Here is a 50,247-nt window from a genome sequence, read left to right as displayed (position 1 = left end):
CTGTTGACCATGGCTTTGAGGCGGGCCGCGGCGATCGCGGCGTCGAGGGAGTTGATCCGGCCCCACACGCTGGTGGTGCCCGCGGCCTGATCGCGGCCGCCGATGCGGATATCGCGGCCGCGGTGGGCGGTGGCCGCGCGCCGGACGGCGTCGGGGTCGAGGGTGTGGATCCACACGGTGATCGCGGTGTCGAGTTTGTCGCCCGATAGCGTCCCCCAGGTGCTGGCCGCGGTGGCGAACTGTTCGTCGAGTTGGGCCCACACCTGTTCGTCGACGACCAGGGCGCACAGCCACACGATGCGCGCGACCACGCGCTCGCTGACCTGGCCGGCCAGGAAGCGGGCGTTGAGGCGGGGCAGATGGTCACGCAGGGTGACCGCGGTGTCCATCAGCGCCACGGCGCGGCCGTGGGAGACGGTCAGTGCGCACCCGATCTGGGCGGCGGCCTCATCGACGGGGTCACACGCCCAGCGGGTGCGCACCGGATCAGCGTCGGCGGTGGTCTCGGCGCGGCGGCGCCGTTCGGCCACCGCGGCCAACAGTCGGGCCTGAGCTGCGGCCGCGGCGCCCGCCCAGCCGGTGATCGCCTCGATCAACTCGCCATCCGAAATGTCGGCCAGCGCGGCCGGACCTGGAAGCGAACCATCGAACATGTGTTCTACTTTAGAGGCCGCTCCGGACACTCAGCCGCGCCGCGACATCTCCCCGCTCACGCTGGGGATGAAAACGCGATTGGGGATAACGCCATCTGAAATGGCCTGCTATTGGGGACAACCGTGAGTAGGTGCGAGAACGCGGCGTGGCGGCGAAGAACTCGTCGGCCATCTGAAATCACGGCAGATTGGGGCAGGACCGCGTTGCGATGAGGAGAAATGGGCCGCGATCGGGGTCACCGGCAAGGAGGGCAGAAAGCGCGAGTGAGGCGGCCGCAACCGGGATGGGGATCGCGAGGGGGAAAACGCAAGTGGCTCATCAAGCCGAGAACAGCCTCAGTCTCGGACTACGGGACCAGTTCGATCAGCACCGGCGCATGGTCACTGGGTGACCCGACCCTGTTCTTCCCGGTCTTGCGCTCGTCGCGGACGATCTCGCCATGGGTGACCCGGTCGGCCAACGCCGGTGAGCCGAGAATGAAATCGATTCGCATACCACGGTTCTTGGGGAACCGAAGCTGCGTGTAGTCCCAGTAGGTGAACACGTCCGGGCCTGGCGTGTACGGGCGCACCACGTCGGTGAAACCGGCGTCGATCACCGCGGTGAACGCGGTGCGTTCGGGTTCGGTGACGTGGGTGCTGTCCCGAAACACCTCCATGTCCCAGACGTCTTCGTCGGTGGGCGCGATGTTCCAGTCGCCCATCAACGCGATCTGCGCACCGGCGTCGGCGGTCAACCACGACGCTGCGGTCTCACGAAGGGCGGCAATCCATTCCAGCTTGTACCGATAGTGGGGCGAGTCGACAGTGCGCCCGTTCGGGATGTACAGACTCCACACTCGCACGCCGGCGCAGGTCGCACCCAGTGCCCGCGCTTCGGCGGCGGCCTCGTTCTCGGGCTTGTCGCTCCAGGTCGGTTGCCCGGGGAAGCCGACCTCGACGTCGTCGATGCCGACCCTGGAGGCGATCGCCACGCCGTTCCACTGATTGAACCCGCAGTGGACCACGTCGTAGCCCAGCGCGGCGAACGGCATGGTGGGGAACTGATCGTCGGAGCACTTGGTCTCCTGCATCGCCAGCACATCGACGTCGGCGCGGGCCAGCCAGTCGGTGACGCGGTCGACGCGAGCGCGGATGGAGTTGACGTTCCAGGTGGCCACTCGCATGCGCCAACCCTACGTGTGGGCGAGCAGGTCGTCGGCACGCACATAGCGGGAGCGGTGGTGCTCGCGAAATCCCATCGACTCGTACAACGCTCGCGCGCCGGTGTTGTCGGCGACGACCTGCACGTAACCACCGGTGGCGCCGCGGTCGCGGGCCCACGCGAGCAGGCCGGTGCACAGTGCGCGGGCCAGACCGCGACGCCGCGCGTGTTCGGAGACGTGTACCGCGGAGATGCCGGCCCATCGCGTCCCGTCCGGCGCCTCGGTCACCGCGCCGCGCCCCACCGCGGCGTCGTCCAGCGCGGCGAAGGCGACCTCACCGTCGACGACAGCGGTCAGGACCTCGACGGGCACGTCGCGTTGATACAGCTGCCGCCACCGGTCGTCAGGGCGCGACGACACCACGAGGTCGGCTGGCGGCGGCGCGGGATCATCGAGATCGGTTGCCATCACGAGGTTCTCGGCGTCCGTCGGCACGCCCGGAGGAATCCGCAGCAGCCGGTCGGGTGCCGAGATCAACGCCGGCACCCCTCGGGAGCTGTACCAGTCGGCCACTGCGGCGATCTCGGCGTACGAGGTGAAGCGCAGCGGCACAGCCGAATTGGCCCGTCGGGTGCTTCCGTGTCCGAACCGCGCCAGCCATTCGCCGAGCCAGGCATGCTCGGTGCCCGGCCACGCCAGCGCGGCCGCATGTTCGAGATTGCGGATGTCGCCCGTGCGCACAGGCATCTCCGGAACGACCCGCACCGCCAGCACGTCGGCCGACGCCACCTCGACGACCTCTCCGCGTCGGGTGCGCACCCGCACCGTCGCGCCGGTGTCGATCAGATGACCCACGACGTCGGAGTGCGGCGGTGTCTCACCTGCGGGCAGGCGGTACCGCAGGCTGACTCGGGTGCCGACCTCGGGCAGGTCTGTCACGGGTCAGTGGCCGAACGGGTCGGGGTCCTCGCCGGGCATCCATGACAAGCCCGGTACGCCCCAGCCGTGGGACTTGATCGCGCGCTTGGCGCTGCGGGCGTTGCGGCCGATGAGCCGGTCCACGTAGAGGAAGCCGTCCAGGTGGCCGGTCTCGTGCTGAAGCATCCGCGCGAACAGATCCTCACCCTCGAGGGTGATCGCCGAGCCGTCGGCGTCCAGACCCGTCACCCGCGCCCACGACGCGCGGCCGGTCGGGAACGATTCCCCGGGCACCGACAGGCAGCCCTCGTCGTCGTCCTCGGGGTCGGGCATGGTCTCGGGCACCTCGGAGGTTTCCAGCACCGGGTTGATCACCACCCCGCGCCGGCGCACGGTCTTGCCCCGCGCGTCGGCGCAGTCGTAGACGAACAGTCGCTTGCCGACTCCGATCTGGTTGGCTGCCAGCCCGACCCCGTGTGCGGCGTCCATCGTGTCGTAGAGGTCTTGGATCAGATCCGCGATCTCGGCGGGCAGCGAACCATCGTCGGCGACGGGCACCGGTTCGGTCGCGGTGTGCAGGACGGGATCTCCTACGATGCAGATGGGTCGTACGGCCATGACCGGCAAGCTTAGTGCGGCGGTTCGGCCGCCGACTCGCGGCGGTTTGTGACGACTTCCGTGACCAACCCGTGATTGAATACTCGCCGAAACCACATGGATGTCATTCTCGATTGTCGGAAAGGTCCCATTAGCAATATGGACGGCGCGATTGCGCGGGCTGAGCACTCCGGGGACGACACCGAACCCACCGACGGCTTGACCCGTCGCGAACACGACATCCTGGCCTTCGAACGGCAGTGGTGGAAGTACGCGGGCTCCAAGGAAGACGCCATCAAGGAACTGTTCTCGATGTCGGCGACCCGCTACTACCAGGTGCTCAACGCGCTGGTGGACCGCCCCGAGGCCCTGGCGGCCGATCCGATGCTGGTCAAGCGGTTGCGGCGGCTGCGCGCCAGCAGGCAGAAGGCCAGGGCGGCACGTCGCCTCGGCTTCGATGTGACCTGATCGCTACCGGGTGTCGATACAGTAGGCGCCGATGAACCAGCGAGACTCCTCGGGCCTGCCCCTGCGCGCCATCATCATGGTGCTGTTGTTCCTCGGTGTGGCATTCCTGCTCATCGCGTTGCAGACGATGGGAGGCGGGTCCGACGACGGGGACGATTCGTCGATCGCCGCCGTCACGACCACCACGACGGCCACGACGACGTCGGCCCCGGCCGAGCCGGAGCGCCCTGAGGTGCGCGTGTTCAACATCGGCACCGTCGAGGGCGCGGCCGACGCGACGGCCACCCGGCTGCGCGACGCCGACTGGAACGTCACCGAGACCGGCAACCTGGAGCTGCCGGACACGACGGTCACCACCGTGTTCTTCGGTGACACCCCGGGTGAACAGCAGGCGGCCGAGGAGATCGGCAGATTGCTCGAGGCACCCGTCGCGCCCCGGGTTCCCCAACTTCTGGAGCAGCCACCGGGCGTTGTGGTGGCTGTCACCGGTTAGGCTCTTGGGCATGCTCAGGACCGTCGCCGCCGCCACCTTGTTCGCAGTGCCCGCGCTCGCGCTCAGTGCCTGCGCCCCGCCCGGGCAAGTGCCCTCGGACACCACGGGCACCACACCCGCGATCTGGACGGGATCACCGTCGCCGTCGGCGGGTCCCGGTGAGGAGCACGGCGGCGGGTCGGCCGCCGCAGCGGGGGAGATGCTCACCGCTGACCTGAAGTCACCCGACGGCACCACGGTGGCCACCGCCGAGTTCGAGTTCTCCGACGGCTACGCGACGATCACCGTGCAGGCCGGCGAGGGCAGCGAGCTGGAGCCCGGCTTCCACGGCCTGCACGTCCACTCGGTCGGTCAGTGTGAGGCCCCGTCCACCCCGCCGACGGGCGGACAGCCGGGCGACTTCCTGTCGGCCGGCGGTCACCTGCAGGTGCCCGGGCACAGCAGCTACCCCGCCAGCGGCGACCTGCCGAACCTGTTCGTCAAAGAGGACGGCTCGGCCATGCTCGTGGTGGCCACCGACGCCTTCACGATGGAAGACCTGACCGGCAGCGAGGGGACCGCGCTGATGGTCCACGAGTCGCCCAGCAACTTCGGCAACATTCCGCCGGAGAAGTACACCCAGGTCAACGGAACCCCGGGCCCGGACCAGGACACGCTGGCGACCGGCGACGCCGGATCGCGGGTGGCCTGTGGCGTCATCACCGGGTCCTGATTCCGGGGCCGGTGCCCGCATCGAGTTCGCCGGGTCGCCCCGGCCGACCCTCGGCGTCGAGTGGGAGTTCGCGCTCGTCGACCCCGACACCCGCGACCTGAGCAACGAAGCGGCGTCGGTGATCGCCGAACTGGGCGAGAACCCGCACGTGCACAAGGAATTGCTGCGCAACACCGTCGAGGTCGTCACCGGCATCTGCGACAACACCGGGGAGGCGATGGCCGATCTGGCGTCGACACTGCAGCCGGTCCGCCAGATCGTGCGCGAGCGCGGCATGGAACTGTTCTGTGCCGGCACCCACCCGTTCGCGAAGTGGTCGGCGCAGAAACTCACCGACGCCCCCCGCTACGCCGAGCTGATCAAGCGCACCCAGTGGTGGGGCCGGCAGATGCTGATCTGGGGGGTGCACGTCCATGTCGGGGTGTCCTCGGAGCACAAGGTCATGCCGATCATCACCTCGATGCTCAAGTACTACCCGCATCTGCTGGCGCTGTCGGCCTCCTCGCCGTACTGGGAGGGTGAGGACACCGGGTACGCCAGCAACCGGGCGATGATGTTCCAGCAGCTGCCGACGGCCGGGCTGCCGTTCCAGTTCCAGAAGTGGAGCGAGTTCGAAGGGTTCGTCGCCGACCAGAAGAAGACCGGCATCATCGACCACATGAACGAGATCCGCTGGGACATCAGGCCTTCCCCGCATCTCGGCACGATCGAGGTGCGGATCTTCGACGGGGTGTCCAATCTGCAGGAGCTCTCGGCGCTGGTGGCGTTGACGCACTGCCTGATCGTGGATCTGGACCGCCGGCTCGAGGCGGGGGAGACGCTTCCGGTGATGCCGCCCTGGCATGTTCAGGAGAACAAGTGGCGCGCCGCGCGTTACGGGCTGGACGCGATCATCATCCAGGACGCGGACAGCAACGAGAAGCTGGTGACCGAGGATCTCGACGCGCTGCTCGAGCGGTTGTCCCCGGTGGCGCAGTCGTTGTCGTGCAGCGACGAACTGGCCCGGGTCGCCGACATCTACCGGGCCGGCGCGTCGTATCAGCGGCAGCGCCGGGTTGCCGAGGAACACGACGGCGATCTGCTGGCCGTGGTGGACGCGCTGATCGCCGAGTTGGTGATCTGAGCATGCCGACCGTGCCGATGTTCCCGCTCGAGGTGGCGATGCTGCCGGGCGAAGAGCTGCCGCTCCGGATCTTCGAGCCCAGGTATGCCGCGATGGTGCAGGCCTGCCTGACCGCCGACGACCCGGCCTTCGGGGTGGTCCTCATCGCCGCCGGGCGCGAGGTGGGTGGGGGTGACAGCCGCAGTGATGTCGGCGCGCTGGCCCACATCACCGAGTACGCCGAGCTCGGACCCGGTCTCTACCAGCTCAAATGCGTGATGGGAGAACGAATCCGGGTGGTGGAGTGGTTGCCCGACGATCCGTACCCGCGCGCGGTGGTGCAGACCTGGCCGGATCAGCCTGGTGAGGCCGTCGACGTGGAGGCCATCCGCGACATCGAGGACCGGATGGTCGCCCTGTTCGAGCGCATCGCTGCCGCACGCGGGGCACAGGTCAATGCGCGCGACATCGTGCACGGCGCCGACGAGTCGGGGCAGGCCGCAATGTGGTTGTACGCGTTGACCTCCCGACTTCCGATGGGGCAGGCCGACAGGTACTCGGTGCTGGCCGCGCCGACCGCCGCCGAGCGGGTCGTGGCGCTGTCCGAGGCCGTCGACACCGTGACCGCGATGGTGGAGTTTCAGCTCTCGGAGTGAGCGCGCTACAGCAGCGCGGCTTCGATGAACGTCCGCCGCGGCAACACATCCTCGACGCCGTCCGGCGTGCACCGGGCGTAGCGGTCCAGCAGAGCCGTCGAGCTGACAGTGCTGACCTCCCAGCCGCGTTCGGCCAGCCAGCCGCCCACGTCGGCGCTCTCATCGTCGGGGACTTCGACGGCAAGCCGGCTGCACGGCCGGCTCAGCGCCACGGCTCGGCGCACCACCTCGGCTCGGTCCCCGGCCGACCAGCCGGGCAGCATCCCCTCCAGCGACCAGGCGACCGGTTCGGAACGGTCGAAGCCGGCGCTCGACAAAGCGGCCGAGAAATCGGCGCGAACGTCGGCGGGTACCGGGACATGGCGGGTGACCGCACGCTCGGCGCGGCGATCGTGCAATGCCGCGATCTTGAACTCCAGCACGGCAAGCCGGTCGACCTCGTAGAGCGTGCTGCTCGACAACCACGGCAGCCGCCAGGCCCGGGTGTCCAGCCCGGCCGCCAGGATCACGGCCTGGTCGACCCCGTGCGCCCCCGCGGTGACGAAATGCTGGTCGAACCACCGGGTGCGGCAGGCGACGTAGGCCTCGAGGGCGGTCGGCGGGATGTCGTCGAGCCGATCAGCTGTCCACCCGTGCGCGGCGGCGGCCGCCAGCAGATCCTTCGCGTACGGGTCGGTGAACAGCGGGCAGGCCGAGCGGTCCTCGTCGGCGCGCAGGGTCGCGGCCGAGAGCATCGCGGCGTGCACCGCGGCGCCGTCGAGGCCGTCGGCGCATCCGCTTTCCGCTGTGGTGACCATGGCGGCAAGGTTCCCGTTTTCCGCCCCGCTCAAGCGGTCAGCCTTCGGGGCGTTGGTCGCCCAGTTCGTCGATCGCCATCAGGTCCTTGCGGTAGGTGCCTTCGCGGTACACCACCTGGCTGACGCGCATGGCGATCACCGGTGCGGTGATCGCGGTGAACAGTCCCGCGAGGACGAGTACTCCGACGTCGACGCTGTCGCGCAACCGCAGCGACGCGCCGGCGAGCACCAGCAGCAGGCCCAATACCTGCGGCTTGGATGCCGCGTGCATACGGGACAACGAGTCCGGGAAGCGCACCACACCGATGGCGGCGGTCAGCGCCAGCACCGACCCGGCCAAGACGAGGAGTGCACCGATCAGGTCCAGGATGTTCACGGCTGCGGGTCCCCCTCCTTGTCGGGCACCCGGAACCGCGCCACGCTGACCGACCCGACGAAGCTCATCAACGACAGGGCGACGATGCCGTACTTGACGGTGGAGTCCAGGCTGAACGCCGCCCAGGTCGCCAGGCCGCACATCACCACCGCGATCAGGGTGTCGCTGGCCACCAACCGGTCCATGGTGTTCGGCCCGGCCAGCACCCGGTACATCGTGATCGAGGCAGCCGTGATCAGCAGTATCGCGCTGATCGTCCAGATGACGGTCACGGGGTTGCCTCCTCGTCGGCCGGCCGCCACTCGTGCTCGCGTTCGAAGGCGGCGATGACCAACTGCTCCAGATGGGCGAGCTGGGCGAAGAAGTCCTCGATGGCGCGTTCGGGGCGCACGTCGAGGACGTGGACGTAGAGGATGCGGCGGGCCTGGTCGATGTCGACGACCATGGTGCCGGGGATCAGCGTCAGGATCGACGCGATCAGCGACAGCGTCAGGTCGGACTTCACCGACAGCGGCGCCCGCACGATCGCACTCTGCGGCGGCGGGCCGGGTTTCACGGTGAGCCAGGCGATCTGGAGGCTGGCTTTCGCCAGGTCGACGATGACGCGGCCCTGCAGGCGCAGCAGCGACAGCGGATGCAGCCGGCCCTGCACCGGCACCACCGGAAGGGGCAGCAGCAGCGTGATCAGCAGCGCGACCGCCAGCCCGCCGAGGATGTTGGCCGGCGAGAGGGTGCCCCACAGCAGCACCCACACCGCGGTCAGCCAGCAGACCAGGCTGATGCGCAGACCGTACTTGCGGTTCACGACGGTTCTCCGAGCACGGCGCCGACGTAGGCGGGTCGGTCGAGCAACTGGTCGGCGGCGCGCTCGCTGTAGGCGAAGATCGGCCCGGCGGCCACCGTGAGCGCCAGCCCCACGCCGATCAGCGCCACGGTCGGTGCCACCATCCCGGCCGGCATCCTGCCCACGTCGGCGCGCGCGTTGAACTCGACGTCCCCGCCGCCGTCGGCGATCAGCGCGGTGGGTGCGGCCATCGCCAGCTGCCCCTCCGGGGCCTGCTCGCGCGGCCGCCAGAACGCCTTGGCATACACCCGGGCCATCACGTACAGCGTGAGCAGGCTGGTCACCACGCCGCCGCCGACCAGCATCCAGGCCAGCACCGCGCCGTCCGCCGCGCCCGCCTCCAACAGCGCCACCTTGCCGATGAAGCCCGAGAACGGGGGTATGCCACCGAGATTCAGCGCCGGGATCAGGTACAGGATCGCCAACAGCGGGCTCGCGGCCGCCAGCCCGCCGAGGCGCCGCAGTGTCGCCGAGCCGCCCTGTCGTTCGATCAGGCCGACCACCAGGAACAGCGTCGTCTGCACGATGATGTGGTGCGCGGCGTAGAAGATCGCGCCGGACAGGGCCAGCCTGGTGGCCAGCGCCACCCCGAAGATCATGTAGCCGATGTGGCTGACCAGCGTGAACGACAGCAACCGCTTGATGTCGTTCTGGGCGATGGCGCCGAAGATGCCCAGCAGCATGGTGGCCAGCGCGGCCACCAGCAGTACCGGGTTGAGCCCGACATCAGGGAACAGCAGCGTGTGCGCCCGGATGATCGCGTACACGCCGACCTTGGTGAGCAGGCCGGCGAAGACGGCGGTCACCGGCGCCGGTGCGGTCGGATAGGAGTCGGGCAGCCACGCGTACAGCGGGAACACCGCGGCCTTGATGCCGAACGCGACCATCAACACGGCGAACAACGCGCTGCGGGTGCCCGGGCTGACGTCGTCGAGGCGGATCGCGAGCTCGGCCATGTTGACCGTGCCGGCCGCCGCGTAGACGAGCGCCACGCCGGTCAGGAAGATCATCGACGACACCATCGAGACCATGACGTAGACGACCCCGGCCCGGATCCGTGCGGCGTTGCCGCCGACGGTGAGCAGCACGAAGCTGGCCGCCAGCAGCACCTCGAACCCGACGAACAGGTTGAACAGGTCACCGGCGAGGAACGCGATGGACACGCCCGCCGCCAGCGCCAGGTAGGTCGGCGCGAAGATCGAGACCGGCTGGCGGTCGTCGCCGTCACGCATGCCCTGGCCGATCGCGAACAGCAGCACCGTCAACAGCACGATCGACGAGACCACGAGCATCAGCGCCGAGAGCCGGTCGACGACCATCGAGATGCCCAGCGGGCCGAGTCCGTCGTCCGTGGGTCCCCACCCGCCGACCTGGACCACCAGGGTGTCGCCGCGGTCGGCGAGGTAGAGCAGCGTGACCGACACGGCCAGCACCGCCGACAGCGCGACAAGCGAGATCAGCCGCTGCACCCGTGGCCTACGGCCGGCGATCAACGTGGTCGCCGCGCCCAGCATCGGGATGAGCACCGGCAGCGGAATGAGGATCGCTGCGGCGGTCACGTCTCGTGCTCCTCGTCGTAGAGCTCGTCGAGATCGGCGCGCTCACCCGGGGAGCGGGCGGGGCGCTCGGTCACCACGTCGCGGTGGTCGTCCTCGCTGCGTTCGGCCACCGCGACGTCCTCGGGGTCGCGCCCGATCTCCTCGGCGGTGGTCAGTTGGTAGGAGCGGTAGGCCAGCGCCAGCATGAACGCCGCAACGCCCATGGTGATGACGATCGCGGTGAGGATCATTGCCTGCGCGAGCGGGTCGGCGGTGATCTCGCGACCCAGCACGGTCCGTCCCCGCACCGGCGGGTTGCCGGACGGTCCGGCGGTGATCAGCAGCAGCAGGTTGACGGCGTTGCTGATCAGCAGCACCCCCAACAGCATCCGGGTCAGGCTGCGGTCGAGGACCAGGTACACACCGCAACTGAGCATCGCACCGATGGCGACGAGTCCTACCAGTGACGGGCTCATGCGGTCTCCGCCTGCGCGACCGGCCGTTGCCTGCCGAGATCGTCGTCGAGCCGCGCGCCGAGGCTGCGCAGGATGTCGAGAACCAGACCGACCACGATCAAATACACTCCCGCGTCGAAGAACAACGAGGTCACCAGCTTCACATCACCCAGCACGGGCAGCGTCGCCTCGAGGGTCGCCGACGACAGCACCGGCGCGCCCAGGAACAGCGAGACGACGGCGGTGCCCGCGGCCAGGGTCAGCCCCGCGCCCAGCACCTTGCCGGCGTCCAGCGGCAGCGTCTCGCCCAGCTCGTAACGACCGCCGGCCAGATAGCGCAGTGACAACGCCAACCCCGCGGTGAGCCCGCCGGCGAAACCGCCGCCCGGGGTGTTGTGGCCGGTGAAGAAGAAGTACAGCGACAGCGCCATGATCAGCGGGAACACCATGCGGGTGGCGACCTCGAGAACCAGGGACCGTTCCGCGGGATCGCGGAAGACGTTGCCGCGCAGCAGGATGACCGGCGAGGGGCGCGGGGCGTGCTCGGTTCTGCGGTCACCCGGAACCCGGGGTGCGGCGCCGAACCGGCGGTGCCGGAACACCATCGAGGCCACGCCGGTCGCGGCGATCAGCAGCACGCACACCTCGCCGAGGGTGTCCCAGGCGCGGATGTCGACCAGGATGACGTTCACCGCGTTCGAGCCGTTTCCGCGGTAGTAGGCCGCATCGGGCAGCAGTGTGGCGACCGAGACGGCGTCGCGGGCAGCCATGGCGAACGCCGCGACCGTCGTCACCGTCGCGCCCACCGCCACCGCCAATGCCGCGCGCGGCAACCACAGCCTCTTGACCGTCGCGGCGCTGGTCTCGGCGGGCAGTGTCCGCAGCACCAGCACGAACACCACCAGCAGGACCGTCTCGACCAGGAACTGCGTCAGCGCCAGGTCCGGGGCGCCGTGGAGCGCGAACACCACGCCCGTGCCGTAGCCGGTCAGGCTGATCAGCAGCACCACGGCCAGCCGGTTGCGGGTGACGGTCGCGCCCAGCGCCGCGGCGATGATCAGCACGCCGATCACCGCCTGCAGCGGCGAATCCCACGGACGGAGCTCGACGCGGTCCCGCGCTCCCCACGCCAGCATGGCCAGCGGCAGCAGCACCAGCGTGGCCATGACGGTGGCCTGGATCGCCGGGATCGAGCCGCGTTGCGTCACCCCGGTTGCCCGCAGCGAGAGGCGGTCGGCGGCACGCACCACCGCGTCGTAGCGTTCGTCAGCGTCGCCCAGTGACAGCCAGCGGCTGCGCAGCCGCGGTAGCCGGCGGCGTCCGAAGAACGCCGCCGTGCCGACGCCGATCACCACCGCCGACAGCACCACCGGCAGACCGAAGCCGTGCCAGAGCGCCAGGTAGTAGTCGACGCCGCCAGGCAGGGTGCGGGCGTAGGAGCTCAGCGCGCTGTCGACGGGGGACGGGAACACCCCGAACAGCAGGCCGGCGGTGGCCAGCACGGCCGGCGACGCCAAGAACACCACCGACGGCTGATGCATCCGGGCCACCAACGGTGACGGCTCGGGTTGTCCCTTGCGGGCGAAGCCTCCCCACACCACGCGCAGGCTGTACATGAACGTGAACGTCGAACCGAGCACGATCGCAGCGAGCACGAACGGCGCGCTGCCGCCGAGCTGCGGGCTGTGCAGCAGCGTCTCGAAGTCGGCTTCCTTGGCGACGAAGCCGAAGAACGGTGGCAGCCCGGCCATGCTGGCGGCCGCGGCGGCCGCGATGACCAGCAGCGCCGGGCTTCGGGCGCCCAGCCAGGCGAGCTCGCGGATGTCGCGTGTCCCGGTGGCGTGGTCGATGGCACCGACCACCATGAACAGCGTGGCCTTGAACATCGCGTGGGCGCACAACAGCGCCAGCCCGGCCAGCATCATGTTGCCGCCGCCGGTGCCGACCATCACGGTGATCATCCCGAGCTGGCTGACCGTCCCGTAGGCCAGGACGAGCTTCAGATCGTATTCGCGCAGCGCCCGCCATCCGGCGATGAGCAGCGTCAGCGAACCGAGGACCACCACCGTGGGCCGCCACGGCGGGGCGTCGGCGAACCCCGGAGTCAGCCGGGCCACCAGGTACACACCGGCTTTCACCATCGCCGCCGCATGCAGGTAGGCGCTGACCGGGGTGGGTGCCGCCATGGCGCCGGGCAGCCAGAAGTGCAGCGGCACCAGCGCCGACTTGCTGATCGCGCCGATCAGCACCAGCGCGAGCGCGACGTTGACCGCGACGCCGGTGGGCGGTGCAGCCACCAGTTCGGAGAGCAGGTAGGTGCCGGACGCGGTGCCCAGCACGATGATGCCGACCAGCATCGACAGCCCGCCGGCAGTGGTGACCAGCAGCGCCTGCATGGCGGCGCGGCGGCTGGTCGCGCGCTCGGCGTAGTGGCCCACGAGCAGGAACGACAACACCGTCGTCAGCTCCCAGAACACGTAGAGCAGCAGCATGTTGTCGGCGGTGACGAGGCCGAACATCGCGCCCGCGAAGGCCACCAGCTGGGCGGCGAAACTGGGCAGCCGGTCCTCCCGGCGGCCGTCGTGGTGGTGGAAGTACTCGGTGCAGTACAGCAACACCAGCGCGCCGACGCCCAGCACGATCACGCTCATCACCGCGGCGAGCGGGTCGAACCGCAACGCGATGTCCATCGACAGTTCGGGCACCCACGGCACGTCGACGCGGGCCTGATACCCGTCGGAGGGCCAGTTCGTCGCGACCCATGTCAGCGAGCCGGCCGGGACGAGCGCGAGCACGGGGAACGCCCGTCGGTCCCACCGGCGTACGAGCGCCGGTGCCACCACGGCGGCAGCCGCGTGGGCGAGCAGTATCGCGAGCATGGACTCCGGGGATTCGGGGGCGGGGGACCGGTGAACTGGTGCGATCAGTCTACGTGAGCGCCGGTTTCGTCCATTTGTCAGCGATCGCTGACGGTCGGTGCCCCCTGCACCATGGCCGAGATCTTCTCCTCGACCCCCGCTGCGGCGACGAACAACAGCTCGTCGCCGGCGCGCAACACCTCGCTGTGCTGCGCGACGATCAGATGCTTGCCGCGCAGCAGCGCCACCAGGACGCTGTCCGCGGGCATGGGCAGCGTGCGGACCTGGCGGCCCACCAGTCGGCTCTGAGCCGGCAGCGTGAACTTGGCGATGTTGGCCGGGCCGACCCGGGTGGGTGAGACCCCGCCCAGGCCCATCAGCCGGACCAGGCGGCCGACGTCGATCGCGCCCTCCACGGCGGCGACCATCGCCAGCGGCGTGGACACCGCGACATCCACCCCCCACGCCTCGGTGAACAGCCACTCGTTGCGGGCGTCGTTGATGCGCGCCACCATCCGGCCCACGCCGAACTCGCCCTTGGCCAGCAGCGCCATGGCGAGATTGGCCTTGTCGTCACCGGTCGCGGCGATCGCGACATCGCAACTCTGCAGCTGCGCCTCCTCCAGCGACGACAGTTCGCACGCGTCGGCCAGGAACCAGTCGGCCCCGGGCACCCGGGCAGGCACGTACCGGGTGAACTCCCGCTCGATCAACAGCACCTTGTGGCCGTTGTCGACCAGCTCCGCAGCCACCGAACGGCCGACCGCGCCGGCTCCGGCAACCGCTATCCGCATGGCTGGCTCCTTTCGGCCCTGAAATACTGTCCGCGAGTTTCTCCGCGCGCCACGCAATTGTGAACGAGGATTTTCAGTGAGCCTGCATCAGTTGTACGTGGCGCTGTTCGTCGGTGGCCTCGTGCTGCTGGCCAGCATCATCGCCACCCGGCTGGCCACCGGTCTGGGTCTGCCCAGTCTGCTGCTGTTCCTCGGCGTCGGCGTGTTCGTCGGCGAGGACGGCATCGGGTTGAGCTTCGACGACGCCCAGCTCGCGCAGAATCTCGGCACCGCGGCGCTGGGCATCATTCTCGTCGAGGGTGGTCTGACGACGCGGTTCAGCGATGTGCGCAAGGTGCTGGCGCCGGCCGGTGTGTTGGCGACGGTCGGAGTCGGGGTCAGCGCCGTGGTCACGGCGACCTGCGTGCATCTGCTGCTCGGCATCGACTGGCAGTTGGCGTTGCTGATGGGGGCGATCGTGTCGAGCACCGACGCCGCCGCGGTGTTCTCGGTGCTGCGGGTGGTTCCGCTGCCCCGGCGCCTCGGCGGTCTGCTGGAGGCCGAATCGGGCTTCAACGACGCGCCTGCGGTCATCCTGGTGCTGTTGTTCAGCGCGGTCCCGCTGGAGCTCGACCCGGTCCGGATCGCGGCGACCCTTGTCTACCAGCTGGGGACGGGCATTCTGATCGGTCTGGCCTGCGGGTTCCTGGGCGCGATGCTGCTGCGGCGCATCGCGCTGCCCGCCGCCGGGCTGTACCCGCTGGCGACGTTCGGGTGGGGCATGCTGGCGTTCGCGGCGGGTGGGGCGGCCGAGGCCAGTGCCTTCGTCGCGGCGTATCTGGCCAGCGTGGTGCTGGCCAACTCGGGGCTACCGCACCGGTCGGCGACGAAGTCGTTCGCGGAGGGGTCCGGGTGGCTGGCCCAGATCGGGTTGTTCGTGCTGCTCGGGCTGCTGGTGACGCCGTCTCAGCTGGTCGATGATCTCGTGCCGGCGATCGTGGCCGGCCTGGTGCTGCTGCTGGTCGCCCGCCCGGTGTCGGTCATCGTGTCGCTCACCGGTTTCCGGGTGCCGTTGCGTGAGCAGGCCTTCCTGTCCTGGGCCGGGCTGCGCGGCGCGGTGCCCATCGTGCTGGCGACGTATCCGATCGTCGAAGGCGTGCCCGGCAGCGGTCGGCTGCTCAACATCGTGTTCATCCTGGTGGTGGTGTTCACGTTGGTGCAGGGGCCGAGCCTGAGGTTCGTCGCCGAGCGGCTGCGCCTGGTGACCCGGGACACCACCCGGGAGATCCAGGTCGACGCGGCGCCGCTGGACGTGTTGGGTGCCGAGTTGCTGACGATGACGTTGGCGCCGGGGTCGCGGTTGCACAACGTCACGGTGCTCGAGCTGCAACTGCCCGATCCCAGCGTCATCACGCTGATCATCCGTGCGGGTCGGTCGTTCGTTCCGGAGCCGATCACCCGACTGCAGGTCGGTGATGAGCTGATGATCGTGACGACGACCGCGACCCGGGAACTGGCCGAACGCCGCCTGCGCGCAGTGAGCCGTCGGGGACGGCTCGCGTACTGGTTCGACGAGTACGGCGACCCGGGTTAACGCACCCGGTGCGGGCGCAGTGGGCGACACGGAGAGGGCAGCGCGTATCTCGCCGGAGCCGCGTGCCCGAGCAGTCCGAGGCCCGCGCCGAGGATCGGCCAGATGGGCCAGAAGTACCACGAGCCGGCGGTCAGCCCGACGACGAGCCACACAGTCAGCACGATGACGACCATGGCCAGGTAGCCCGCCAGATGCAGCTGCACGCTGCGCCGGGCGGCGGCCCGTCGGGCAGCGCGGCGGCGCGGGTCGTGGCGCCGCAACTCGGCCACCGGCAGGTCGGTGGTCAGCGCCCGCAGTTGGTCGGCGGTCTGCGCGGTGAACGCGGTCTGTAGACGGTTCTCGTACTCCGGCATGTCCAGGTAGCCCTCGGTGAGCGCCTGGCCGAGGAGGGTGGCGGTGGATTCGCGGTCGCGGTCGCCGGCGCGGGTGGGGGAGGTCATGCAAGCCTCGCAATCTTGACGGTGACAAGTTCGACGATGCCAGGTGAACTAGTCACTGTCAAGATCCATCACCACGTTCAGACTGCGTCCACTGCGGGAAAGTGCGAGAAGACCCCGCGGCCAGCGCAGTCTGAACGTCGGGTACCGCGGCGAGCGCAGTCTGAACGTCGGGTCAGCGGCCGGCGGCGAAGTCCCGCAGCGCGGCCACCTGCGCCGGGTCCAGCGACGGCCGCACCGCCTCGCGGGCCGCTGCCACGTCGGCGGCCGTGACGTCGGCGGCGTCGATAGAACGCCGCATCGCCGTGAGCGCCGCCTCGCGCAGCAGCGCCACGCAGTCCGCCGCGCTGTAGCCGTCGAGCTCACCGGCCAACGCCTCGAGGTCGACGGCTTCGGGGCCTTCGGAAGCCAGCGGCACCGATTTGCCTGCGGTGCGCAGGATCTGGACGCGCGCCTCGGCGTCGGGGGGCTCGACGAACACCAACCGCTCCAGCCGCCCCGGCCGCAGCAGAGCCGGGTCGATCAGATCGGGGCGGTTCGTCGCGCCGAGCACCACCACATCACGCAGCGGCTCGATCCCGTCGAGTTCGGTCAGCATCGCGGCCACCACCCGGTCGGTCACCCCGGAATCGAAACTCTGGCCACGCCGCGGTGCCAGCGCGTCGATCTCGTCGAGGAACACCAGCGAGGGCGCGGAATCCCGGGCCCGTCGGAACAGTTCGCGTACGGCCTTCTCGCTGGAGCCGACCCACTTGTCCATCAGCTCGGCACCCTTGACCGCGTGCACCGACAGCCGGCCGGAGCTGGCCAGCGCGCGCACCACGAACGTCTTGCCGCAGCCGGGCGGGCCGTAGAGCAGCACGCCGCGCGGCGGCTGCACTCCGAGGCGTTCGAAGGTGTCCGGGTGTTGCAGCGGCCAGAGCACCGCCTCGGTCAGCGCCTGCTTGGTCTCGGCCATGTCGCCGACGTCGTCGAGCGTCACCGCGCCGACCGACACCTCCTCGGTCGCCGAGCGCGACAGGGGCCGGATCACGCTCAGCGCGCCGACCAGATCCTCCTGGCGCAGTTCGGGCGCCACTTCGTCGCGGCTGGCGCGTGCCGCGGCCCGCAACGCTGCCTCGCGCACCAGCGCGGCCAGATCGGCGACGACGAAACCCGGTGTCCGGCCCGCGATCTCGGTGAGGTCCAGCTCCGCGGCGGGAACGTCCCGGACGAGCACCTCCAGCAGCTGTTTGCGGGTCGTGCCGTCGGGCAGCGTCAGGCCCAGCTCGCGGTCGCACAGGTCCGGGGCGCGCAGCCGGGCATCGACGTTGTCGGGTACCGCCGAGGTCACGATCAATGCGACACCGTCGGCGGACACCGCCTTGCGCAGCTCGGCGAGGATCAGCCCGGCCACCGGCTCGGCCGTCGCCGGCAGCAGCGCGTCGATGTCGCTGATCAACAGGATGCCGCCGCCATGATCCGGCGCACTCGCGGTCACCACCGCGTTGGTCACCGCGGTCAACCGGTCGGCCGGCGCCAGGGAGCCGATTTCGGGCCCGTCGAGTTCCACCAGCCGGCGGTCGGCGCACACGGTGCGCACCATCGTCGCTTTGCCGACGCCGGCCGGTCCGGACACCAGCACCCCGAGATCAGCTGAGGCGCCCAGGGTTTCGAGTAGATCGGGCTCGTCGAGGGCGAGCTTGAGCCACTCGGTCAGCTTTCCCGCCTGCACATGGGAGCCTTTGAGGTCGTCGAACGCGACCGCAGGCGGGCTCGGCCGCACCGGCGGCTCGTCGGTGCGCGCCACACCCGCGTCGGGTCCGCTCACCCGCGGCTCCTGCGGAGTCCAATCCCCCCAGCTGACCAGTGAATTCGGCTGCACACTGACCGGCCCCGACGGGTCGACCCCGGTGACGGTGAGCAGTTCGGAGGTCCAGGTGATCCCCACGGCGGCCGCCAGCGCGGCGCTGGCCTGCGACGTGGACGTGCCGGGTCCCAGGTCGCGGGGCAGCAGCGAGACGATGTCGCCGATCGTCATCACCTTGCCCAGCAGGGCCTGACGCAGCGTCGCCGGGGTCAGTGAGCGGGTGGCCAACGCCGAGCCACTCAACGTCACCGAGCGCGCTCCGTACACCGTCACCGGGGCCACCAGCACCGGCGCATCCTCGCGCACCCCGGCGTTGGACAGCGTCACGTCGTCGAGCAGGGCGGTACCCGGCGGGATGCCGGCGGGCGCGATCCCGGCGACTGCGGCGGTGGTCCGTGAGCCGGTCAGCGACACCGCGTCCCACTCCCGGATGCCCAGCGCGGCCAACGCTTCGGGATGAAGCCGCACCACGCCGCGTCGCGAGTCCGTCGCCGAGGTGTTCAGCCGCGCCGTCAACGTCAGCTGCGGGCGGGGTGTCTCGCGGTCGGCGACGTCCAGGTCGGACACGTCATCCCCTCGGGGGGCGGCGCAGCCCCAGCCGCAACATCGAGCGCCGGTGCGGCTGGGCGCGCCGGTAGGCGCGGCGCGCGGCACGCTGCTGGCGCGGCTTGTCCTGCCACACCTCGGGGTGGGCGGCCAGGAAGCGGCGGGTGCGGATCGCGAACGGGATGTGCAGTGCGTAGGCCACGATGATCACCAGAATCACGACGTAGCCGTACAGGATCGAGGCCGCCACGCCGATGGCCAGCAGCGCCAGCAGCGGCGCCACCATGTTCGGCGGCACCGAGAACGTGTGGATCTTGCGCATCGGCAGCGTGCTGACCACCAGCAGCGACACCACGATCATCCAGATCACCACGGCCGGCTCCGAGGTCCACCAGCCGTCGCCGAACTGCATCTTCGCCGCCAGCGGACCGATCGCGCCGATCGCACCGGCCGGGGCGGGCATCCCGACGAAGTACTTCTTCTCGTAGGCGGGCTGATCCAGGTCCAGCATCGCGTTGTAGCGGGCCAGCCGCAGCACGATGCACACCGCGTACAGCAGCACCACGATCCAGCCGATCCGCGACGTGGACAGCAGCGTGCCGTAGACGATGAACGCCGGCGCCACGCCGAAGTTGACCGCGTCGGCGAGCGAGTCGATCTCCTCGCCCATCCGCGACGTCGCGTTCAGCGCCCTGGCGGTGCGGCCGTCCAGCGCGTCCAGGATCGCCGCGACGGCGAGAAAGGCCATCGCCTCGGTGGCGCGACCGTCCAGGGCGAACTTCACCGACGACAGGCCCAGGCAGATGGCGGCGACGGTCATCGCGCTGGGCAGGATGCGGGCGCTGACCACCGGAGGTTTGAGGCGGGGCCTCATGGCAGCTCGGCCAGCACGGTCTCGCCGGCCAGCGTGCGCTGGCCGACCTCGGCCAGCACGGTGGATCCGGCCGGCAGATAGGTGTCGAGCCGCGACCCGTAGCGGATCAGGCCGTAGGTCTCGCCGATGCCGACCGTGTCACCGGCCTTGACGTCGCACACGATCCGGCGGGCCAGCAGTCCGGCGATCTGCACCGCGACCACCTCGGCGCCCTCCGGCGTGCGGATGACGACGCTGTTGCGTTCGTTGTCCTCGCTCGCGGCAGCCAGGTCCGCCGAACCGAACAGGCCGGGACGGTGCACGGTGGTGACGACGTGACCGCCGACCGGCGCGCGCTGCACGTGCGCGTCCAAGAGGGACAGGAAGATGCTGATCCGTGGCACCGGGCTGGCGGGAAGGCCCAGTTCGAGCGGCGGGACCGCCTCGTCGACGACGCAGATCAGACCGTCGGCCGGGGCGACGACGACACCGGGGCGGCTCGGTGGGGTGCGCGGCGGATGCCGGAAGAACGCGGCGTTGGCCGCGGCGGACGCGAGGCCGGTGCGGCGCAGCCAGCGATGGTTGCGGCCGGCCAACGCCAGCGCGAGGCTGGCGCCGACGAACGGCGCACCCGCGCGATGCATGGGAGGTACAGCCGAACGAACCAGGGCCGCGAGCCGCGCTGGTCCTGTCTTGAGGTCGGGGCGTCTGGCCATCGTCTGGCGATTGTACGGTGGCGGGTGCTCAGCGCAGGTCCCACACCTGCACGCGGGACCCGGCGTTCACCGAGTCGACATCCTCGCCGAGCTCGAGCAGGCAGTTCGCCGACGCCAGCCAGCGCAGATGGTGCGAGGCCGGCGGCCCGTAACTGGTCACCGCGTCGCCGTCGAGCACGCCGCGGCGGAACTGTCGCTTGCCCCGCGGGGAGGTCAGGTCCTCGGTCAGCACCGCCTCGCGGCGCGGTCGCGCGGCGTCGGGGCGCCCCATCGCCACGCGCAGCGCGGGCCGCACGAACACCTCGAAGGAGACCAGCGCACTGACCGGGTTGCCGGGCAGCGTCACCACCGGTACGCCGTCGAGCCGGCCTGCGCCCTGCGGCATGCCGGGCTGCATCGCGACCTTGACGAACTCCACGTCACCGGAGCCGCCGAGGGCGTCCTTGACCACCTCGTAGGCGCCCGCGCTGACCCCGCCGGTGGTCAGGATCAGGTCGGCGTCGGCGGCATGGCCGCGCAGCGTCTCCCGGAACGCGTCGACGTCGTCGCCGGTCATCGGCGAGGCGGCCACCTCGGCGCCGGCGTCGCGCACCGCCGCGGCCAGCATGACGCCGTTGGACTCGTAGATCTGGCCGGGTTGCAGCGGCACGCCCGGGCCGACCAGTTCGGTGCCGGTGGACACCACCAGCACCCGCTGACGGGGTACGACGGTCAACTCGCCGAGCCCGAGGGCGGCGGCCAGCCCCAGCGCGGCCGGTGTGACGACCTGCCCGGCACGCAACACGGTGGTACCCGCGGTGACGTCTTCCCCGGCGCGGCGGACGTGCTGGCCCTCGCTGGGTGCGGACCGGATCGTGACAGTGTCGGTGGCGCCGTCGGTGGCCTCGACCGGCACGACGGCCGTCGCGCCGGCGGGCAGCGGTGCACCGGTCATGATGCGGTGGGCGGTGCCGGCGGCCAGCGTCGGGATGTCGGTGCGTCCGGCCGGGATGTCCTCGACGACGGGCAGCCGCACCGGGGTGTCCTGCTCGGCGGCCGCGACATCGGTGGCCAGCACCGCGTACCCGTCCATCGCGGAGTTGTCGAAACCGGGCAGCGACAGCGGGGCGACGACGTCGCCGGCCAGCACCAGCCCCAGCGCGTCGGCGAGGGGCAGCGCGACCGGCGGCCGGGGGTTGATCAGGCCGGCGACCACCCGGCGGTGTTCCTCGACGGAACGCATCAGACGGGGAATTTCACGCCGGTGAGTTCCTCGGACACCGACCACAACCGCTGCTGGACGTCGGTGTCGTGCGATTGCCGGTTCGACTGCACCAGCACCGGATGGCCGACCAGCTCCCGGAAGCCGGACGGCCCGTAGTACTGGCCGCCGCGTACCGCCGGATCGGTGGCGGCCCGCAGGGTGGCCAGCGAGCCGACGGCGGGGCTGTTGGTGACCAGGCCGGCCAGCGCGGAGAAGCCGGGCAACCCCGAGCCGGGGATGTGGCGCATCAGCTCGGTGTTGGAGATTCCGGGGTGCGCGGCCACCGCGACGGTCGGGGCCTGCTTGGCGGCCAGCCGGCGCTGCAGTTCGTAGGTGAACATCAGGTTCGCCAGCTTGGACTGGCCGTAGGCCGCGACGCGGTTGTAGCTGCGCTCCCACTGCAGGTCGTCGAAATGGATACCGGCCTGGATGTTGTGCGCGATGCTGGCCACCGTCACCACGCGCGAGCCCTCGACCTGCAGCAGGTGGTCGAGCAGCAGACCCGTCAGCGCGAAGTGCCCGAGATGGTTGGTGCCGAACTGCAGCTCGAACCCGTCGGCGGTGGTCTGTTTGGGCGGGTACATGACGCCTGCGTTGTTGATCAGCAGGTCGATGCGTGGGTAGGCGGCCCGCAGCTCGTCGGCGGCGGTGCGCACACTGGCCAGCGAGGACAGGTCCAGCTGCTGCAGCGCCACGTCGGCGTTCGAAGTGCGGCGCCGGATCTCGCCGACCGCTGCCTCGCCCTTGCCGAGATCGCGCACCGCCACGACGACGCGGGCGCCCCGCTCGGCCAGCACGGCGGCGGTCTCGAGGCCAAGGCCGGCGTTGGCACCGGTGACGACGGCCACCCGGCCGGTCTGATCGGGAACATCGGCGGCGGTCCACTTCGTGCTCATGGCATCAACATACTGAGAGCATGACCTTCGCAGAACCCGCGCATCCGCCGAGCGCCAAGGCGCCGCTGGTGTGGGCCCTGGGCGCGGCCATCCCGTGGGCGTTCGCGGTGCTCGCACAGATCGTGTGGTTCGTCCTCGACGGCCGACTGCCGTGGCTGCACGCGCTGGCCGCGGTCGCCACGCTGCTGGGCATCGTGCTGTTCGTGGTGGTGGTGCCGATGTGGCGCTACCGCGTGCACCGCTGGGACCTGGACCCCACCGCGGTGTACACCCGCAGCGGATGGCTGGTGCAGGAGCGCCGCATCGCACCGATCTCCCGGGTGCAGACCGTCGACACCTATCGGGGGCCGCTGGACCGGCTGTTCGGTCTGACCAACGTGACGGTGACGACCGCGTCGTCGGCGGGCGCCGTGCGCATCGTCGCTCTCGACGACCCGGTGGCCCAGCAGGTGGTGGCGCGGCTGACCGACATCGCGGCGCTCGGCGCCGAGGATGCGACGTGACCGGCGCCCCGGTCGCCGACAGCTGGCAGCGGCTGAGCCCGCGCATGCTGCTGGTGCATCCCGTCCACGAGGTGATGCGCCAGCTTCCGGTGTTGATCGGTTCGCTGGTGCTGGGGTCGGCGACCGGAAACCCGCTGTGGACGGTGGCCGGTGTCGCGCTGATCGTGGCCTACGGTCTGGCCCGCTGGTTCACCACCACTTACCGCATCGGTCCAGACGAGGTGACGCTGCGCACCGGCGTGCTGCAGCGCTCGGTGCTCTCGGTGCCGCGCAACAGGATTCGCTCGGTGTCCACCGACGCCCGGCTGCTGCACCGGTTGCTCGGGCTGACGGTGCTGCGGGTGTCCACGGGCCGCGAGGCCACCGGCGACACGGTGTTCGCCCTCGACGCGGTGCCCGCCGGCGACGTCCCGCGGCTGCGGGCCGAGCTGCTGGCCGACTCGCTGCCACCGCAGCCGTCCGGGCGGGTGCTGGCCGCCTGGCAGCCCTCCTGGCTGCGCTACAGCCCGCTGACCTTCACCGGGCTGGCGATGATCGCCGCGGCGGTCGGGGTGATCTCCCAGTCCGGTCTGCTGAGGACGCTGCGTGACTCGGCGGTGCTGCGGGCCGGCGAGGGCGCCGCACAGGGCCTGGGAGTGTGGGGCGCCGTCGCCGTCGGTGCCGCGGTGGTGCTGGTGGCCTCGGTGGTGTTGTCGGTCACGCAGTCGCTGCTGACCTACGCCAACCTGATGCTGCGCCGAGACGGCGAGGTGCTGCATCTGTCCCACGGTCTGCTGCGGGTGCGCGAGCACACCTACGACATGCGTCGGCTGCGGGGCGGCACGCTGCGCGAACCGCTGCTGGTGCGGATGTTCGGCGGCGCCCGGCTGGACGCCGTCATGACCGGTGTCGCCGGGGCGGGCGAGGCCTCGCAGCTGCTGCCGCCGTGTCCGCGGACCACCGCCGAGGCGGTGCTGGTGGACCTCATCGAGCGACCGGATGCGGTGACGGGGACGCTGACATCGCACGGGCCGGCGGCGACCCGGCGGCGCTGGGTGCGGGCGCTGGCGCTACCCGTCGTGGCGTTCGTCGGCGCCGGGATCGCGGCGCTGACGGTCGGGATCGGCGTGTGGGTGTGGCCGGTGCTGATGCTGCTGGCCGCCTTCAGCGTGTTCCTGGCCGCTGACCGGTCCCGGTCGCTCGGTCACCGGGCCGGTGGTGGCTGGCTGGTGGCCCGGTCGGGCAGCATGCAGCGCCGCCGCGACTGCGTGGCCGCCCCGGGCATCGTCGGCTGGACGGTGCGCCAGAGCTGGCCGCAGCGCCGCGCCGGGGTGGCCACGCTGGTGGCGGCGACGGCGGCAGGAACCAAGCGCTACGAGGTGCTCGATGTGCCGGCCGACGCGGCGTGGACGATCGCGGCGACGACATCTCCGTGGCTCACGGCCACCTCCTGGGCACGGGACTGACCCGGGCCCGAGTTGCGTCCGACTGTCGGCGGTTTACTGTCGCAGCATGGCTATCGGTGGAGTGCTCTTCGACATCGATGGGGTGCTGGTGACGTCGTGGAAGCCGATCGACGGGGCGGCCGAGACGCTGCGCACGTTGGCGGACAACCAGATTGCGTGCGCGTACCTGACCAACACCACCACCCGCACCCGCGCGCAGATCGCGCAGTTGCTGACCGATGCCGGGATGGTCGTCAGCCCCGACGAGGTCATCACCGCGGCTGTGCTCACCGCTGACTATGTGCGCAGCCGCTACCCCGACGCGCGCTGCTTCCTGGTCAACAGCGGCCAGATCGGCGAGGACATGCCGGGCATCGACCTGGTGTACTCCGGCGAGTTCGGCGGTCCGAAGGCGCCTGAACGCCCCGATGTGGTGCTGCTCGGGGGAGCAGGTCCCGAGTACAGCCACCTGACGCTGTCGTGGGTGTACGACTGGATGGCGCAGGGGGTGCCGGTGGTGGCGATGCACCGCAGCACCGCGTGGACCACCGAGGACGGGCTGCGCGTCGACACCGGCATGTATCTGATCGGGATGGAGGAAACCTCGGGGCGCAAGGCCACCGCCGTCGGCAAGCCGGCACCGGAGGGTTTCCTGTCGGCGGCGAGCCGCCTCGGCGTCGACCCCGAGGAGATGTACATGATCGGCGACGATCTGAACAACGACGTGCTGGCCGGGCAGGTCGTCGGCATGACCGGCGTGTTGGTGCGCACCGGGAAGTTCCGCCAGGACACGTTGGACCGTTGGGCTGCCGACGAATTCGCCATGCAGCCCAACCACGTCATCGACTCGGTGGCCGACCTGCCCGCGCTGCTGGATCTGTAGGTCGCGCCGGCACCGGTGAGTTTTCCGCTGACAGCGGGTCAGTCTCGGTATGACAGAGATCCTCAACGTCACTACTGACGTCGACGCACCCGCGCCTGCCATTTTCGCAGTGCTCACCGACCCTGCCAACCACGCGGCCATCGACGGTACCGGTTGGGTGCGTGAGTCGTTGGACGGCGAGACGCTCTCCCAGCTGGGCCAGATCTTCCGCATCGCCATGTATCACGACAACCATCCCGACGGTCACTACGAGATGGCGAACAAGATCACCGCCTATCAGGCCGATCGAACGATCGGATGGAAACCCGGGCGGGCCGGTCCCGGCGGCAACATCGAATTTGGCGGCTGGACATGGTGTACGACCTGAGTCCGGTCGCCGACCAGCAGACCCGGGTGACTCTGACCTACGACTGGTCCGCGGTCCCACCAGCGCTACGCGAGCACATCCAGTTTCCGCCGTTCCCGGTCTCACACCTGGAACAGTCGCTGGCGAACCTCGCGACGCTGGTGGGCGCTCGGGCCTGAGTGTCAGGGCGCGGGCACCGTCACGCAGACGTCTCCGACGCAGCCGCCGCCGCCCTCGGGGCCACCGCCGCCGCTACCGACGCCGGGAATGGAGCCGCTGCCGCCCTCGGGCCCGCCGCCACCGGTCGGCCCGCCGGGGATCGATCCGCTGCCGCCCTCGGGCCCGCCGCTACCGGTGGGGCCGCCCGGGATGGCGCCGCCTCCCCCTTCGGGCCCGCCGCCTCCGGTGGGGCCGCCCGGGATCGCGCCGCCGCCACCGGGCTCCTCGCCCTCGGTTCCGCCCGGTGCCGGCGTCGGGGTCATCGGTGTGGTCGTGGTGGTGCTCTCCTGCGACGTCGTGGACGTCGTGGTGGTCGTGGTCTCGTCACCACCGTCACTCTCGGAGCCGCACGCGGCCAGCAGAGGCGCCGCGGTGAGGCCGACCGTCAGCCCGAGGACTGCAGACCAGCGCCGCCAGCCGCCGCGAGTGCTCGACGATGCTGCGAGGGATTCGTGTGCCATTCCGAGTGCCATGTGCCCGCTTCCTAGTCGGCGTTTCGGTCGGCGCCGTTTTCCCGGAATCGCGGGTTTCTAACCTTGTTGCGAGAGCTGGCGTACCGCGACGATGCGGGCCTTGAGCTGATCGCTGGTCGCCGCGGCCACCGGCGGGCCACCGCAGATGCGGCGCAACTCGTTGTGGATCTGGCCGTGCGACTTGCCGGTGCGGTGGTGGGCGAGCGACACCAGCGTGTTGAGTTCTTTGCGCAGGTCGCGCAGCTGGCCGTGGGTCGACGGGCGCGGCACCTCCCCGTTGGCGGTGCGCTTGGTCAGCTGCGCCTCCTGACGCTGGCGCAGCAGGTCCCGCATCGCTGCGGCGTCGAGCAGACCGGGGATGCCCAGGAAGTCGAGCTCCTCGTCGCTGCCGGCCGGCGTGGCCGTGCCGAACGACGAGCCGTCGAAGATGACCTGGTCGAGTTCGGCGTCGGCGCCCAGGTACTCGATCTTGCGCTGCTCGTCGTCGCCGGGTTCGTCTCGCTTCTGCTCGGCCAGTTCGGCGTCGAGCGGATCGTCGAGGCTCTCGCGGTGCGGCTTGCCCAGCACGTGGTTGCGTTGGGCCTCCATCTCGCTGGCGAGCAGCAGCAGGTTGGGCACCGACGGCAGGAAGATGCTGGCGGTCTCGCCCGCCCGGCGGGAGCGGACGAACCGGCCGATCGCCTGGGCGAAGAACAGCGGCGTCGACGCACTGGTGGCATACACCCCGACCGAGAGCCGCGGCACGTCGACACCCTCGGAGACCATGCGCACCGCCACCAGCCAGCGCGACGTTCCCCCGGAGAACTCGGTGATCCGCAGCGAGGCGTCCTTGTCATCGGAGAGCACCACGGTGGGTACCTCCCCGGTGATCTTGGTCAGCAGGTCGGCGTAGGCGCGGGCCGAGGACTGGTCGGAGGCGATGATCATGCCGCCGGCGTCGGGCACGTGCTGACGCTTCTGCTGGAGCCGTCGGTCGGCCGCCTGGATCACCGCGGGCATCCACTCGCCGGCCGGGTTCAGCGCCGTCTTCCACGCCCGCGCGGTCTGCTCTGCGGTCAGCGGCTCACCCAGGCGGGCGGCGTGTTCCTCACCGGCGCTGTCGCGCCAGCGCGCCTCGCCGGAGTACGCGAGGAACACCACGGGCCGCACCACCCCGTCGGCCAGCGCGTCGGCGTAGCCGTAGGTGTGGTCGGCGGTGGAGTACTTGAATCCCGCCGCGTCCTCTTCGTAGGTGACGAACGGGATGGCGCTGTCGTCGCTGCGGAACGGGGTTCCCGTCAGGGCGAGCCGGCGGGTGGCGTCGTCGAACGCCTCGCGGATGGCGTCACCCCACGTCTTGGCGTCACCGCCGTGGTGGATCTCGTCGAAGACGACCAGCGTCTTGCGGTTCTCGGTGCGCACCCGGTGCCGGGTCGGATGGCTGGCGACCTGGGCGTAGGTGACGACGACCCCGTGGTACTCCGAGGACGTCTGCGAGTTGGAGTTGGAGAACTTCGGGTCCAGCGCGATGCCATGGCGCGCAGCGGCCAGCGCCCACTGGATCTTGAGGTGCTCGGTGGGCACCACGATCGTGACGGCCTCGACGGTGCGCTCGGCCAGCAGCTCGCTGACGATGCGCAGGGCGAACGTCGTCTTGCCGGCGCCCGGGGTGGCCACCGCGAGAAAATCGCGGGGAGCGGCCGTCAGGTATTTGACCAGCGCACGCCGCTGCCAACCGCGTAACGCCTGGGCGGCGGGTGCTCCGGCGGCACCGGACATGGGTGCTGCATCAGCCTGCACCCACAACTCCTCCCCGACGTTTCGTCCTCGACTGCGGGACCGGAAAGCAGTTTAGGGCAGGCGGTTCCGCGGCCGCATCTCTGCTCGGCGTGTCCGGCGGCCGCGTGTCCGCGACGATCAGGTCGGGTCCTCGACGAGATGGTTGTCGTTCTTGACGAACCATTCGGCGCGCTCGTCGTCGGTCAGCTCACCCAGCCGCGCCAGACCTTCGAAGTAATGCTCGCGCGGCGCGCCGGGGGCGAACAACATCAGCATGCTCAGCGGCTCGTCGGTCTCGTTGCGGAACCCGTGCACGCCACCCGGGGGGACGTAGAGGAAGTCACCGGCGCGCCCGTCGACCCACTCGGTGCCGTTGTAGAGCGAGACGGTGCCCGACAACACGTAGAACGCCTCGGACATGCCCCGGTGGAAGTGCGGGCCCGGACCGCCGCCGTTGGGGGCGATCCGGATGCGGTAGAGCCCGTAGTCGCCGTCGGTGTCGGACTGGTTGGCCAGGTAGTGATACTGAACGTGCCCGAATGCGTCGTAGTCGGGCGGGGCGTCGGCGCGCTTGAGCCACGCGCTGGCCTCGGGTTCGTCGGCGGTGTAGCGCGGCGGGGGATAGGGCGGCACGACCAGCGACATGCCGCCCAGTCTGCCCGCCTCAGCCGACCGGGAAGACCACCTTGGTCAACTCCTCGGAGACTGTCCACAGTCGTCGCTGGAGATCCAGGTCGTAGGACTGGTCGCTGGATGCGACGACGACGGGATTGCCGCGCTGCTGGCCGACACCGTCGGGTCCGTAGTACTGGCCGCCGAGCGCGCCCGGGTCGGTCGCTGCCCGCAGCGTCGGCAGCGCGCCCTTGTCCGCGGTCTGGGCGAACAGCACCGGGGCTGCGGCCAGGAACGCCCGCTCCACCGGACGGGGGAGGTTGCGTGCGAGCTCGGTGGTCGAGGTGCCCGGATGCGCGGCCAGCGCGACGGTCTTGCCGCGTGGGGCCAGTCGGCGTTGCAGTTCGTAGGTGAACAGCAGGTTGGCCAGCTTGGACTGGGTGTAGGCGCCCATCCGGTTGTAGCGGCGCTCCCACTGCAGGTCGTCGAAGTGGATCGAGCCGCCCATCTTGTGGCCGTTGCTGCTGACGGTGACGATGCGGGCGCCGTCGACGTCGAGCAGCCGGTCGAGCAGCAGACCCGTCAGCGCGAAGTGGCCGAGGTGGTTCGTGCCGAACTGCAATTCGAAGCCGTCCTTGGTGGTGGCCTTCGGGGTGGTCATCACGCCGGCGTTGTTGATGAGCAGGTCGAGCGACTCGAACGTCGTGTGCAGTTCCTCCGACGCCGCGCGGATGGAGGCCAGCGACGTCAGGTCGAGTTCCTGCACCGTCACGTCGCCACCGATGCGCGCGGCGGCCTGACGGCCCTTGTCGGTGTCGCGGACGGCGAGCACCACGCGGGCGCCCTTGTCGGCGAGCGCTTTGGCGGTCTCGAAGCCGAGCCCGGTGTTGGCTCCGGTGATGACGGCGGTGCGACCGCTCTGGTCGGGGATGTCGGCGGTGGTCCAGGTGCTCATCGGTACTCCTAGAATGGCGGAAACGGGGCGGCCGCCCCGGTTGATCACAACTATACGGAACGTGCGCCCCGTTTATTTGTTCCCGGGAGGTGGCGATGGCTCAGCCGCACCGGACGCTGCGCGCCGACGCCGCCCGCAATCGCGGACGCATCCTCGAGGTGGCCTACGAGACGTTCGCCGCCGAAGGGGTCGCGGCGCCCATCGACGAGATCGCACGCCGGGCCGGTGTGGGCGCCGGCACGGTCTACCGGAACTTCCCGACCAAGGAAGCGTTGTTCACCGCCGTCTTCGAGGACCGCATCGCCACGATGCTCGACCGGGCCCGCGCACTGCTCGCCGCCGATCCGGCCGACGCGCTGTTCGTCTTCCTGCGCGAGATGATCGAGGTCGGCGCCACCGACCAGGGCCTCGTCGACGCGCTCGCCGGCGACGGGATCGACGTACTCTCGGCCGCGCCCAAGCTGGAGACGGACTTCCTCGGCGTCCTGACCGACCTCCTGGCGGCCGCGCAACGGGCCGGTACCGCGCGCTTGGACGTCGATGTCCGACAGGTCAAGGCCCTGCTGGCGATCTCCAAGTCGGCGCAGGGATACGGCGCCGACGTCATGGCCGGGGTGGCCACGGTGATCCTGGACGGTCTCCGGGCGTCCGGATAGGGCCCTTCCGACCTTGCACTCGCCCAGGTCGAGTGCTAAGAATGCAATTGGCACTCGCGACCGGCGAGTGCTAGGTCGGAGCGGTGAGGCCGGGGCCGCGACAGCGAGCACAGCCCCAGTCGTCCGTCGCGGGCATCGATGCCGACCACAAGACGTGCATCCCCGATCCGGAGGAAACACTTCGCAATGGCCAAGACAATTGCGTATGACGAAGAGGCCCGCCGGGGCCTCGAGCGGGGCTTGAACAGCCTCGCCGACGCGGTAAAGGTGACGCTGGGGCCCAAGGGCCGCAACGTCGTCCTCGAGAAGAAGTGGGGCGCTCCCACGATCACCAACGACGGCGTGTCCATCGCCAAGGAGATCGAGCTCGAGGATCCGTACGAGAAGATCGGCGCTGAGCTGGTCAAGGAAGTCGCCAAGAAGACCGACGACGTCGCAGGTGACGGCACCACCACCGCCACCGTTCTCGCTCAGGCGCTCGTTCGCGAGGGCCTGCGCAACGTGGCCGCCGGCGCCAACCCGATGGCGCTCAAGCGCGGCATCGAGAAGGCCGTCGAGAAGGTCACCGAGACGCTGCTGAAGTCGGCCAAGGAGGTCGAGACCAAGGAGCAGATCGCTGCCACGGCCGCCATCTCGGCCGGTGACTCGCAGATCGGCGAGCTGATCGCCGAGGCGATGGACAAGGTCGGCAACGAGGGTGTCATCACCGTCGAGGAGTCCAACACCTTCGGCCTGCAGCTCGAGCTCACCGAGGGCATGCGCTTCGACAAGGGCTACATCTCGGGGTACTTCGTGACCGACGCCGAGCGCCAGGAAGCCGTCCTGGAGGAGCCCTACATCCTGCTGGTCAGCTCCAAGGTGTCCACCGTCAAGGATCTGCTGCCGCTGCTGGAGAAGATCATCCAGTCCGGCAAGCCGCTGCTGATCATCGCCGAGGACGTCGAGGGCGAGGCCCTGTCGACCCTGGTGGTCAACAAGATCCGCGGCACCTTCAAGTCTGTCGCCGTCAAGGCCCCGGGCTTCGGTGACCGCCGCAAGGCGATGCTGCAGGACATGGCGATCCTCACCGGTGGCCAGGTCATCAGCGAAGAGGTCGGCCTGTCGCTCGAGACCGCCGACGTCTCGCTGCTGGGCAAGGCCCGCAAGGTCGTCGTGACCAAGGACGAGACCACCATCGTCGAGGGCGCCGGGGATTCCGACGCCATCGCCGGCCGTGTCTCGCAGATCCGCGCCGAGATCGAGAACAGCGACTCCGACTACGACCGCGAGAAGCTGCAGGAGCGCCTGGCCAAGCTGGCCGGCGGTGTTGCGGTGATCAAGGCCGGCGCCGCCACCGAGGTGGAGCTGAAGGAGCGCAAGCACCGCATCGAGGACGCGGTGCGCAACGCCAAGGCCGCCGTCGAGGAGGGCATCGTCGCCGGTGGCGGCGTGGCCCTGCTGCAGTCGGCACCGTCGCTCGAGGAGCTCTCGCTCTCCGGTGACGAGGCCACCGGCGCCAACATCGTGCGTGTCGCGCTGTCGGCTCCGCTGAAGCAGATCGCCCTCAACGGCGGGCTCGAGCCCGGCGTCGTCGCCGAGAAGGTCACCAACCTCTCGCCGGGTCACGGCCTCAACGCCGCGACCGGCGAGTACGAGGACCTGCTCAAGGCCGGCGTCGCCGACCCGGTGAAGGTCACCCGCTCGGCGCTGCAGAACGCGGCGTCCATCGCGGCGCTGTTCCTCACCACCGAGGCCGTCGTCGCCGACAAGCCGGAGAAGGCCGCCGCACCCGCCGGCGACCCGACCGGTGGCATGGGCGGTATGGACTTCTGAGTCCCAGTCAGTGAAAGGCCCGGTCCCGCTCGCGGGGCCGGGCCTTTTGCTGTGCCGCTGCCGACTGACCAGCTGCCGGCTGACCAGCTGTTCTGCTGTCCTGTTCTTGCTGTCCGTGGTCGGCTGCGCCGCAATGTCGGTCTGAGAGCACCCTCATGGATATATCTGCGCGACGCTGCTCTCAGGGCGACATCGTGGTCGGGCCGCGATGAGCGCGCCGGCGGATGACCAGCAGGATGTCCTCGAGAACCACGTCCCAGCGATAGACAACGTCCTCATACGTCAGTCGAATCACCACGTAGCCCAATCCGATCGCCACTCTGTCCCGGGTTCGGTCGGATTGGTATGACGGCAGGTGGTGCTCGCGGCTGTCGGCTTCGATGATCAGTCGATCGCCCACCAGGAAGTCGACCCGCCCCACTCCCACGATGGTCACCTGAGTGCGAACGTGGATTCGCAGGGCCCGCAGCCGTAGTCGGATGATCGTCTCGGTGCCGGATTCGCTTTTGGCATCGCATCGCTCGGCCAGATTCATCCGTGCGAAGCGCGATGCCGCCACGATCGCTCTGGCGTCGGCGATCTCGATCATCCGCTTGTTCAGCATCGAGTCCAGCACGATGACCACTCCCTCAGCGTCGAGGCAGTTGGCCGCCGATGCGACGGCAATGTTCATCGGGTCGACCGCACCGACGATGGGTGGATCCAGACGATACGGATGACAGGATGGAATCCCCGGACGAGACTGGCGCGCCCGAGACGAGTACCGGATGTGGAGAGCGGAATCCGGCACCCATACACGCCGAAGGCGCAGCGCCGAGACACAACCCAGTACCCCTCCGGCGGAGACGGCACGGACGACCTCCGGGTTGGCGACCTGACCGGCGTACCACCCTCGCCGCAGGCGCAGCCAGCCCTGTTCGGGTAGTTGCTTGATCCGTGCGTGCGTCCACCCCGCGGCACGCAGTTGCGCGGTGGACACCACCCCACCGTTGGCCGCAAGGAGATGCGCGATCCCTGCCACCGCTCAATAGCAGCGCAGGACTACTGATCAGCGGTAGGGCGATCGCGCGTGCTGTGGATAACTGCCACGAGCATCCGCTCCGCCGAAGGGGACCGCGCTACAGCGGCACGCAGTCGTCGCCGCAGCCCGAGGCGGTCGCGGCGCCGGGCGCGGCGGGCCGGTGCAGCACCGCGCCGGTGGGCTCGACGCGCAGGTCGTCGTCACCGACGACCGCGGCACCGTCGACGATCAACGTGTAACCGCCGGGCGCACGTGGCGGCCAGACCAACGCGACGACAGGGTGCGCGGACGCGTTGCGGCGCGTGCTGTTTCCCACTCCACCGATGTGCAGTGCGCCGGCGGTCAGCGTCGGATCGACTGCCACCGTGTGCGCGCGAAAGTCGTCGCCCACCGTGACGAGGTAGGCGAACGAGAAGTCGCGCAGCGTATCGCTCAGCGTGCCGAGATCCACCTTGACGCTCATGAGGCGAGGGTACGGCGATAGGTTCGAAGCATGCCGCTGCCACAGCCGACACCGACCACCACCGCCCTCGTCACCGGGGCCTCGTCGGGTATCGGCGCCGACCTGGCCCGCGAGCTGGTCGCCCGCGGTCATGGCGTCACGCTGGTCGCCCGCCGCGAGGAACGCCTCCGAGAACTGGCCGACGAACTGGCCGGCACCGTGCGGGTCGAGGTCATCGGCTGCGATGTCGCCGACCCCGCGGCCCGAGCGGAGTTGTTCCCCGAGGTCGAGCGGCGCGGCCTGACCGTCGACATCCTCATCAACAACGCCGGGGTGGGCACCATCGGCCCGGTCGTGGACTCGACACCGGAGGCCGAGATCACGCAGGTGCGGGTCAACGTCGAGGCCCTGATCGACCTGACCACCCGCGCCGTCCAACAGATGGTGCCGCGCGGCCGCGGCGCCATCCTCAACGTCGGCTCTACCGCAGGTTTTCAGCCGTTCCCCGGCCAGTCCGGCTACGCGGCGACCAAGGCGTTCGTGCGGTCCTACACCGACGGTGTGCGCGGAGAGCTCTCCGGCACCGGAGTCACCGTCGCCGCGCTGCATCCGGGGCCTGTGCGCACAGAGTTCCTGGAGACCGCGGGCATGGACGAACGGGCCTTCGCCGCGGCGTTCCCGAGATTCATGTGGGTGCCGTCGGGGACGGTGGCCATGGCCGGCATCGACGCGTTGGCGCACGACCGCGGCGCGGTGATCCCCGGCCTGCAGAACGAGATCCCTGCCCGCCTGTTCGAGTTCATGCCGCGTCGGCTGCTGCTTCCGCTGCTGACCGGTCGCCACCCGGCGCTGCGCCGGTCAGGTCGCTGAACCGACAGGCGCTTTCTGACGGCCGCGGATCAGCTTGCCCGGACGCGCATCGGTGGGGGAGCCGTTCTCGGAGATCACCTCACCGGAGACGATCGTGGCGACGTAGCCGTCGGCGGTCTGGTCGAGGCGGCGCCCACCGGCAGGCAGGTCGCTGACGACGACCGGCCGGTGCAGCCGTAGCGCCTGCGCGTCGATGACGTTCAGATCGGCCTTGTAGCCCACGGCGATTCGGCCGCGGTCGGCCAGCCCGGCGACGCGGGCCGGCACCGACGTCAGCTCCCGCACGGCTTCGGCGACCGCCAGCCGGCCCGCCGCGCGGTCACGCACCCAGTGGGTCAGCAGGTACGTCGGGAAGCTGGCGTCACAGATCATCCCGTAGTGCGCGCCGCCGTCGCCGAGGCCGAGCACCACGTCGTCGCGGCGGATGAGCTCGGCGACGGTGTCCAGCGAGCCGTCGCGGAAGTTGGCCAGCGTCACCAGCAGCATCGCGTGACCGTCGTCGTCGAGCAGCCGGTCGTAGGCCTCTTCGAGGGGGGTCACGCCCCGCGCGGCCGCGCGGGCACCGATCGAATCCGACGGCGACGGTTCGTAATTTGGCGGATCGGCAAGCGGGAACATGTAGTTCCAGGCCTGCGCGGCGAACATCAACGGGTGTCCGTCCGATCCCGGCTTGTCGTTCAGGATGCGTTCGCGCACTTCGGGTTTGCGCATCTCGGCGACGCGCTGCGCCAGCGGCAGGTCGGCGATCTGCTGATACGACGGGTACATCACGAACGGGTTGCCCGACAGCTCGAGCCCGAGCACCAGCCCGATCGGGCGCGGGAAGATCTGCGCGGTGATGTCACCGCCATCGGCATTCGCCTTCTCCACCATCGTCAACGCGTCGAGGAAGAAGGGCTCGCCGGCGTTGCCGATCGCCAGCGTGAAGGTGACCGGCAGCCCGACCTCGGCCGCGACCTCGAACACCGTCTTCAGCACGGGTTCGTAGTCACCGGCGACCAGATCGGGAACGAACTGGATCAGGCCGCCGCCGGCGTCGTCCACGCCGCGGGCGATCGTCTCGATCTCGGCGCGGTCGGCGTCATAGCTGGGAATCGGTGCGCCGCTGAAGGTCTTGTGCAGCGTGAAGCGCGACGACGCGAAGCCCAGGGCCCCGGCGCGCACCGCCTCGGCGGCCAGCTTGCGCATCATCTCGAGGTCTTCGGCGGTGGCGGGCTCGCGGTCGACGCCGCGGCTGCCCATCACGTACACCCGCAGCGGCGAGTGCGGCAACAGCGCGGCCACATCGATGTCGCGGTGTCCGGCCTCCAGCGCGTCGAGGAACTCCGGAAACGTCTCCCAGTGCCACGGCAGCCCGTCGACCATGACCACGCCGGGGATGTCCTCGACGCCGGCCATCACGTCGACCAGCACGTCGTGGTCGGCGGGCCGGCACGGGGCGAAGCCGACTCCGCAGTTGCCCATCACCGCCGTGGTCACCCCGTGTGCGGACGAGGGGGTCAGCCGGTCCGACCAGATCGCCTGCCCGTCGTAGTGGGTGTGCAGGTCGACGAAACCGGGGGTGACCAGCAGGCCGGTCGCATCGATCTCGCGGGCGCCGGACTCGTCGACCTGACCCACCGCGGCTATCACACCCCCGGACACCGCGACGTCGCCGACGAACGGTTCGCCGCCGAGTCCGTCGACGATGGTTCCGTGGCGGATGACGAGTTCATATGTCATATCCCGAATGTACGGTGAGCGCATGATCGACCACTTCGGAATCAACTGCGCTGACTTCGAAAAATCGGCGTCGTTCTACGACCACGTGCTCGGCGTGCTCGGCTACACCCGGCAGATGGACATGGGGGTGGCCGTCGGCTACGGCACCGACGGCCACCCCGCTTTCTGGATCGCCGACATGGCCGCCGGAGACGCCGCCGGCCCCAACCGAGAGGTGCATGTCGCCTTCGCGGCCAAGGATGCCGAAGCGGTGCAGGCGTTCTACCGCACGGCACTGTCGCTGGGAGCCGAGCCGCTGCACGAGCCGCGGCTGTGGCCGGAGTACCACGACAGCTACTACGGCGCGTTTGTGCGGGACCCCGACGGGAACAACGTGGAGGCGGTGTTCCACGGCGGCGAGCCGCCCAACGAGCACGGCGGCGGACCTGAGGAGTGACGACATGACCGACATCGATGCCGCCCGCGAACTGCTGCGTGACGCGTTCACCCGGCAGATCGAGCACGTCGACGACCTGACCGAGGGGTTGACCGACGAGGTCGCCTACTTCCGGCCGGCGCCTGACGCCAACACGATCGCGTGGCTGATCTGGCACAGTGCCCGCATGCACGACGCGCAGCTGTGCGCGCTCGCCGACCTCGAGCAGGTGTGGTTCCGGGAGGGCTGGGTGGACCGGTTCGATCTCGACCTGCCGCGCGACGCGCACGGCTACGGCCAGACCCCCGAGGACGTCGCCAAGGTGCGCGCACCCGCCGATCTGCTGGCCGGCTATTACCACGCGGTACACAAGGAGACCTTGGAGTACCTGGCGTCGGTGTCGGCCGACGAGCTCGCCCGGGTGGTCGACCGCAACTGGAATCCGCCGGTGACGGCCAGCGCACGCCTGGTCAGCATCATCGACGACGCCGCTCAGCACCTCGGCCAGGCCGCCTATATCCGGGGCATCGCACACTGACACGGTTGATCCGGTGGTGGCCGGCGCTGGGTCTGGCCGGTGTCGTGCTGCTCGGACTCGCGGTCGGTGACGGCACGACGGCGCTCGACGAGTGGTTCCAGCGTCTCGGCAGGCAGCACCCGGCGCTGGGCTATCTGCTGGTGTTCACCGATGCCCGCGTCACGCTGGGTCTGGGTGTCTGCGTCCTGCTGATCGCGCTCTACCGGCGGCGATGGCGACTGGCGGCGGTGGTGGCGGTGGCGCCGTTGCTTGCTGTGCTGTCCGCGCGGATCGCGAAACGCCTGTTCGGCCGGTACAAGGACGACGCGCTGGCCTACCCGAGCGGGCACACCACGGTGGCGGTGGTCGTGCTGGGGATGGCGGTGCTGGTCGCGGGTGCCGCGACGTGGACGGTGATCGCAGCGACGGTGGCGGTCGCGCTCGGCGTCGTGGGGCAGGGCGTGACGTATCACTTCTTCACCGACGCGGTCGGCGCGGTGTTGCTCGGTACCGCGCTGGTGTCGGTCCTCGCTGTCCTCGCAGAACGAGGCCCGGACAGGCCCCCGACCAAACTTGACGGGTGTCAACCCGGGTGCGACGTGGATCACAGCGGCCGTTAACATAGGCCCATGACCGCGACGCCAGACGTGCACACGCCCGACTCCTTCACCGGCACCGGCACCATCAGGAACCCGGCGACGGGCGCCGTCGCCGGCGAGGTGCGCTGGACCGATCCGGCCGACGTCGCCCACATCGCCGCCGGGCTGCGCACCGCGCAGACCGAATGGGCGGCCCGCGGCGCCAAGGGACGGGCGAAGGTGCTGGCGCGCTATGCGGTGTGGCTGGGCGAGCACCGCTCCGAGATCGAGCGACTGCTGATCGCCGAGACCGGCAAGTCCGCCGTCGACGCGTCGCAGGAGGTGCCGCTGATCATCATGATCGCGTCCTACTACATCAAGACGATGGAACAGGCCCTGGCGCCCGAGACGCGTCCGGCTGCGCTGCCCTTCATGGCCATCAAGAAGATCGCGGTGCACTACCGGCCGCGTCCGGTCGTGGGGATCATCGCGCCGTGGAACTACCCGGTGGCCAACGCGTTGATGGACGCCATCGGTGCACTCGCGGCGGGTTGTGCGGTGTTGCTCAAGCCGTCGGAACGCACGCCGCTGACCGCCGAACTGCTGCTGCGCGGCTGGCTCGAGTCGGGCGCCCCCGAGGTGTTGGCGCTGGCGCAGGGCGCCCGCGAGGTGTCCGAAGCGGTGATCGACACCTCCGACTTCATCCAGTTCACCGGCTCCAGCGCGACCGGCGCGAAGGTCATGGAACGTGCGGCGCGCCGGCTCACCCCGGTGAGCCTGGAGCTCGGCGGCAAGGACCCGATGATCGTCCTCGAAGACGCCGACGTGGATCTGGCCGCGCACGCCGCGGTGTGGGGCGCGATGTTCAACGCCGGGCAGACATGTGTCTCGGTGGAGCGGGTCTATGTCGTCGACGCCGTCTATGACCGGTTCGTCGCCGCGGTGGTGCGCGATGTGCAGAATCTGAGCACCGGAGCCGGTGAGGGGCACGCCTTCGGCGCGATGATCGACGAGAGTCAGGTGGCCGTCACCGAGCGTCACGTCCAGGACGCGCTGGCCAAGGGCGCCCGCGCGTTGACCGGCGGCCGCCGTCCGGTCGGCGCGGGTTCGTTCTACCCACCGACCGTGCTCGTCGACGTCGACCACTCGATGATGTGCATGACCGAGGAGACGTTCGGGCCCACGCTGCCGATCATGAAGGTCGCCGACGCCAACGAGGCGGTGCGGCTGGCCAACGACAGCCCCTACGGTCTGTCGGCGTCGGTGTTCTCCGGCGATGTCGAGCGTGCCGAAGCCGTTGCGGTGCAACTCGATTGCGGAGCGGTGAACATCAACGACGTCATCTCCAACCTGATGTGCACCACGGCGCCGATGGGCGGATGGAAGTCCTCCGGCATGGGTGTGCGGTTCGGCGGCGCCGAGGGGATCCGCAAGTTCTGCCGTCAGGAGGCGGTGGTGGCGCCCCGCACCAACGTCGGCGCCGGCGGCAACTACTACAACAACTCGCTGCGCGCACTCAAGCGGATGAACACGATGATGACCAAGATGGCGCTGATCGGGCCGAGGCGCGCGGCGAAGTAGCCGTCACCCGGCGAGCGTGGTGGGCTCCGAGTCGCCGATCGCCCTGCTCGGGGATCCGTGGATGTCGACGGGGACGTCACCGGCGAGGGTGACCCGATGCATCAGCCGCCTCTGCCGGTCGTAGTCGTCGACGGCGCGGTGCTGGGTGGCGCGGTTGTCCCAGATCGCCACGTCGCCGGCCTCCCAGTTCCACCGTATGGTGTTCTCCGGCAACGTGATCCGTCGCTGAACGAGATCGAGCAGGGTTTGCGAGTCCTGCGGGTCGAAACCGATCAGGTGTCGGGTGAAGTCTCCGGCGACCAGGGTGCGCTCGCCGGTCTCGGGGTGAACCCGCACCAGTGGATGTTCGGTACGGAACTCTTTGTGCGCGAAGGCCGCCCGCGCCGCGCGGAACTTCTCGTCGGTGGTGGTGGCTGAGGTCGCGACGTAGTCGAACCGATTGCTGTGCAGGGCCCAGGTGTTCTCGGTCAGCCGTTTGAGCGGGTCCGGCAGATCGCGGTAGGCGGCGGCGGTGGACGCCCACATCGTCGAGCCGCCGTAGGGCGGCAGGGTGACGGCCCGAAGGACCGAGATCGAGGGGTAGTCGGGAACGAAGGTGACGTCGGTGTGCCACCGGTTTGCCGAGGCGTAGTCGGAGTCGATCGGCGTGATGGTCGGGACGTCCGCGGCGAGCGCGGGGAGCAGGGGATGCCCGACCGGCGTGCCGAGGAGTGCGGCGAAGCGTTGCTGGGCAGCGTCGTCGAGGTGGTGTTGGTGGCGGAAGAAGATCACCCCGTGTTCGAGCAGCGCGGTGCGGATCGCCGAGACGACGTCCGGGGAGAGGTCGCCGCTGAGGGAGACGTCGTCGATGCGGGCCCCGATGTTGCTGCCCAGCTTGGTGATCGAGGGGATGGCGGCCATGGGTCGGGGTCCTTTCCCTGTTGTGTAGTCAGTCGACTACACAACGACCGTAGTCGACTGACTGCAGTCGCGCAACGGTGTGGGGAACCGGGCAGACACCGCGTCGGTGAGAGCTCGCGGCAACCGGCCACCTGCCGTTCACCGCGACGTCACCGACTGGTTCGTGAGGCTGGATAGCTTCGGCGCGTGACTCTGGACACCTCTGGTTACACGGTGGTCGACGACGATGATGACGACCCGGTTCTGCTGATCCAGCCCGGCGACCAGGTGGTCGACACGTGGCGGGAGAACTATCCGTACGACGAGCGGATGAAGCGCAGCGATTACGAGGAACAGAAGCGGCTGTTGCAGATCGAGCTGCTCAAGCTGCAGAAGTGGAGCCAGGCCAACGGGCACCGGCACGTCGTCGTGTTCGAGGGCCGCGACGCCGCAGGCAAAGGCGGCACCATCAAGCGCTTCATGGAGCACCTGAACCCGCGCGGCGCGCGCATCGTGGCGCTGGAGAAGCCGACCGAGCAGGAGCGCACGCAGTGGTATTTCCAGCGTTATGTGCGCCACCTGCCGCATGCCGGCGAGATCGTGATGTTCGACCGGTCCTGGTACAACCGCGCCGGCGTGGAACGCGTGATGGGCTACTGCACCCCCAAGCAGCACGCCGAGTTCATCCGCCAGGTCCCCTGGTTCGAGCAGATGCTGGTCAACGACGGCATCTTCCTGACCAAGCTGTGGTTCTCGGTGTCGCCGTCCGAACAGCGCACCCGGTTCACGATCCGCCAGGTCGACCCGGTCCGGCAGTGGAAGCTGTCACCCACCGACCTGGCCTCGCTGGACAAGTGGGACGACTACACCGCGGCCAAGGAGGACATGTTCGCCTGGACCGACACCGAGACGGCGCCGTGGACCGTGGTCAAGAGCAACGACAAGAAGCGTGCCCGCGTCAACGCCATGCGTTTCGTGCTGAGTAAATTCGACTACGACAACAAAGACCATGACGTGGTCGGCCGGCCCGACCCGCTCATCGTGGGACGCGCGCTGGGCGACTGACCGGCGGAGAAGGAGGACGCGTCGGTGCGGTTCGTGACGGCGCTGTTCTTCTGGCTGCTGACCACCGCGGCGTTGGCCGTCGCGGTGCCGGTGGTCTGGGCGCAGATGACGATCGTCAACGAGGACGGCTACGCCGCGTTGTCGGCGTCAGCCGCGAATGACGCGCGCCTGCAGGAGGCGATGGCGGGTGAACTGACCACCCAGCTGGTGTCGCTGGGTGACGACAACGGCTACAGCCTCAACCCCGTCCTGGTGCGTCAGGTCGCCGCGTCCTACACGGGCAACGACGGCTTCGCCGGACAGTTCGCCCAGGCGAACCGCATCGCACATCGGTGGATGTTCACCGGTGCCGTGCCCAGCGGCAACTCGACCGACGAGTGGCTCATCGACGTCGCGCCGATGCTGTCGGATCCGTCGTTCCAGGCCACGCTGGGCTCCCTGGACCTGGAGGTCCCGCCGGCGCTGACGGTGCCGATCACCGTCGACAGCCCGGAGCTGCAGCCGGGCAAGCTGCGCTGGCTGGCGACGTGGGGACCTTGGGCCAGCGCGGCGGTGGTGGCGGTGGTGGCGGTGTGTGCGTTGCTCACCGTCGTCGCGGCCCGCTCCCGGGGCAAGGCGCTGGCCGCGCTGGGAGTGTCGGCGTTGTTGGTGGGCGCGGCAGGCTGGGCCGGCATCGAGGTGGGCCGCGGCTACGTCGAGGACGCGCTGAACCGCACGACCGGTGACATCCACACCGTGGCCGAGGTGATGGTCGCTCACGCCGAGGGCAGCCTGCACCACTGGCTGAACATCACTCTGGTCGCCGGGGTGGTACTGGTCGTCCTCGGCGCGATCGCCGCGGGCCTGGGCGGTCTGCGGCGCGAATGACGATCAGGAGTTGGCGGCGACGAACCGGCGCAGAAGCGGCCACCCCGCCGCGAGGTTGACCGCCACGCCGCCGAGCAGGTACGGCCACCACACACCCCCGGCGCAGGCCACCCAGAACGCCTTGGCCGCCCAGTACGGCGGCAGCACCCCGAACGCCAGATTCCAGGCGGAGTCGACGAACCAGGGCAGGCACGGGATCCCGGCGATGAGCAAACCGAGCAGCCGCAGCATGGCGATGCCCTGCACCTTGTTGCGCGCCACGGCGACGATCAGCAGCATCGTCACCACCGCCGACAGACCGGCCACCATGCCGATCGGGATCAGCGGCCACACCAGCGAGGACGGCACCAGGCCCGTCAACGGGATCGTCACCGCGACATAGACGGTCGTCACGGTCACCACCGTGGCGGCGCGGTAACCGAAGAAGCTGCGCAACGTCACCGGGGTCACCCGCAGCGCTGTCAGCGTGCCGGCGTCGACCTCGTCGAGTACCAGGAACGCCGCCAGCCCGCCGACGACGATGATGCTGGTCAGCAGCAGCAATCCGGTGACTGCCAGCGGGTAGTAGGGCACCAGGTCGAAGTCGTAGCGCTGCGCCAGGGCGGTGTTGAGTCGCGGCACGAGCACCGCGGTGCCGACGGTCCAGATCGCGGGCGCGAACACCAGCATGACCAACAGCGGGTCGCGGTAGGTGCCGCGCAAGTCGTTCCGTGCGAACGCGGTCCAGGCGGCGGTCATGCGGCACCCGACCGGGCGATGACGTAGCGGTCGAACAGGACCCGGGCCACCTGGTACAGGCCGGCCGCGCAGAGCAGCGGGTACCCCAGCGCGTACGCGATCTGCCAGGGCGCCAGGCTGATCTGGTCGAACACCGCGGCGAACAGCAACAGCGGGCCCTGGGTCGGGATCAGGTAGAGCACCGGGTGCGTCCACACCCCGAGCAGGTACACCACCGGCAGCGCCAGGATCAGCAGCGGTACCACCGTCGAGAGGAACCAGTCACTGACCGAGGCGAACGGCAGCGCGGAGATGAACCCGGACAGCAGCATGACCAGCGTGCCGAGGACGACGCCGGCGACCAGTGGTGCAGGGTGGAAGTCGGTGCCGTGCGTCGCGGTCACCACCACCACCGCGACCAGCAACGAAATCACTGTCAATACAACAAGTTTCACCGACAGGTAATCACCGAAGCGCAATGGGCTGCACACCACCGCCCCGAGCGTGCGTTCCTGCTTCTCGAGGAACACCGAGCCGCCGATGAAGAAGAAGCCGATGACGGCGATGTCGCCGATCAGCACATAGGGTTCGACGATGTTGCGCAGGTGGTGCGGCATCGGCAGCAGGACCGCCAGCCACAGCAGGCCGGAGATCACCGCGGCGTGCACGAACCGTTGGCGCACCTGCAAAGTGGCCTCCAGGCGCAGGGCGCTGATCCAGCGCGTCATGCCAGGCTCCGGCCGGTGACGTCGACGAACACCTCGTCGAGGCTGGCCTCGCGACTGTGGATGGTTTCCACGTGGTGGCTGCGCAACACGGAATGGAAGTCGGGGTCGTCGGCCAATCCGTCCATCGGGAACTCCGCGGTCTGCAATGTGCCCTCCGGAGCGCGGTATTCGACGCGGACGAGCCGACGACTGCGGGCGATCTTCAGTTCCGTCGGCGCGTCGAGGGCGACGATGCGGCCGTCGACGACGAACGCCACCCGGTCGCAGAGTTCGTCGGCGGTCGCCATGTCGTGGGTGGTGAGGAATACGGTGCGACCGCGGTCTTTCAGTTCCAGGACCATGTCTTTGACTCGCCGGGCGTTGACCGGGTCCAGGCCCGAGGTCGGCTCGTCGAGGAAGATCAACTCGGGGTCGTTGAGCAGCGCCCTGGCGAACGTCAGCCGCATCTGCATTCCCTTGGAGTACTTGCCCACCCGGGTGTCCGCCGCGTCGGCGAGGCCGACCGCCTCGAGCAGGGTGCGCGGATCCTGCGTCGCTCCGTCGTACAGCGAGGCGAAGAACTGGAGGTTCTCGGCGCCGGTCAGCTTCAGGTAGTGGTTCGGCAGCTCGAACGACACCCCGATGCGTTGGTAGTAGTCGGACCCCCAGTCCAGCGGGTCGCGGCCCCAGACCAGCATTCGGCCGCCGTGGCCGCGCAGCAACCCGATCAGCAGCTTCTGCGTGGTCGACTTGCCCGCACCGCTCGGGCCGAGGAAGCCGAAGATCTCTCCCGGGGCCACGGTGAAATCCATGCCGCGCACGGCGGGTTCGGGCGTCTTGGGATAGGTGTAGGTCAGCTCGCTGACGGCGATGACGGGTTCGTTGTTCATCTCGACTCGTGTCATCCTTCGGTTGGACAGCCGGGCAGGAATTCCGACCAGACTTCCCGGAGCGCCGCGTCAGACTATAGTGAATTTTCAGAAATTATTGAAGTCTTTGAAATCCCCAGGAGGTCTGCTGGTGACGCCCGCGCCGAGACTGCACGAGGCCGCGGAGCGGCTCGCCCTCGTCCTTTCGGGTCAAGGTCTGCAACGCATGACCGCCCGGGTGCTGACCGCGCTGTTGTTCTCCGAGAGGTCCAGTGTGACGATGTCCGAGTTGGCCGACGAGCTCCAGGCCAGCGCAGGCTCGATATCCGGGGCGCTGAAGAATCTGACGTCGGTCGGGCTGGTCGAGCGGGTGCCCGCACCGGCCAGCAGGCGGGACCACTTCCGGCTGCGGCCGGACGCCTGGGCGACGCTCTACACCAGCCAGAACCAGACGATCGCCGCGTTCCTGCAGGCGGCCGACGACGGGATCGCCGCGACCGGTGGCTCCGGCCTGGCCCGGGACCGGCTGGTCGAGATGCGCGACTTCTACGCATTCCTGCTGGCCGAGATTCCGGCGGTGCTGGAACGCTGGCACGCGAGCCGGTCCTGACCGACAGGTACCCTCGGAACGAGTCCCCTCTCGAAAGGTCGCTCATTGTCCTCACCTGGCACCGCCGAACTCGACGGTCTCGCCGGCTGGACGGTTGACCTGATGGAGCGCCTCGGAGGCCCCGGAGCAGGCCTGGCGATCTTCCTGGAGAACGTGTTCCCGCCGCTGCCCAGCGAGGTCATCCTCCCGATGGCGGGGTTCGCCGCGCGGCTCGGCCAGCTGTCCGTCGTCGAAGCCGTGCTGTGGACCACCCTCGGGTCGGTGGTGGGCGCCTGGTTCATCTACTGGCTCGGTGCGCGACTCGGCCATGACCGGATGCGCAGGCTGGTGCTCAAAGTCCCGTTGATCGACGTCGAGGACATCGACAAATCCGCGGCATGGTTCGCGCGCCACGGCACCAAGGGTGTGTTCTTCGGCAGGATGCTGCCGTTCTTCCGCAGTTTCATCTCCGTCCCGGCCGGCACCGAGCGGATGAACTTCGCCGTCTTCACGGTGCTCACCTTTCTGGGCAGCCTGATCTGGAACAGCGTTTTCGTCGGTGCGGGGTATGGGCTGGGCGCCAACTGGCACCGGGTGGAGCCCTACGCCGCAACGTTCCAGTACATCGTGCTCAGTGCGGTCGCGGTCGCGCTCGGTTGGCTGGTCGTCTCACGCATCCGTCGTCGGCTGCGGGCCGAGGCCGGCACGGAGGTCTGAGCGGGGCAGCAGGCCGACCTGTCGGTACACCTCGCGCAGATAGCGGCGCATCTCGCCGGCGTCGGGCGGTGCGGGTTGCAACACCCGGTAGGTGACCGCGCCGACCATCATGTCGATGGCGACCTCGAGGTCCGTGTCCGCGGCGACGGTGCCCAGCTCGCGCGCCCACTCGAGCAGCGCCGCTGCCTGACGTCGACGGGGCGCGATGTAGCGACGCCAGTAGGTGGCCATCAGCTCGGGATGGCTGACCGCCGAGCCGAACACCCGGGCCACCAGGGCGCGGTACTGCGGGCTGGCCGCGGTGGCCGCAGCCCGCTCGATGGCGGCCTCGACCACCTCGTACGGCGACGTGGACGCCGCGGTCGACGCCCAGCCGGACTCGTCGGCGACCAGCGTTTCCATGGCCGCCGAGATCAGGTCCTCCTTGTTCGACCAGCGCCGGTAGACCGTCGGTTTCCCGACGCCGGCCCGGCGGGCGATCTGCTCGATGCTGGCGCCTTCGACGCCGCGCTCGAGGAACAGTTCCAGGCCGGCCTGCAGGATCGCCCGGTCGGCCTCGGCGTCGCGCGGTCGCCCGCGCGGCGCGCTCACGGTGTCGAACCGGAGGTCAACGCGGCGGTGAGCCACCGGTGCACGGCGGATGCGTCGCCGGGACGTCCCCGCCACGCCAGGTGGGCGTCGGGGCGGATCAGCATCGCCGCGTCACCGTCGTAGTCCAGGCGGGCGACGAAGTCGCCGAGGTGCCGGCGGGCGGCCTCGATCACCGGTGGCCGAACTCCGGGCGTCAGCAACGCCCACCGTCCGCCGAGCTCCCGGTGCAACCGGGTGGCGGTGCCGTCGGCTCGGATGCACGCCAGGTCGGCGATCCGGTCTCCTGGCCGCGGCTTGGCTCCGCGGCCGCCCAGCGGGCCCTTGTGGTAGCTGACCCACAGCTGCGATGCGGTGTAGGTGATCCACCGCTGCACCGGCGCGCGCCCGAAGATCTTCGGGGCGACCCGGTCGCGCAGGAAGCGGCCGACGGGGTGGTCCGCCACGTTGACGCGGGTGACTGCGCTGGTGCCGCGCAGCACGTCGGTGGCCAGTGGGCGGCGCTCGGCCTCGTAGGTGTCGACGAACCGATCGGTGGCCAGACCGCGGATGGTCAGGGCGAGCTTGAAGGCCAGGTTCTCGGCGTCGCCGATGCCCGTCAGCATGCCCTGCCCGCCGAACGGGGCGTGCGCGTGGGCGGCGTCGCCGGCGATCAACGCGTGGCCGTGACGGTAGCGGTCGGCGAGACGGCGGTGGACGGTGAACATCGACAACCACTCGGCGTCCCCGACGTGCACGCGCCGCCCGCTGCGTGCGGGGATGAGCTGCCGCAGGCGCGTCAGCATCTGGCCCTGGTCCGGCGGCGCGGTGTTGCCCGGGTCGTAGGCGAACACCCGCCACAGGTCGTCGCGGCCGTCATCGCCGGGCATCGGCATCACACCGAGCAGGCCGTCGGGGTGGATCCACCCGGTGGTGCCGCCGCGGTCCACCTCCCAGTCGAGGTGCAGGTCGGCCAGCAGCCAGCGTTCGGTGAGCTTGACGCCCGGGAACGCGATGCCGGCCAACCGCCGGGTGGTGCTGGAGGTGCCGTCGCAGCCGACGATCCACTGCGCCCGCAGGCGGGTTCCGTCGTCGAGTTCGGCGACGACGAGGTCCTGCGGGGGCCCGTCCTGCTGGGACAGCCCGGCCAGGCCGACACCCCAGTGGGGAACGACGTCGAGTTCGGCCAGCCGGTCGCGCAGCGCGGCCTCGACCTTCGCCTGGGAGACCACCATCGGCGGGGCGGCGGTGTCCATCCGGGGATCGCCGAACTCCAGCGTGACCAGCGGGCGGTCGCCGAGGTAGTTCGTGATCCGCATCGCCCGCAGCGACTCGTCCGGCAGGCTGCCGAGGGCGCCGAGCCGGCCGAGCACCTCCGAGCCGCGGGCGTGCAGGAAGTTCGCCCGCGACGTGGTGGCCGGTCCGGTGGCGCGGTCGACGACCTGTACGGAGATCCCGTGCAGGCGTAACGCACAGGCCAGCGTCAGTCCCGTCGGTCCGGCGCCCACCACCAGGACCTCGGTGTCGGTCACGCCGTCGACAATAACGGAACGGTAGCGTAACGGAAAGAGTCAGGGGTGGATCACGTGGGACGGGTCCGGACGGCGTTGCGGCGGGGCCTGGCTGTAGTCACCCCAGGGCCCGTCGCGCTGTTCCACCGCCGCCCGCACTCCCTCGGCGGCAGCCGTGTCGACGAAACGCAGCGCGTCGGGAGTGTTGCGCATCAGCCCGTCCAGGATGCCGCCGAGCGTCTGCGTCGAGGCCAGCCCCATGTTCTCGTAGGCCTGGTTGACGATCAGCTTCTGCGCCTGCAGCTGGCTCAGCGGAATGGTCGCGAGCCTGGCGGCGATCTCGGCGACCCGCGCCTCCAGACGCTCGAACGGCACCGACTCGTTGATCAGCTCCACCGCCGCGGCCTCCTTGCCGGTCAGCGGCTCCCCGGTCAGCGAATGCCATTTCACCTTCGACAACGACAACCGGTAGAGCCACATGCCGGTCAGGTAGGCGCCCCACATCCGGGCGTAGGGGGTGCCGATCACGGCGTCGTCGCTGGCGATGACCAGGTCGGCGCACAGCGCGTAGTCGCTGGCCCCGCCCACACACCAGCCGTGAACCTGCGCGATCACCGGCTTCGACGCCCGCCAGATCGCCATGAACTTGTTCGTCGGCCCGGTCTCACGGGCGGACACCATGGCGAAGTCCTTACCCGGGTCCCACCGGCCGTCGGTGTTCATCGCCTCGCCCCAGTGCTCGAACCCGCCACCGAAGTCGTAGCCGCCGGAGAACGCCCGCCCCGCTCCGCGCAACACGATCACCTTGATCGCGGGATCGCGTTCGGCCAGCCCGATGGCCGCCTCGATCTCGTCGGGCATCGGCGGGACGATCGTGTTGAGCCGCTCGGGACGGTTGAGCGTGATGGTGGCTACCGGCGGTTCGGTTCGATACAGCAGGGTCTCGAAGGTCGACGAGGTCGGTGACATAGTCAGCCAGTGTGCCCGCTGGGCTCTACCGCCAGCCGCGGAACGCGTCGAGCAGCTTGGCCCGGAAAGCCGGGTCGAGTTCCTCCGACCCGATCCGGTCGACGCGGTTCAAGGTGGCCACCGTCGTCCGGAACTGCTGCAGATAGTTCTCGCAGCCTTCGCAGTCGAGCAGGTGCGTGTCGAAGCGCGCCCTGGTCTCGGCGTCCAGCGATCCGTCGAGGTAGGCGGTGACCAGTTCGACGAGCTCGGAGCAGGCCAGGTCACGGTCGTCGGTCATGACACATCCTCAAGGTAGTTCTCCAGTGCCTGGCGCACCGCGGCGCGGCCCCGGTGCAGGAGCACGCGCTGGTTGGCGACGCTGATGTCGAGCAGCGCGCAGACTTCCGCGGAATCGAGGTCCAGCACGTCACGCAACGTGACCACGACGCGCTGGCGTTCCGGGAGTTTGTCCAGCTCGCGCCGCGCGACGTCCATGAGCTCTCCGCCCAGCACCGCGCCTTCCGGAGACTCCGGAAACGCCACGGGCGCGACGTCGTCCCTCCAGTGGCCCGGCCACTCGTCGTCGCCGCCGCGGAACCGTGCCGGGTCGACGCTGCCGCCGGTGAACGCCACGACCTGCATGTCACGGTCCTTGCGTTCCCGGGCCCCGCGGGTCCGGGCGATGTTGATCAGAACGGTGAAAAGCCATGTGCGGACGCTGGATCGGCCCTCGAAGCCGTCGATGCCCTTGAGCAGCGCGATCCACGCCTCCTGGACGACCTCCTCGGCGATCTCCCGGCTGGCGACGTAACCCCGCGCCACCCGCAGCATCGACGGGGTGTGCCGATCGACCAACGCGGCGAAGACCGCCTCGTCGCGCGCCCGCAGCGCCGCGACCAGCTTCTCCTCGTCGGCCGGCGTAGCGGTCGTCACGGCCCGATGGTAGCCCGCCGCGACTGGAGTGCGCGGTGTGAATCGGCCAGCGTCCACACCGAGATGCCCAGCAGCGCAACATCCTTGATCAAGAACTGACCCGTCGAGGACAACACCGGGAAGCCGCCTGCCGACGCCTCGAACACACCGGGTGTGGTGATCAGGAAGCTCAGCGTGGCGGTGAACAAACCGACCGCGACCACGCTGCCGGCCATCGAGAACGTCGGCCACCACGGCTTGACCGCGATGAGGGCCGCGGTCGCGATCTCGAGTGCTCCGAGCAGCGCGGAGAACGTCGTGACCGAGAAGACGTCGTACACCCAGCTCATGAACGGACTGGACGCCACCAGGGGCTCGATGCCCCGCGCTTCGAACTCGGTGAACTTCAACGCCCCGATCCAGGCGAGGATCAGCACCAGCGAGTAACGCAGCAGAGCGCTGCCGGCGCGGTCCAGCCCGCTCTGGAGTCGGTCGGGATGTGGGGTTCGGACAGTGGTCATCGCAACGCCTCCCGGGGTCGGCGGGCCCACCCGGACGGCGCGGCCCTTCACCGTGGGCAGTGTGGGCGGGCG

The 50,247-nt window shown here is 69.8% G+C and carries 55 protein-coding genes and 1 pseudogene; 21 read left to right on the top strand and 35 right to left on the bottom strand.

Going from position 1 to position 50,247, the window contains the following annotated elements:
- From J3476_RS23915 to J3476_RS23900, 4 genes are all read right to left on the bottom strand, one after another.
- Positions 1 to 653, bottom strand: a 653-nt coding sequence (locus tag J3476_RS23915) for a DUF222 domain-containing protein (protein WP_207068809.1), incomplete at its 3' end; no start/stop codon positions are given.
- A gap of 347 nt (positions 654 to 1,000) precedes the next feature.
- The gene (locus tag J3476_RS23910; RefSeq protein WP_207068808.1) at positions 1,001 to 1,819 is read right to left on the bottom strand and encodes an exodeoxyribonuclease III; all 819 of its coding nucleotides are present in this window, start codon (positions 1,817 to 1,819) and stop codon (positions 1,001 to 1,003) included.
- A gap of 9 nt (positions 1,820 to 1,828) precedes the next feature.
- Entirely contained in the window at positions 1,829 to 2,737 is a 909-nt protein-coding gene (locus tag J3476_RS23905; RefSeq protein ID WP_207068807.1) for a GNAT family N-acetyltransferase, read from the bottom strand.
- A gap of 3 nt (positions 2,738 to 2,740) precedes the next feature.
- Entirely contained in the window at positions 2,741 to 3,334 is a 594-nt protein-coding gene (locus tag J3476_RS23900; RefSeq protein WP_207068806.1) for a peptide deformylase, read from the bottom strand.
- A gap of 138 nt (positions 3,335 to 3,472) precedes the next feature.
- Here J3476_RS23900 and J3476_RS23895 point away from each other — a divergent pair, with 138 nt between their 5' ends.
- From J3476_RS23895 to J3476_RS23875, 5 genes are read left to right on the top strand one after another with little or no spacing between them, the layout of a single operon-like run.
- Entirely contained in the window at positions 3,473 to 3,781 is a 309-nt protein-coding gene (locus tag J3476_RS23895) for a DUF3263 domain-containing protein (RefSeq protein WP_152515279.1), read from the top strand.
- 31 nt (positions 3,782 to 3,812) lie between these two features.
- Positions 3,813 to 4,274 (top strand): LytR C-terminal domain-containing protein, encoded by a 462-nt coding sequence (locus J3476_RS23890; protein WP_207068805.1) that lies wholly within the window; start codon positions 3,813 to 3,815, stop codon positions 4,272 to 4,274.
- Between the two features lie 10 nt (positions 4,275 to 4,284).
- Positions 4,285 to 4,986 (top strand): superoxide dismutase family protein, encoded by a 702-nt coding sequence (locus J3476_RS23885; RefSeq protein WP_207068804.1) that lies wholly within the window; start codon positions 4,285 to 4,287, stop codon positions 4,984 to 4,986.
- On the top strand, positions 4,964 to 6,109 hold the full coding sequence (locus tag J3476_RS23880; RefSeq protein ID WP_207068803.1) for a glutamate--cysteine ligase: 1,146 nt from the start codon (positions 4,964 to 4,966) through the stop codon (positions 6,107 to 6,109). The genes J3476_RS23885 and J3476_RS23880 overlap by 23 nt, the downstream gene beginning before the upstream one ends.
- A 2-nt stretch (positions 6,110 to 6,111) precedes the next feature.
- Positions 6,112 to 6,744, top strand: coding sequence for an LON peptidase substrate-binding domain-containing protein (locus J3476_RS23875; protein ID WP_207068802.1), 633 nt, complete (start codon positions 6,112 to 6,114; stop codon positions 6,742 to 6,744).
- Between the two features lie 5 nt (positions 6,745 to 6,749).
- Here J3476_RS23875 and J3476_RS23870 read toward each other — a convergent pair whose 3' ends face one another.
- The 8 genes from J3476_RS23870 to J3476_RS23835 all read right to left on the bottom strand — a co-directional run bounded on the left by J3476_RS23870 (position 6,750) and on the right by J3476_RS23835 (position 14,406).
- Positions 6,750 to 7,541, bottom strand: a complete 792-nt coding sequence (locus J3476_RS23870) for an SAM-dependent methyltransferase (RefSeq protein WP_207068801.1) — start codon at positions 7,539 to 7,541, stop codon at positions 6,750 to 6,752.
- A gap of 37 nt (positions 7,542 to 7,578) precedes the next feature.
- Positions 7,579 to 7,917, bottom strand: a complete 339-nt coding sequence (gene mnhG / locus J3476_RS23865; protein ID WP_152515285.1) for a monovalent cation/H(+) antiporter subunit G — start codon at positions 7,915 to 7,917, stop codon at positions 7,579 to 7,581.
- Positions 7,914 to 8,189, bottom strand: coding sequence for a monovalent cation/H+ antiporter complex subunit F (locus J3476_RS23860; RefSeq protein ID WP_207068800.1), 276 nt, complete (start codon positions 8,187 to 8,189; stop codon positions 7,914 to 7,916). Before J3476_RS23860 ends, mnhG begins: the two co-directional genes overlap by 4 nt.
- Complete coding sequence (locus J3476_RS23855) at positions 8,186 to 8,722, bottom strand: Na+/H+ antiporter subunit E (RefSeq protein WP_207068799.1); 537 nt, start codon at positions 8,720 to 8,722, stop codon at positions 8,186 to 8,188. Before J3476_RS23855 ends, J3476_RS23860 begins: the two co-directional genes overlap by 4 nt.
- Positions 8,719 to 10,320: a Na+/H+ antiporter subunit D gene (locus tag J3476_RS23850; protein ID WP_207068798.1), complete on the bottom strand. Its 1,602-nt coding sequence runs from the start codon at positions 10,318 to 10,320 to the stop codon at positions 8,719 to 8,721. The genes J3476_RS23855 and J3476_RS23850 overlap by 4 nt, the downstream gene beginning before the upstream one ends.
- On the bottom strand, positions 10,317 to 10,775 hold the full coding sequence (locus tag J3476_RS23845) for a Na(+)/H(+) antiporter subunit C (RefSeq protein WP_163672848.1): 459 nt from the start codon (positions 10,773 to 10,775) through the stop codon (positions 10,317 to 10,319). Before J3476_RS23845 ends, J3476_RS23850 begins: the two co-directional genes overlap by 4 nt.
- Positions 10,772 to 13,633 (bottom strand): Na+/H+ antiporter subunit A, encoded by a 2,862-nt coding sequence (locus tag J3476_RS23840; RefSeq protein ID WP_207068797.1) that lies wholly within the window; start codon positions 13,631 to 13,633, stop codon positions 10,772 to 10,774. The genes J3476_RS23845 and J3476_RS23840 overlap by 4 nt, the downstream gene beginning before the upstream one ends.
- 77 nt (positions 13,634 to 13,710) lie before the next feature.
- Positions 13,711 to 14,406 carry a TrkA family potassium uptake protein gene (locus tag J3476_RS23835; protein ID WP_207068796.1) on the bottom strand — a complete coding sequence of 232 codons (696 nt, stop codon included), beginning with the start codon at positions 14,404 to 14,406 and terminating at the stop codon, positions 13,711 to 13,713.
- 76 nt (positions 14,407 to 14,482) lie between these two features.
- Here J3476_RS23835 and J3476_RS23830 point away from each other — a divergent pair, with 76 nt between their 5' ends.
- The gene (locus J3476_RS23830) at positions 14,483 to 15,979 is read left to right on the top strand and encodes a potassium/proton antiporter (RefSeq protein ID WP_207068795.1); all 1,497 of its coding nucleotides are present in this window, start codon (positions 14,483 to 14,485) and stop codon (positions 15,977 to 15,979) included.
- Here J3476_RS23830 and J3476_RS23825 read toward each other — a convergent pair.
- From J3476_RS23825 to J3476_RS23800, 6 genes are all read right to left on the bottom strand, one after another.
- Complete coding sequence (locus J3476_RS23825) at positions 15,976 to 16,419, bottom strand: DUF1707 domain-containing protein (protein WP_207068794.1); 444 nt, start codon at positions 16,417 to 16,419, stop codon at positions 15,976 to 15,978. The genes J3476_RS23830 and J3476_RS23825 overlap by 4 nt on opposite strands.
- Before the next feature lie 172 nt (positions 16,420 to 16,591).
- The gene (locus J3476_RS23820; protein WP_286183625.1) at positions 16,592 to 18,823 is read right to left on the bottom strand and encodes an AAA family ATPase; all 2,232 of its coding nucleotides are present in this window, start codon (positions 18,821 to 18,823) and stop codon (positions 16,592 to 16,594) included.
- Between the two features lie 10 nt (positions 18,824 to 18,833).
- Positions 18,834 to 19,685: a CDP-diacylglycerol--serine O-phosphatidyltransferase gene (gene pssA / locus J3476_RS23815; RefSeq protein WP_152515295.1), complete on the bottom strand. Its 852-nt coding sequence runs from the start codon at positions 19,683 to 19,685 to the stop codon at positions 18,834 to 18,836.
- Positions 19,682 to 20,380 (bottom strand): phosphatidylserine decarboxylase, encoded by a 699-nt coding sequence (locus J3476_RS23810; protein WP_207068792.1) that lies wholly within the window; start codon positions 20,378 to 20,380, stop codon positions 19,682 to 19,684. Before J3476_RS23810 ends, pssA begins: the two co-directional genes overlap by 4 nt.
- Positions 20,381 to 20,408: 28 nt before the next feature.
- The gene (gene glp, locus J3476_RS23805) at positions 20,409 to 21,602 is read right to left on the bottom strand and encodes a gephyrin-like molybdotransferase Glp (protein ID WP_207068791.1); all 1,194 of its coding nucleotides are present in this window, start codon (positions 21,600 to 21,602) and stop codon (positions 20,409 to 20,411) included.
- Positions 21,602 to 22,519 carry an SDR family NAD(P)-dependent oxidoreductase gene (locus J3476_RS23800; protein ID WP_207068790.1) on the bottom strand — a complete coding sequence of 306 codons (918 nt, stop codon included), beginning with the start codon at positions 22,517 to 22,519 and terminating at the stop codon, positions 21,602 to 21,604. The genes glp and J3476_RS23800 overlap by 1 nt, the downstream gene beginning before the upstream one ends.
- A 20-nt stretch (positions 22,520 to 22,539) precedes the next feature.
- Here J3476_RS23800 and J3476_RS23795 point away from each other — a divergent pair, with 20 nt between their 5' ends.
- The 4 genes and pseudogenes from J3476_RS23795 to J3476_RS23780 all read left to right on the top strand — a co-directional run bounded on the left by J3476_RS23795 (position 22,540) and on the right by J3476_RS23780 (position 25,854).
- Entirely contained in the window at positions 22,540 to 23,022 is a 483-nt protein-coding gene (locus J3476_RS23795) for a PH domain-containing protein (RefSeq protein WP_207068789.1), read from the top strand.
- The gene (locus tag J3476_RS23790) at positions 23,019 to 24,467 is read left to right on the top strand and encodes a PH domain-containing protein (RefSeq protein ID WP_373889112.1); all 1,449 of its coding nucleotides are present in this window, start codon (positions 23,019 to 23,021) and stop codon (positions 24,465 to 24,467) included. Before J3476_RS23795 ends, J3476_RS23790 begins: the two co-directional genes overlap by 4 nt.
- 46 nt (positions 24,468 to 24,513) lie before the next feature.
- A complete protein-coding gene (locus J3476_RS23785) occupies positions 24,514 to 25,329 on the top strand; it encodes an HAD-IIA family hydrolase (protein ID WP_207068788.1) in 816 nt (271 codons plus the stop codon).
- A gap of 49 nt (positions 25,330 to 25,378) precedes the next feature.
- Positions 25,379 to 25,854 (top strand): annotated as a pseudogene (locus J3476_RS23780) (SRPBCC family protein).
- A gap of 3 nt (positions 25,855 to 25,857) precedes the next feature.
- Here the strand turns inward: J3476_RS23780 and J3476_RS23775 are convergent.
- The 4 genes from J3476_RS23775 to J3476_RS23760 all read right to left on the bottom strand — a co-directional run bounded on the left by J3476_RS23775 (position 25,858) and on the right by J3476_RS23760 (position 29,692).
- Complete coding sequence (locus J3476_RS23775; protein WP_286183618.1) at positions 25,858 to 26,367, bottom strand: hypothetical protein; 510 nt, start codon at positions 26,365 to 26,367, stop codon at positions 25,858 to 25,860.
- A gap of 57 nt (positions 26,368 to 26,424) precedes the next feature.
- Positions 26,425 to 28,125 carry a DEAD/DEAH box helicase gene (locus J3476_RS23770; protein WP_207068787.1) on the bottom strand — a complete coding sequence of 567 codons (1,701 nt, stop codon included), beginning with the start codon at positions 28,123 to 28,125 and terminating at the stop codon, positions 26,425 to 26,427.
- Positions 28,126 to 28,263: 138 nt separating this feature from the next.
- Positions 28,264 to 28,770 (bottom strand): cupin domain-containing protein, encoded by a 507-nt coding sequence (locus J3476_RS23765; protein WP_207068786.1) that lies wholly within the window; start codon positions 28,768 to 28,770, stop codon positions 28,264 to 28,266.
- A 19-nt stretch (positions 28,771 to 28,789) separates the two neighbouring features.
- Positions 28,790 to 29,692 carry an SDR family NAD(P)-dependent oxidoreductase gene (locus J3476_RS23760; RefSeq protein ID WP_207068785.1) on the bottom strand — a complete coding sequence of 301 codons (903 nt, stop codon included), beginning with the start codon at positions 29,690 to 29,692 and terminating at the stop codon, positions 28,790 to 28,792.
- A 95-nt stretch (positions 29,693 to 29,787) separates the two neighbouring features.
- Here J3476_RS23760 and J3476_RS23755 point away from each other — a divergent pair, with 95 nt between their 5' ends.
- Together J3476_RS23755 and groL are read left to right on the top strand one after the other, a co-directional pair.
- Positions 29,788 to 30,348 carry a TetR/AcrR family transcriptional regulator gene (locus J3476_RS23755; protein WP_207068784.1) on the top strand — a complete coding sequence of 187 codons (561 nt, stop codon included), beginning with the start codon at positions 29,788 to 29,790 and terminating at the stop codon, positions 30,346 to 30,348.
- A gap of 186 nt (positions 30,349 to 30,534) precedes the next feature.
- Complete coding sequence (groL, locus tag J3476_RS23750; protein ID WP_207068783.1) at positions 30,535 to 32,160, top strand: chaperonin GroEL; 1,626 nt, start codon at positions 30,535 to 30,537, stop codon at positions 32,158 to 32,160.
- Positions 32,161 to 32,341: 181 nt separating this feature from the next.
- Here the strand turns inward: groL and J3476_RS23745 are convergent, their stop codons facing one another.
- Complete coding sequence (locus tag J3476_RS23745; RefSeq protein ID WP_207068782.1) at positions 32,342 to 33,181, bottom strand: type IV toxin-antitoxin system AbiEi family antitoxin domain-containing protein; 840 nt, start codon at positions 33,179 to 33,181, stop codon at positions 32,342 to 32,344.
- Positions 33,182 to 33,278: 97 nt separating this feature from the next.
- Complete coding sequence (locus J3476_RS23740; RefSeq protein ID WP_207068781.1) at positions 33,279 to 33,644, bottom strand: pyridoxamine 5'-phosphate oxidase family protein; 366 nt, start codon at positions 33,642 to 33,644, stop codon at positions 33,279 to 33,281.
- A gap of 30 nt (positions 33,645 to 33,674) precedes the next feature.
- On the opposite strand from J3476_RS23740, the gene J3476_RS23735 reads away from it, so the two are divergent.
- Positions 33,675 to 34,493, top strand: coding sequence for an SDR family oxidoreductase (locus tag J3476_RS23735; RefSeq protein WP_207068780.1), 819 nt, complete (start codon positions 33,675 to 33,677; stop codon positions 34,491 to 34,493).
- Here the strand turns inward: J3476_RS23735 and J3476_RS23730 are convergent.
- Positions 34,482 to 36,215, bottom strand: coding sequence for an amidohydrolase family protein (locus tag J3476_RS23730; protein ID WP_207068779.1), 1,734 nt, complete (start codon positions 36,213 to 36,215; stop codon positions 34,482 to 34,484). The two genes, J3476_RS23735 and J3476_RS23730, sit on opposite strands and share 12 nt — an antisense overlap.
- A 22-nt stretch (positions 36,216 to 36,237) precedes the next feature.
- On the opposite strand from J3476_RS23730, the gene J3476_RS23725 reads away from it, so the two are divergent.
- From J3476_RS23725 to J3476_RS23710, 4 genes are read left to right on the top strand one after another with little or no spacing between them, the layout of a single operon-like run.
- Positions 36,238 to 36,651, top strand: a complete 414-nt coding sequence (locus tag J3476_RS23725) for a VOC family protein (RefSeq protein WP_207068778.1) — start codon at positions 36,238 to 36,240, stop codon at positions 36,649 to 36,651.
- 4 nt (positions 36,652 to 36,655) lie between these two features.
- Positions 36,656 to 37,168: a DUF664 domain-containing protein gene (locus J3476_RS23720; RefSeq protein WP_207068777.1), complete on the top strand. Its 513-nt coding sequence runs from the start codon at positions 36,656 to 36,658 to the stop codon at positions 37,166 to 37,168.
- Positions 37,169 to 37,173: 5 nt separating this feature from the next.
- A complete protein-coding gene (locus J3476_RS23715) occupies positions 37,174 to 37,767 on the top strand; it encodes a PA-phosphatase (protein ID WP_286183617.1) in 594 nt (197 codons plus the stop codon).
- Between the two features lie 9 nt (positions 37,768 to 37,776).
- The gene (locus J3476_RS23710; RefSeq protein WP_207068776.1) at positions 37,777 to 39,306 is read left to right on the top strand and encodes an aldehyde dehydrogenase family protein; all 1,530 of its coding nucleotides are present in this window, start codon (positions 37,777 to 37,779) and stop codon (positions 39,304 to 39,306) included.
- 3 nt (positions 39,307 to 39,309) lie between these two features.
- On the opposite strand, the gene J3476_RS23705 is transcribed toward J3476_RS23710, so the two are convergent.
- Positions 39,310 to 40,206: a TauD/TfdA family dioxygenase gene (locus J3476_RS23705; RefSeq protein WP_207068775.1), complete on the bottom strand. Its 897-nt coding sequence runs from the start codon at positions 40,204 to 40,206 to the stop codon at positions 39,310 to 39,312.
- Between the two features lie 186 nt (positions 40,207 to 40,392).
- Between J3476_RS23705 and ppk2 the strand changes: the two genes are divergently transcribed.
- On the top strand, positions 40,393 to 41,250 hold the full coding sequence (gene ppk2, locus J3476_RS23700) for a polyphosphate kinase 2 (RefSeq protein ID WP_207068774.1): 858 nt from the start codon (positions 40,393 to 40,395) through the stop codon (positions 41,248 to 41,250).
- A gap of 24 nt (positions 41,251 to 41,274) precedes the next feature.
- The gene (locus J3476_RS23695) at positions 41,275 to 42,117 is read left to right on the top strand and encodes a hypothetical protein (protein ID WP_207068773.1); all 843 of its coding nucleotides are present in this window, start codon (positions 41,275 to 41,277) and stop codon (positions 42,115 to 42,117) included.
- A 3-nt stretch (positions 42,118 to 42,120) separates the two neighbouring features.
- Here the strand turns inward: J3476_RS23695 and J3476_RS23690 are convergent, their stop codons facing one another.
- From J3476_RS23690 to J3476_RS23680, 3 genes are read right to left on the bottom strand one after another with little or no spacing between them, the layout of a single operon-like run.
- Positions 42,121 to 42,855: an ABC transporter permease gene (locus J3476_RS23690; RefSeq protein ID WP_207068772.1), complete on the bottom strand. Its 735-nt coding sequence runs from the start codon at positions 42,853 to 42,855 to the stop codon at positions 42,121 to 42,123.
- Positions 42,852 to 43,562 carry a fluoroquinolone transporter permease gene (locus J3476_RS23685; protein WP_207068771.1) on the bottom strand — a complete coding sequence of 237 codons (711 nt, stop codon included), beginning with the start codon at positions 43,560 to 43,562 and terminating at the stop codon, positions 42,852 to 42,854. The genes J3476_RS23690 and J3476_RS23685 overlap by 4 nt, the downstream gene beginning before the upstream one ends.
- Entirely contained in the window at positions 43,559 to 44,446 is an 888-nt protein-coding gene (locus J3476_RS23680; protein WP_286183616.1) for an ABC transporter ATP-binding protein, read from the bottom strand. Before J3476_RS23680 ends, J3476_RS23685 begins: the two co-directional genes overlap by 4 nt.
- Positions 44,447 to 44,579: 133 nt before the next feature.
- On the opposite strand from J3476_RS23680, the gene J3476_RS23675 reads away from it, so the two are divergent.
- Together J3476_RS23675 and J3476_RS23670 are read left to right on the top strand one after the other, a co-directional pair.
- Positions 44,580 to 45,020 (top strand): MarR family transcriptional regulator, encoded by a 441-nt coding sequence (locus J3476_RS23675; RefSeq protein ID WP_207068812.1) that lies wholly within the window; start codon positions 44,580 to 44,582, stop codon positions 45,018 to 45,020.
- Positions 45,021 to 45,065: 45 nt separating this feature from the next.
- Complete coding sequence (locus J3476_RS23670; protein ID WP_286183615.1) at positions 45,066 to 45,716, top strand: DedA family protein; 651 nt, start codon at positions 45,066 to 45,068, stop codon at positions 45,714 to 45,716.
- Here J3476_RS23670 and J3476_RS23665 read toward each other — a convergent pair.
- The 6 genes from J3476_RS23665 to J3476_RS23640 are packed head-to-tail and all read right to left on the bottom strand — an operon-like array spanning position 45,669 to position 50,109.
- The gene (locus J3476_RS23665; RefSeq protein WP_207068769.1) at positions 45,669 to 46,307 is read right to left on the bottom strand and encodes a TetR/AcrR family transcriptional regulator; all 639 of its coding nucleotides are present in this window, start codon (positions 46,305 to 46,307) and stop codon (positions 45,669 to 45,671) included. The two genes, J3476_RS23670 and J3476_RS23665, sit on opposite strands and share 48 nt — an antisense overlap.
- The gene (locus J3476_RS23660; protein ID WP_207068768.1) at positions 46,304 to 47,815 is read right to left on the bottom strand and encodes an FAD-dependent monooxygenase; all 1,512 of its coding nucleotides are present in this window, start codon (positions 47,813 to 47,815) and stop codon (positions 46,304 to 46,306) included. The genes J3476_RS23665 and J3476_RS23660 overlap by 4 nt, the downstream gene beginning before the upstream one ends.
- Positions 47,816 to 47,854: 39 nt before the next feature.
- The gene (locus tag J3476_RS23655; protein WP_207068767.1) at positions 47,855 to 48,763 is read right to left on the bottom strand and encodes a crotonase/enoyl-CoA hydratase family protein; all 909 of its coding nucleotides are present in this window, start codon (positions 48,761 to 48,763) and stop codon (positions 47,855 to 47,857) included.
- 25 nt (positions 48,764 to 48,788) lie between these two features.
- Positions 48,789 to 49,040: an anti-sigma factor gene (locus tag J3476_RS23650; protein ID WP_207068766.1), complete on the bottom strand. Its 252-nt coding sequence runs from the start codon at positions 49,038 to 49,040 to the stop codon at positions 48,789 to 48,791.
- Positions 49,037 to 49,675, bottom strand: a complete 639-nt coding sequence (locus tag J3476_RS23645) for an RNA polymerase sigma factor (protein ID WP_286183613.1) — start codon at positions 49,673 to 49,675, stop codon at positions 49,037 to 49,039. Before J3476_RS23645 ends, J3476_RS23650 begins: the two co-directional genes overlap by 4 nt.
- Positions 49,672 to 50,109, bottom strand: coding sequence for a YkgB family protein (locus J3476_RS23640; RefSeq protein ID WP_373889113.1), 438 nt, complete (start codon positions 50,107 to 50,109; stop codon positions 49,672 to 49,674). Before J3476_RS23640 ends, J3476_RS23645 begins: the two co-directional genes overlap by 4 nt.
- Positions 50,110 to 50,247 lie beyond the last annotated feature (138 nt).

The sequence above is a fragment of the Mycobacterium sp. PO1 genome (assembly GCF_017312405.1).
Lineage (GTDB): Bacteria > Actinomycetota > Actinomycetes > Mycobacteriales > Mycobacteriaceae > Mycobacterium.
The sequence above is the reverse complement of the archived record's forward strand: the minus strand, read 5'-3'. Positions and strand labels throughout refer to the sequence as shown.

Excerpts from the sequence above, each read along its gene's own strand:
- J3476_RS23910 (WP_207068808.1), bottom strand. The coding sequence starts at position 1,819 with ATGCGAGTGGCCACCTGGAACGTCAACTCCATCCGCGCTCGCGTCGAC.
- J3476_RS23900 (WP_207068806.1), bottom strand. The coding sequence starts at position 3,334 with ATGGCCGTACGACCCATCTGCATCGTAGGAGATCCCGTCCTGCACACC.
- J3476_RS23895 (WP_152515279.1), top strand. The coding sequence starts at position 3,473 with ATGGACGGCGCGATTGCGCGGGCTGAGCACTCCGGGGACGACACCGAA.
- J3476_RS23890 (WP_207068805.1), top strand. The coding sequence starts at position 3,813 with ATGAACCAGCGAGACTCCTCGGGCCTGCCCCTGCGCGCCATCATCATG.
- J3476_RS23885 (WP_207068804.1), top strand. The coding sequence starts at position 4,285 with ATGCTCAGGACCGTCGCCGCCGCCACCTTGTTCGCAGTGCCCGCGCTC.
- J3476_RS23875 (WP_207068802.1), top strand. The coding sequence starts at position 6,112 with ATGCCGACCGTGCCGATGTTCCCGCTCGAGGTGGCGATGCTGCCGGGC.
- J3476_RS23870 (WP_207068801.1), bottom strand. The coding sequence starts at position 7,541 with ATGGTCACCACAGCGGAAAGCGGATGCGCCGACGGCCTCGACGGCGCC.
- J3476_RS23845 (WP_163672848.1), bottom strand. The coding sequence starts at position 10,775 with ATGAGCCCGTCACTGGTAGGACTCGTCGCCATCGGTGCGATGCTCAGT.
- J3476_RS23840 (WP_207068797.1), bottom strand. The coding sequence starts at position 13,633 with ATGCTCGCGATACTGCTCGCCCACGCGGCTGCCGCCGTGGTGGCACCG.
- J3476_RS23835 (WP_207068796.1), bottom strand. The coding sequence starts at position 14,406 with ATGCGGATAGCGGTTGCCGGAGCCGGCGCGGTCGGCCGTTCGGTGGCT.
- J3476_RS23825 (WP_207068794.1), bottom strand. The coding sequence starts at position 16,419 with ATGACCTCCCCCACCCGCGCCGGCGACCGCGACCGCGAATCCACCGCC.
- pssA (WP_152515295.1), bottom strand. The coding sequence starts at position 19,685 with ATGAGGCCCCGCCTCAAACCTCCGGTGGTCAGCGCCCGCATCCTGCCC.
- J3476_RS23810 (WP_207068792.1), bottom strand. The coding sequence starts at position 20,380 with ATGGCCAGACGCCCCGACCTCAAGACAGGACCAGCGCGGCTCGCGGCC.
- glp (WP_207068791.1), bottom strand. The coding sequence starts at position 21,602 with ATGCGTTCCGTCGAGGAACACCGCCGGGTGGTCGCCGGCCTGATCAAC.
- J3476_RS23800 (WP_207068790.1), bottom strand. The coding sequence starts at position 22,519 with ATGAGCACGAAGTGGACCGCCGCCGATGTTCCCGATCAGACCGGCCGG.
- J3476_RS23795 (WP_207068789.1), top strand. The coding sequence starts at position 22,540 with ATGACCTTCGCAGAACCCGCGCATCCGCCGAGCGCCAAGGCGCCGCTG.
- J3476_RS23785 (WP_207068788.1), top strand. The coding sequence starts at position 24,514 with ATGGCTATCGGTGGAGTGCTCTTCGACATCGATGGGGTGCTGGTGACG.
- J3476_RS23775 (WP_286183618.1), bottom strand. The coding sequence starts at position 26,367 with ATGGCACTCGGAATGGCACACGAATCCCTCGCAGCATCGTCGAGCACT.
- J3476_RS23770 (WP_207068787.1), bottom strand. The coding sequence starts at position 28,125 with ATGTCCGGTGCCGCCGGAGCACCCGCCGCCCAGGCGTTACGCGGTTGG.
- J3476_RS23765 (WP_207068786.1), bottom strand. The coding sequence starts at position 28,770 with ATGTCGCTGGTCGTGCCGCCCTATCCCCCGCCGCGCTACACCGCCGAC.
- J3476_RS23760 (WP_207068785.1), bottom strand. The coding sequence starts at position 29,692 with ATGAGCACCTGGACCACCGCCGACATCCCCGACCAGAGCGGTCGCACC.
- J3476_RS23755 (WP_207068784.1), top strand. The coding sequence starts at position 29,788 with ATGGCTCAGCCGCACCGGACGCTGCGCGCCGACGCCGCCCGCAATCGC.
- groL (WP_207068783.1), top strand. The coding sequence starts at position 30,535 with ATGGCCAAGACAATTGCGTATGACGAAGAGGCCCGCCGGGGCCTCGAG.
- J3476_RS23740 (WP_207068781.1), bottom strand. The coding sequence starts at position 33,644 with ATGAGCGTCAAGGTGGATCTCGGCACGCTGAGCGATACGCTGCGCGAC.
- J3476_RS23735 (WP_207068780.1), top strand. The coding sequence starts at position 33,675 with ATGCCGCTGCCACAGCCGACACCGACCACCACCGCCCTCGTCACCGGG.
- J3476_RS23730 (WP_207068779.1), bottom strand. The coding sequence starts at position 36,215 with ATGACATATGAACTCGTCATCCGCCACGGAACCATCGTCGACGGACTC.
- J3476_RS23725 (WP_207068778.1), top strand. The coding sequence starts at position 36,238 with ATGATCGACCACTTCGGAATCAACTGCGCTGACTTCGAAAAATCGGCG.
- J3476_RS23720 (WP_207068777.1), top strand. The coding sequence starts at position 36,656 with ATGACCGACATCGATGCCGCCCGCGAACTGCTGCGTGACGCGTTCACC.
- J3476_RS23710 (WP_207068776.1), top strand. The coding sequence starts at position 37,777 with ATGACCGCGACGCCAGACGTGCACACGCCCGACTCCTTCACCGGCACC.
- J3476_RS23705 (WP_207068775.1), bottom strand. The coding sequence starts at position 40,206 with ATGGCCGCCATCCCCTCGATCACCAAGCTGGGCAGCAACATCGGGGCC.
- J3476_RS23690 (WP_207068772.1), bottom strand. The coding sequence starts at position 42,855 with ATGACCGCCGCCTGGACCGCGTTCGCACGGAACGACTTGCGCGGCACC.
- J3476_RS23685 (WP_207068771.1), bottom strand. The coding sequence starts at position 43,562 with ATGACGCGCTGGATCAGCGCCCTGCGCCTGGAGGCCACTTTGCAGGTG.
- J3476_RS23680 (WP_286183616.1), bottom strand. The coding sequence starts at position 44,446 with ATGACACGAGTCGAGATGAACAACGAACCCGTCATCGCCGTCAGCGAG.
- J3476_RS23655 (WP_207068767.1), bottom strand. The coding sequence starts at position 48,763 with ATGTCACCGACCTCGTCGACCTTCGAGACCCTGCTGTATCGAACCGAA.
- J3476_RS23650 (WP_207068766.1), bottom strand. The coding sequence starts at position 49,040 with ATGACCGACGACCGTGACCTGGCCTGCTCCGAGCTCGTCGAACTGGTC.